Genomic DNA, 56,240 nt, shown 5'->3' on the forward strand with positions numbered 1-56,240 from the left:
ATAGCGGCGGAAAGGCATCCAAAACAACTGCAATGGATTGAATCCTTCGTCGTGGAAGTACCGTCCGAAATCGAACCCGCTGGAATCGACGCCGAACTCCGCGAAGAAGGTCTCCATGAACTCCACCGCATCGTCGCCCGTGATGCTGAGATCGTCCTCGATCCTGGTCACTGAATGCAGGTCGCGCCGCGGCAGAACCCCGGACGCTCTTCTGGCGAACGCTTCGATTTCTTCCAGTGCCTGACCCGCCATCAAGGAATCCTGCTGTCTCACGCACCCGGCCCCAGCCGCTCCACCAGCCCCGCACTGGCCTCGTTCAATCCCACCACCTCCACCACCGCCCCGTGGTGCCGCAGCCGCTGCACCACCTTCTCCAGCGCGGCCACGGCCGTCACGTCCCAGAAATGCGCGCGGGACACGTCGATGCGCACGGGGCGCCCTTCGGCCGCGAGGATGTCGAACGCCTCGATGAACGCATCGGCCGAGGCGAAGAACACCTGGCCCGACACGTGCCAGGTGCGCAGGCCGGTGGCGGCATCGTCCTCGGCCCGCACGCCGAGCAGGCGCGCGACCTTGAACGCGAAGAACACGCCGCTCAGCACTACCCCCACGCCCACCCCGGCCGCGAGGTTGTGCGTGGCGAGCGTCACGGCCACGGTGGCGAGCATCACGGCGCTGGACAGGCGCGGATGGCGCACCACCGCGCCCAGCGACTTCCAGTCGAACGTCGAGGCCGACACCATCACCATGATGGCCACCAGCGCGATCACCGGCACGCGTGACACCCAGTCCTTCAGCGCCACCATCAGGATGAGCAGGAACACGCCGGCGAAGAGCGTGGACAGGCGCCCGCGCCCGCCGTATTTCACGTTGCCCACGGCCTGGCCGATCATTCCGCAGCCGGCGATACCGCCGAAGCAGCTGGCCGCGATGTTGGCCAGGCCCAGGCCCGCGCACTCGCGGTTCTTGTCGCTGGGCGTGTCGGTCATTTCGTCCACCACGGCGGCGGTGAGCACCGATTCAAGCAGCCCCACCATGGCGATGGCCAGCGCCGGCAGCGCGATGGCGCGCAGCGTCTCCAGCGACACCGGCACCGCGGGCAGGCCGAACAGCGGCAGCGCATCGGGCAACCGGCCCAGGTCCGCCACGGTGGGCAGCTGCAGCCCCATGGCGGAGGCGATGAGCGTGAGCGCCACCACGCAGATCAGCGGCGACGGAATGGCGGTGAGCGCCCGCACCCGCAGCCGCTGGCCCAGCCACGGCAGGCCGTAGATAAGGGCCAGCCCCAGCGCCAGCATGCCCCAGGTGGCCGCGCCCGCGCCGCGCAGGTGCGGCAGCTGCGCCGAGAAGATCAGCACCGCCAGCGCATTGACGAAGCCCGTGCGCACCGAGCTGGAGACGAAGCGCACCAGCACGCCCATGCGCAGCAGCCCGAACGCCACCTGCACCATGCCCGCCAGCAGCCCCGCCGCCAGCAGATGGCCCAGCCCGTGCGACTGCACCAGCGGCGCCGCCACGAGCGCCACCGAACCGGCGGCTGCCGACACCATGGCCGGGCGCCCGCCCGCGAAGGCGATCACGATGCTGATGACGAACGAGGCGAACAGCCCCACGGAGGGATCGACGCCCGCCACGAACGAAAACGCGATCACCTCGGGAATCAGCGCAAACGTGGCGACGGCACCCGCGAGCAGTTCGCGCGGAATGCTGGGCGCCCATTCGGCGCGCAGGCGGGCCAGGAAAGCAGGGGTCATGGAACGGCAACGCGCGCCGGAGCGCGCGTAAAAGCAAAAGGAAAGGGGAAGAAGAAGCGCCCGGTCAGGCCGCGCCGGCGCCCGTCAGGCGCCGCAGCACTTCTTGTATTTCTTGCCGCTGCCGCAGCTGCACGGGTCGTTGCGGCCGGGGGTGTCGGCGCGGCGCACGGCCTCCACGCGCGGGCCGATGCTCTTCCAGAGCTGGCGCAGGTCGTACACGGCCCAGACGGCTTCGCTGAACGACTCCAGGCGGGCCTCGCTCACGCTGGCCGGGCCGTCCTCGGCATACAGGTTGTGCTCGGGCTTGCCGGTGTCGTCCTCGGTGAGCACCACGATGTTCTCCAGCGCGCCGTCCAGCCACTGCGCGGCGTCCTTGTCGCGCGGGGCGGCCCATTCCTCGGGCCAGTTCTCCACGGCGAACATGAAGCCGAGCGCCCACACCTGGCCGAACGAGGGAATGTCCTGGCCGGCCATCTCGGCGCGTTCTTCCTCGGGCAGGCAGGCGACGGCGCCGCGCATGTCCATCACCTCGGGCTGGAAGGCACGGTCGTCCTCCAGCGATTCCACCTCGGTGGCCAACTGGCGGCTGACCTCGTCGAACCGCAGCGTCCACAACTCCATGAACCGCGCCTGCTGGGCTTCGTCCTTGAAGGCCGGCAGCAGCGGCAGCGGGGCCCCCGCGCCCTCGGTCACATCGATGGGGCCGCCGTCGTCCAGCAGCATGGGCAGGTATTCGGCGGCGGGAATGGCGCGGCGCGTGCAGGCCAGCGCGGTCAGGAAGCCGTCGCAGAACTCCCACTGCGGGATCTCTTCGGCACGGCTGCGCAGGTCGTCCAGCAGCGTGTCCAGCTCGTCGAGCGCATCGTTGTCGAGGGCGGGTTCGGTGCCGGCGGCAGCAGCGGCGGCGGCGGTGTCGTGGGAGGATTCGGTCATGGGGCGGCTCCAGGGCGCGGCGGGGGGAGAAAAAGGCTTCGTTATGATGCCGCAGCCCGCGCAAAGCGGCGAACCGGGGCGGGCGCGGCATGGCGCCGGGGGCAGGTGCAGACAGCCCCGCCCAGGGCCACGGCCGGGCCGCAGGCGGCGATTTTATCCGCCCGGCCCCGGCCGGCCCTGCCGGCCTCGGTTCGCACCCCGTTCGCAACCCCGGGCCCGGCCCGTTCCCCCTCTTTCGCACCGACCCCATGCCGACCCACGCCGATCCTGCAGCGCCCGCCCCCGCCGACCCCGCGGCCTTCCTGCGCGAGCATGCGGCCACCCAGGCGCCCAACGTGCAGAGCTACCGCCTGCCCGGCGAGCAGTGGTGGCTCAAGCGCGCGGGCGCCAGCCACGGCGCCGGGCGCTACCGCGCCATGGCGGTGCTGGCGCGCCTGCTGGGCCTGGCGGTGCTGCGCCCGGTGCCGACACCGGGCGGGCCCGCGGCCATCGCCATCGAGGTGCGGCGCCTGCAGGACTTCGCCGCGCGCGGCCTGCGCGCGCCCGAGGTGCTGGCGGTGCAGCACGACGCTTTTTTGATGCGGCACTTGGGAGCCCCCGACGAGGAAACCCATTCCCTGGGCAACGAGATCGACCACGCCGTGGCCGAAGGCCCCGAGGCCGTGCTGGCCCTGTGGCGCCAGGGCCTGGACGCCATCGCCCGGGTGCACGCCAGCGGCACCTGCCTGAGCCAGGCGTTCGCCCGCAACCTCGTGCGCTGCCCCGACGGCGTGGTGGGCTATGTGGATTTCGAGGACGACCCCGCCACCGCGCTGCCGCTGGCCGTGTGCCACGCGCGCGATGCGCTGTGCTACGCCCAGTCCACCGCGCTCTACCTGCGCCAGGCGGGCGCACTGGACGCGGCCCGCGCGCTGTGGGCCACCTGGCTGGGCGCCCAGGGCCCGGACATGCGCGCGGTGCTGGCCACCACGGTGCGCCGCCTGCGCTGGCTGCGCCACCTGCCGCCCAGCCGGCGCCTGGGCCGCGACCTGCAGCGCGTGCGCGCCGCCTACGACCTGCTGGCGCCCTGACCGCCCCCACCCAGGCGCAGAGGGCGCCTGAGCGCGGTCACTCCTCGCTCGTCCACTCCACCTGCACGCCCAGGCTGCGCAGGTTCTCCACGAAGCGCGGGTGCGCGCGCCGGATGGGCGTGGCGTTGCGGATCTCCGAGCGCCCGTCGATGCTGGCGGCCACCATGAACAGCGCGATGGCCACGCGGATGATGTAGGGGCTCTCCACCACGGCGGGCGTGAGCGCGTTGCCGCCGAAGGTCACGATGCGGTGCGGGTCGGACGAGAACACATGCGCGCCGAACTTCGACAGCTCGCCCGTCCAGCCCAGCGCCCCGTCGTACACCTTGTTCCAGAACATCGCGTTGCCCTGCGCCCGCACGCCCAGCGCGATGAAGATGGGCAGCAGGTCCACGGGAAAGTAGGGCCAGGGCGCGGCCTCCACCTTGGTCAGCACGTTGCTGGTGAAGGGCGTCTGCACGGTGAGCGGCCCCTCGCGGTGCGCGCGCGACCAGCCGTCCGCATGCTCGATGCGCACGCCGAACTTGGCGAAGGTGCGGTCGATCAGGGGGAAGTTCTCCGGCGCGCTGTTGCGCACCACCACGTCGCCGCCGGTGATGGCCCCGAGGGCCAGGAAGGTGGTGATCTCGTGGAAGTCCTCGTCGAAGCGGAACTCGCCGCCCCCCAGCGCCGCGCCGCCGTGCACCGTGAGGCGCGACGTGCCGATGCCGTCGATGCGCACGCCCAGCATGGCCATGAAGCGGCAGAACTCCTGCACGTGCGGCTCCGACGCGGCGTTGTTGAGCGTGGACACGCCGCGGGCCGAGGCCGCGCACAGCACGAAGTTCTCGGTCGTGGTGACCGAGGCGTAGTCGAGCCAGTGGTGCGTGGCGTGCAGCGGCCCGTCGCAACGCACGAGCAGCGAGCCCTGCGCGCGCTCCACCGCGCCGCCGAAGCTGCGGAACACCTCCACGTGCGGATCGATCTCGCGCACGCCGAGCGTGCAGCCCTTCACGTTGTCTTCGAGACGCGCCACGCCGAAGCGCGCCAGCAGCGGCGGCACCAGCATGATGGACGAGCGCATCTCCTCGGGCAGGCGGTGGGCGGCGGCGTCGAACGCGGTGTCCTTGTGGTGCAGTTCCAGCGTGCCGCTGGCGTGGTCCATGCGCACGTCGCTGCCCAGGGTGCGGAAGATGTCCAGGATCTTGCGCACGTCGGTGATGTCGGGCACGCCGTGCAAGGTGAGCGGCGCCTGGGTCAGCAGCGTGGCGCACAGCACCGGCAGCACGGCGTTCTTGTTGGCGGAGGGCGTGATGCGGCCACGCAGCGGCGTGCCTCCGTGCACGATGAGATTGGACATGGGCGGGATGCGGGGGGAACCCGAAAAGAAAACAGCCGGCACTGTAACCCCCTCCCCCGTTTGGCGCCCGGCCGGCCGCGGCCCCCCGGGTCGCGTGCGATTCCGTAGCCGGCCGTGGGCCGCGTCCGACAGGGCCCGGCCTGCGCGCGGCCTATCTTCGCCGCAGCGCTCCCGCCGTTCCTTTCCTACCGCCTGCATGTCTTCCTCTGCTTCTGCCGCTGCGCACCCCGCGGCAGCCACCGCGGCACCCGCCCCTGCCGCCCCCCTCGCCGCTTCCCGGCGCGCCCCCACTTTTTCCGCCGCCGCCTGGCGCCAGTTCATGAGCGTGGCCAAGCCGTACTGGCTCGGCGACAAGAAGGTCGCGGCCTGGTCCCTGCTCGGCCTGCTGGTGCTGCTGATGCTGTGCGAGACGCAGCTGGCCGTGATGCTGATCGACCGCACCGGCGAGATGACCTCGGCCCTGGCCGCCAAGGACCGCGACCGCTTCTGGGACGCGGTGCGCACCTGCCTGCTGGTGCTGGGCTTCGCCGTGCCGGTGTACGCCTTCTACTACTACATGCGCGATGCGTTCTCCAACCACTGGCGGCGCTGGCTCACGCACCGCTTCCTGGACGGCTACCTGGGCGGCCGGCGCTACTACGAGCTGAACACGCAGGGCGGCATCGACAACCCCGACCAGCGCATCAGCGAGGACATCAACACCTTCACGGGCCGCTCCACGCACTTCCTGCTGATCTTCGTCGGCGCGGGCATGCAGCTGGTGGCCTTCAGCACCGTGCTGTGGTCGATCTCCAAGGTGCTCGTGGCCTTTCTGGCGGTGTATGCCCTGCTGGGCACGGTGGTGGCGCTGTACGTGTTCGGCGCGCCGCTCATCCGCCTGAACTTCTGGCAGCTGCGGCGCGAGGCGGATTTCCGCTTCGGGCTGATGCGGCTGCGCGAGAACGCCGAGTCGATCGCGTTCTACCGCGGCGAGTCGCAGGAGCGCGCGCAACTGGACCACAGCTTCCAGGCGGTGTTCACCAACTACGCGCGGCTCATCAAGCGCCAGCGCTCGCTCAACCTGTTCCAGCGCGCGTTCAGCCAGCTCACGGTGGTGATTCCCGCCATCATCCTGGCCGATGCGGTGCTCTCCGGCGACATGGAGGTGGGCCGCGCCATCCAGGCGGCCGGCGCGTTCGCGGCGGTGCTCGCCGCCGTCTCGCTGATCGTGGACAACTTCGAGAGCCTGAGCCGCTTCGTGGCCGGCATCGGCCGGCTGGACACGCTGGCCCAGGCCCTGCTCGGTGCACCGGCCCGGCGCGAGGAGCCGGCGGCGCCCGAGGCCGTGTCCGCTGCGCGCAAGCTGCGCCGCCAGCAAAAGCGCGATTCACGCCGCCAGCGCGGCACCCCGTCGGCCGCCCCGGCCTCGCAAGCAACGCCCCCCGCGCCCGCCACCAAAGCGGCAGCCCCGGACACCTCGCGCGAGATCCAGGCGCGGGAAGGCGAACGCCTGGCCATCGACGGGCTCACGCTCTACACCCCGAAATTCGGCCGCTTGCTGGTCAAGGACCTCACGCTGGAGCTGCAGCCGGGCGATGCGCTGCTCATCACCGGGGCCAGCGGCTGCGGCAAGAGCTCGCTGCTGCGCGCCATCGCCGGGCTGTGGCGCACGGGCGACGGCGTGGTGCAGCACCCGCCGCTGGACGAGGTGTTCTTCCTGCCCCAGCGCCCCTACATGCAGCCCGGCACGCTGCGCAGCCAGATGATCTACCCGGCGCGCACGACCGCGCTGGACGATGCGCAGTTGCTGCAGATCCTGCAAGACGTGCACCTGCCCGAGCTGGCCGACCGCGTGGGCGGGCTCGATGCCACGCGCGACTGGGAAAAGCAGCTGTCGGTCGGCGAACAGCAGCGCCTGGCCTTCGCCCGCGTGCTGGTGCGCCAGCCGCGCACCGTGATCCTGGACGAAGCCACCAGCGCGCTGGACGGCGCCAACGAAGCGGCGCTGTACGAGCGGCTGCGCGCCAGCGGCGCCTCCATCATCAGCATCGCCCACCGGCCGGCGGTGCTGGCGCACCACACGCACGTACTGCAGCTGCTGGGCGAAGGCCGCTGGGCCCTGCACCCGGCCGAGGGCTTTCAGTTCGAGGCGTGAGGGGGTGAGGCGCCGCTCGCGGCGGGTGGCGTGAGCAGGCTCAAGCGGCGCACGCCGCGGGTTCCAGCACCAGCACAGTCGCCACGTGCGCGTCCTGCGCCAGCAGGCGCTTGCGCATGCAGACCACGGCCTTGTCCTTGGACAGCAGGATGGCGCGGTGCGCCACGGCCAGGTCGATGAACTTCTGGTCGTCCGCATCCTTGCACACCGAGGGCACGCGCGCCGCCTCGGGCACCACACGCACCCGGGCGTCGAAGGCAGCCAGCACGGCCGCGGCATCCAGGCCGTAGAACGCCAGGCGCGGCACGATCTGCGGGTAGGCCAGCACGCGCTCCAGCTCGTCGCGCATGGCCTGCGTGGCCACCCACTGCAGCCGCCCCTGGGCGAGCAGCTCGCGCAGCGGCGCCACGGCGGGGTCGGCGAACACCAGCAGGTCCAGCACGATGTTGGTGTCCACCACCACGGCACGCGGTGCGTCTGCGCCCGCGGCCTGCGCCGGCAGGCGCAGCTCAACCCGCATCGGGCGGGCTTTCCACGGGCCGGGGGGGACGCTCGCGCGCCGAGCCGCGCACCATGTCGAAGCGGAACAGGCGGCACTCGATGGGGCCGTTCCACATGGGCACGCGGCGCGACTCCTTCAGGCGCATCTTGCCGGGCAGCTTGAGGTCAGGCGTGAGCATCCAGCCCTGCCAGCCGGAGAAGTTCTTCTTCCAGTGCGTGGCGAGCTGGCTGAAGAACTCGCCGCCGTCCTCGGTCTGCGCCGTCTCGCGGCCCGCGCGCTCCACGTGGCCGGCGCGCTCGGACGCGCTGCGCCCGGCCGTGCCCGCGGCGGCAATGCGCTCGCCATAGGGCGGGTTCAGCAGCATCACGCCGGGCTGGGCGGTGGGCGGCATGCGCTGCAGCGCGTCGCCGCCGCGCAGCTCGATGGCCTGGGCCACGCCCGCGCGCTCGGCGTTGCGCTGGGCGAAGTCCACCATGCGGTGCGACACGTCCGAGCCGAAGATGCCCACTGCCGGCGGTTTGATTGCCTGTTCTGCTTCATTTTTTATAGCAGACCAGACATGGGCCTGGAACGGCAGCAGCTTCTCGAAGGCGAACCGCCGCTGCATGCCGGCGGGGATGTGGCAGGCCATCTGCGCTGCCTCGATCAGCACGGTGCCGCTGCCGCAGCAGGGGTCGTACAGCGGCACTTCGCCCTGCGGGTCCCAGCCGGTGGCCGCGATCATGGCGGCGGCCAGGGTCTCCTTGAGCGGGGCGTCGCCCTTGTCCTCGCGCCAGCCGCGCTTGAACAGCGGCTCGCCCGAGGTGTCGATGTACACCGTGGCCTCGTCGGTGGTCAGGTGCAGGTGGATGCGCACGTCGGGCCACTGGGTGTCCACGTCCGGGCGCACGCCGGTCTTGGCGCGAAAGCGGTCGGCCACGGCGTCCTTCACACGCAATGCGGCGAAGTTCAGGCTGGTGAGCGGGCTGTGCTGGGCGGTGACGTCGATCTTGAAGCTCTGGCGCGGGGTGAACCAGATCTCCCAGGCGACCTCGCTCGCGGCGGCGTACAGGTCGTTCTCGGAGCGGTACGGCCGCTGGCCGAGCTGCACCAGCACGCGCTGCGCGAGCCGGCTGTGCAGGTTGAGCATCAGCGCGTCGCGCCAGGAGGCCCGCAGCAGCACGCCGCCCCGGCCGGTGAGCAGGTCCTGGCCGGTCAGGCCGGTGATGCCATGCACCTCGTCGGCCAGAAAGCCCTCGACGCCGGCGGCGCAGGGCAGGAAAAATTGCAGTTGGTTCATAGACGGCCCCGAGGATACGCGCTGGCAGCCCCGCTGCGGCGCCGAAGGCCCCCGCCGCCCGGCAAGGGCGCGGCAGGGCATGCGGGAAGCCCCGCGAATTCGGGCGAATCGGGGCATCAGGGTTTCCACCTAGCAGAACCGCCGGCTTGGCATTTGAGATGCGTCAACCGATGGTCAGAATGAACCCTTGTGTGTATCCAATTGCAAAGGTACCCCATGTTCAAAAGCCTGCGTGCGCGCCTCATCGGCATCTGCGTCGCCATCACCGTGCTCTCTCTGCTGGCCCTGGCGCTGGTGACCTTCTTCGTGGTGCGCAACGACACGCTGGCGCAGCTGGACGAGCACGTCGGCGGGCTCACCCGCCTGCATGCCGACGAAGTGGCCGAATGGGTGCGCGAAAAGCAGCGGATCACCTCGTCCCTCAAGGTCGCCACCGAGCAGCCGGACCCGCTGCCCATGCTGCGCGCCATCAAGCAGGCCGGCGCGTTCGACCTGGTGTACTTCACCTATGCGGACAAGCGCCACATGGCGCTCACCAAGGTGCCGGACGGGTACGACGGCACTTCGCGCCCCTGGTACAAGCAGGCGGCACAGGCGGGCGGCCCCGTCATCACCCCCGCCTACGTGGGCGCGAGCAGCGGCAAGCTGACCATCACCTTCGCCGAGCCCGCCGGCCCGGCCGGCCAGCCCACGGCCGTGGTGGCCACCGACATCTACCTGGATTCGGTGACCGCCAAGGTCAACGCCATCCACCCGATCGCCAAGAGCTTCGCCTTCCTGCTGGACGGCGACAGCAAGATCCTGGCGTATGCCAAGCCCGGCATGGCGCTCAAGCCCGTCTCCGAGATCTCGGGCAGCCTGGACGCCGCGCTCATCAAGCGCCTGGCCGAGCGCAACGAGCGCACCGACGTGCAGATCGACGGCGCCGAACAGATGCTCTACGCCGCCAAGGTGCAGGGCACGCCCTGGACGCTGGCCATCGCCATCGACCGCGCCGAGGCCACGCAATCGGTCAGCGCGCTGCTGAAAGTGGCCATCGTCATCACCCTGCTGAGCGTGGTGGCCGCCGTCGCACTGGTCACCGTGGCCGTGAGCCACCAGCTGCGCCGCCTGGGCGTGGTGCGCGATGCGCTGGAAGACATCGCCTCGGGCGACGGCGACCTGACGCGCCGCCTGTCCACCCACGGCAGCGACGAACTCACCCAGATCGCCAGCGCCTTCAACCACTTCGTGGACAAGATCGCGGCGGTGCTGGTGCAGATCCGCGCCTCGTCCGAATCCGTGCGCCTGGCCACCAGCGAGATCGCCAGCGGCAACCAGGACCTGTCCTCGCGCACCGAGCAGCAGGCCAGCTCGCTGGAAGAGACGGCGGCCGCCATGGAGCAGCTCACCGCCACCGTGCAGCAGAACGCCGAGAACGCGCGCCAGGCCAACACGCTGGCCACGGGCGCCTCGGAGATCGCTACGCATGGCGGCACCGTGGTGGGCCAGGTCGTGAAGACCATGGGCGGCATCGATGCCTCGGCCCGCAAGATCGTGGACATCATCGGCGTGATCGACGGCATCGCTTTCCAGACCAACATCCTGGCGCTGAACGCGGCGGTGGAAGCCGCCCGCGCCGGTGAGCAGGGCCGCGGCTTCGCCGTGGTGGCGAGCGAGGTGCGCACGCTGGCCCAACGCAGCGCGACCGCCGCCAAGGAGATCAAGGCGCTGATCGACGATTCGGTCAACCAGGTGGATGCCGGCAGCAAGCTGGTGCAGGACGCCGGGGCGACCATGGACAAGGTGGTGGACAGCGTGCGCCGCGTGACGGCCATCGTGGCCGAGATCAGCAACGCCAGCCAGGAGCAGAGCACCGGCATCGCCGAGATCGGCAGCGCCGTGAGCCAGATGGACCAATCCACCCAGCAGAACGCCGCGCTGGTGGAAGAGGCCACCGCCGCCGCGCAGTCGCTGCAGCAGCAGGCGGCGCAGCTGGCCGACGCGGTCGCCGGCTTCAAGCTCGACGCCCACGGGGCCGCAACGCCGTCGCGGGGCGGTCCGGCGGCCGGAACGAACCGCGCCCTGACCATGCGATAAAAAACGGCCTCCAGAACAATAAGCACTAGGGCATATTGCTATATATTTGATAGCAAATCACCCAACCGCATGGCGATCGGGCTCAGGCCTGGGGCGTGGCAGCCCCGATCAGCGATAAAGGACAGGGGCGCCGGGTGGCATTCAAGCCCGCGCGCGCCCTTCTTTCGGCCTTCGCTGACGGCGCCAAGGCCCCGCGGCGGCCATGATGGCCGCGATGACCCCCACCCTGCCCTCGCGCACCCCTTCGGCGCCAGCCCGCCCCGGCCGAGCCCCCCTCACGCCACGCACCTGGCTCGCCCTGGCCGGCTGGCTCGCGATCGCCTTCGTGGCCGCCGCGGTCGGCAGCATCGCTTCGGTCCAGGCGCCGCAGTTCTACGCCCAGCTCACCCAGCCGGCCTGGGCGCCGCCGGCCTGGCTGTTCGGGCCGGTGTGGAGCGCGCTGTACGCCATGATGGGCATCGCCGCCTGGCTGGCGTGGCGCGAGCCCGCAGGGGCCCTGCGCCGGCGCGCGCTGTGGCTGTTCGCCGTGCAGCTGGCACTCAATGCGCTGTGGAGCTGGCTGTTCTTCCAGTGGCACCAGGGCGCCTGGGCCCTGGCCGACATCGGCCTGCTGTGGTGCTGCGTGGCCGCCACCCTGGTGGCGTTCTGGCGGCTGAGGCCGCTGGCCGGGGCGCTGCTGGCGCCCTACCTGGCCTGGATCACCTTCGCCGCCGCGCTGAACTTCACGGTCTGGCGGCTGAATCCGCAGCTGCTGGGCTGAGGGGCCGGCGTCTTTCGCGGCGCGGGCGCTACAGCGCCTTGCGCAGGTTGGCCGGCGCGATCTTGAGCGCTTCGCGGTACTTGGCCACGGTGCGGCGCGCGCACTCGATGCCCTGCTCCTTCAGCATCTCGGCGATCTGGCTGTCCGACAGCGGCTTGGCCGGGCTCTCGGCCGAGACGAACTGCTTGATGAGCGCCCGCACCGCCGTGCTGGAGGCGTTGCCCCCGGTCTCGGTGCCCAGGCCCGAGCCGAAGAAATACTTGAGCTCGTACGTGCCCTGCGGCGTGGCCATGTACTTGGCCGTGGTCACGCGGCTGATGGTGGACTCGTGCAGGCCCAGCTCGTCGGCGATGTCGCGCAGCACCAGCGGCCGCATGGCCAGCTCGCCGTGGACGAAGAAGTTCTTCTGCCGGTCCACGATGGCGCGCGACACGCGCAGGATGGTGTCGAAGCGCTGCTGGATGTTCTTGATGAACCAGCGCGCCTCCTGCAGCCGCTGCTGCAGGCCCTGGTGGCCCTCGCCGCCGCGGTTGCCGCGCAGCGCGCCGGCGTAGATGTCGTGCACACGCAGGCGCGGCATCACGTCGGGATTGAGCTGCACGCTGAAGTTCTGCTGGGTGCCGCGCCCGGTCTTCTTCACGATGACGTCGGGGACGATGATGTTGCGCTCCACCTCGGCGAAGGCGCGGCCGGGCCGGGGCTCCAGGCGGGCGATCAGCGCCATGGCCGCGCGCGTGCGCTCCTCGCCGCCGCCGCAAGCCTGCGCCAGGCGGCGAACGTCGCGCCGCGCGAGCATCTCCAGCGGCTGCTGGCAGATGCGCAGCGCGGTCTGCACCACCTCCGGGTCGCCCTCGCCGTCCTCGCGCAGCGCCTTGAGCTGCAGGGTCAGGCACTCGGCCAGTCCGCGCGCGCCCACGCCCACCGGGTCCAGGCTCTGCAGCAGTCCCAGCGCCACGGTGAAGCGGTGCACCAGCTCCTCGACCTGCTCGGTGTCGTCCTCGCCCGCCAGGCTCACGGCGAGCGACGGCAGCGATTCGTCCAGGTAGCCATCGTCGTTGAGCGACTCGATGAGAAAGCGCAGCGCGGCGGTGTCGACCTCGGACAGGCGCAGGCCCAGCGCCTGCCGGTGCAGGTAGGCGGTGAGCGACTCGTGGCTGCGGGCCAGTTCGGTGGCGTCGGCTTCGTCGCCCTCGCCGGCCGTGCGCGTGCGGGCCGGAGCGTCGCCGCCCCATTCGCCGTCGTCCGGCGCCATCTCGACGGTGCCGTCGCCTTCCCAGTCGGGGGCGTCGGCGCTGCCAGGCGCCTCGGCGGCGCTCGCGGCATCGCCCTCCGAAGAGGACTCCACCGCCGCGCTGGACTCGGCGGGCGCGCCGGAATAGATGGCCTCTTCGGTGTGGCGGTCGTCCTCGCTCACGGGCGCATCGGCCTGCGGCAAACCGAATTCTTCGCGCGCGGCCTCTTCGGCGGTGCGTTCGAGGAAGGGGTTTTCGTCGAGCATCTGCTCGACCTCTTGCGACAGTTCCAGGGTGGACAACTGCAGCAGCCGGATGGACTGCTGCAACTGCGGCGTGAGTGCCAGATGCTGCGAGACGCGCAGCGACAGCCCCGGCTTCATCACACCGGTGCCGCCGGGCCGCCCCGAGGCGCGAGAGCCCCCGCGGGGAACAGCGCAGTCAACACGATGACCAGCGTGGACGCCATGCTCACATCCTGAAATGCTCGCCGAGGTACACGCGCCGCACCTCGGCGTTGTCCACGATCTCGGAGGGCGTGCCCCGCGCCAGCACGCGCCCATCGCTGATGATGAATGCGTGGTCGCAGATACCCAGGGTCTCGCGCACGTTGTGGTCGGTGATGAGCACGCCGATGCCCCGCGCCTTGAGGAACCCGATGATGCGCTGGATCTCGATCACGGCGATGGGGTCGATGCCCGCAAACGGCTCGTCGAGCAGGATGAAGCGCGGCTGCGTGGCCAGGGCCCGCGCGATCTCCACGCGGCGGCGCTCGCCGCCCGAGAGCGCCAGGGCCGGGGAGGCCCGCAGGTGCTCCACGCGCAGTTCCTGCAGCAGGGCGGTGAGGCGCGACTCGATCTCGTCGCGGCTCAGGGCCTTGTCGTTTTCGTCGCGCTGCAGCTCCAGCACGGCACGCACGTTCTCCTCGACCGTCAGCTTGCGGAAGATCGACGCTTCCTGCGGCAGGTAGGACAGGCCCAGCCGCGAGCGGCGGTGGATGGGCATGTCGGCCACCGAGTGGCCGTCGATGCGGATGTCGCCGCCGTCGCTGCGCACCAGCCCCACGATCATGTAGAACGAGGTGGTCTTGCCCGCGCCGTTGGGGCCGAGCAGGCCGACGACCTCGCCCTTTTGCACGACCATCGACACGTCCTTGACCACCTTGCGGCTGCCATAGGACTTCTCCAGGTGCTCGACCTCCAGCCGGCTCGTGTTGCCGGCCGCCGAGGCGTCGGAGGGGTGTGCCGCCGCCATCACTTCGCGCCGCCGCCCAGTTCGCCGCTGGGCCGCAGCGCGGGGGCCGGCGAGGTGGGGGCCGCAGCGGGCGCCCCGGCCTTGGCCGGAGTCTCCTTGGGCGAGAGCACCGCGCGCACGCGGCCTCCGGGCGTGGCCGCGGTGTTGCTGCCGGCGGGGGCGGCCTTCTGGCCATCGACGGTGAACACGTCGGTCAGGTTGTTGTAGACGATGAGGGCACCGGCCATCTCGTCGGTGAGGGTGGATTCGCGGTAGCGGCGCAGTTCCGAGCGGCGGATGAGCCGCACCAGATCGGCCCGGCCGTCGTACTCGATGACTTCGCCTTCGCCCTCGACGAACTCGTCGGGCATGCCGGGCGCCGTGTCGCGCTTTTGCCGGAAGAAGGCCCGCTTGCCGGCCTCGGCCGTCATGGTGCCGTACTGGAAGCCATCGGGGTCCTGCCGGACATCCAGCCGCGCGCCGCGCAGCAGGATGGTGCCCTTGGTGACCACCACGCGGCCGGTGAAGACGCTGGTTTGCTTGAGCTCATCGTGGCGCAGTGCATCGGCCTCGATGTTCATGGGCTTGTTGCGGTCGGCCTTTTCGGCGCGGGCGCCCCCCATGGCGAAAGCCAGGGCGGCAAGCAGGAGGATCGGTAGGAGGCGTTTTCTCATAGGGCACGAATCTTGCAAAGATTGTAGCCACCCCTTGGCGCGATCCGGGAGCAGCAAAGAAAAAGCCCGCAAACGCGGGCTTGCATCGCACGGAGCGGGGGACTCAACCGCCCTTGGCGGCGGTGGAAGCGAGGTATTCCACCACTTGCAGCACGCCCTGCATGTTGCCGGCCATGGTGCCATCGGTGTAGTAGCGGCCGGCCACGCCCATCGAGGGCACGCCTTCCACGCCGTAGGCTTCCTGCAGCTGGGCGGCCTTGCGCAGCTGGTTGGACACGGAGAAGGAGTTGTACGCCTCCTTGAACTTGGCCACGTCCACGCCCTGCTTGCCGATCCATTCGAAGATCAGGTCGTCCTTGTTGAGGGCCTGCTTTTCCACGTGCACGGCGCGAAACACCTTGGCGTGCAGGTCGCCGACCTTGCCCATGCTTTCCAGGGCGAAGTACAGCTTTTGCTGCGGTGTGAAGCTGGAGTTGAACGCCACGGGCATGCGGCGGATGACCAGGTCCTTGGGCGCCGCCTTGAGCCAGGCTTCCAGCGTGGGCTCGAAGGCGTTGCAGTGCGGGCAGCTGTACCAGAAGAACTCGATGACCTCGACCTTGCCGGCTGGCACGTCGCTGGCCACGGGCTTGGCGAGCTTGACGTAGTCCTTGCCTTCCTTGAATTGGCGGGCCTGGGCCATAGCGGGCGTCGCCAGGGGCAGCGTCAGGGCGGAAGCGGCCACGGCCGTGGCGGTGGACAGGGAAAACTCGCGGCGTTTCATGAAAAAGACACTCCTTGTTCGGTCAGAGGGTTGTGAGCGGCAGCCTGCGGGAAAAGTTCAGCGCTGCACGCGCACCAGCGCGGATTCGACGCCCGCGCCATCGAGCTTGTCCTTGAGCATTTCGGCATCGTCGCGCTTGGTGAAGGGGCCGACGCGCACGCGAAAGACGGTGCGGCCGCTCTGCTCGCGCTCGCTCACCCGGGCCTCCCAGCCCAGCATGGCCAGCTTGGCGCGCTGCGCATCCGCATCGCCCTGGGTGCGGAAGGCACCGGCCTGCACGAAGTAGTCGAACGGCTCGGCGCCGCCGGGCGCGCTGGCGGCACGGGCCTTGGCCAGGTCGCCCAGCGGATCGGACGAGGCGGCCGGCTTGCTGGCGGCACCCCGGGGCGCCGAAGCGGCGGCCACGGCGGCCGGCACCGAAGCGGTGCTCGCGGGGGCCGGTGCGACACCGGCCACTGCGGGCGTCGAACTGGCGGGCACGGGCGGGCGCGCCGGGTTCTTGCCGTACAGCGGCGAATTCGGGTCCCAGTTCTTGTTCTTCTGGGATTCGGCGGCGTCCTGGTCGGCATTGCGCGCACCGCCCTTGTTGAGGAACGGCACCGGCACCTTGGTCACATACACGGCCACGCCCAGCGCCGCCCCCAGGCCCACGACCACCCCGAGGATGAAGCCGATGGCGGTGCCCCCACGTTGCTGTTTTGTCATATCCGTAAACACTCACATTCTGGCTGGCGCCGATACGCCCAGCACGGCCAGGCCATTGTGCAATACCTGTGCGGTGGCGGCGACGAGCGCCAGGCGCGCGCGCTTGACGGCTTCGTCGTCCACCAGGATGCGCTCGGCGTCGTAGTAGCTGTGGTAGCTCGCGGCCAGGTCGCGCAGGTAGAAGGTGACGTCGTGCGGCGCCTCGCCTTCGGTCGCGGCGGTGAGCATTTCGGGGTATTTGGCCAATTGCAGCATCAGCGCCTGGGCTTGCGGGCCTTCGAGCGCGGACAGGTCCACGCCCTGGAGGGACGCCACATCGCCGCCGCCCTGCTCGGCCCAGCTGCGCAGCACCGAGCAGATGCGCGCATGCGCGTACTGCACGTAGTACACCGGGTTGTCGTTGTTCTGCGCCACGGCCAGATCGACGTCGAAGGTGTATTCGGTGTCGGGCTTGCGGCTCAAGAGAAAAAAGCGCACGGCATCCTTGCTGGTCCACTCGATCAGGTCGCGCAGCGTCACGTAGCTGCCGGCGCGCTTGCTGATCTTGACCTCTTCGCCGCCCTTGACCACGCGCACCATGGTGTGCAGCACGTAGTCGGGGTAGCCCTGCGGAATGCCCACGTCGGCGGCCTGCAGGCCGGCGCGCACGCGGGCGATGGTGCCGTGGTGGTCTGTGCCCTGGATGTTGACGACCTTGGTGTAGCCGCGCTCCCATTTGGAGATGTGGTAGGCCACGTCGGGCACGAAGTACGTGTACGAGCCGTCCTGCTTGCGCATGACGCGGTCCTTGTCGTCGCCGTAGTCGGTGGATTGGAGCCACAGCGCGCCGTCCTGCTCGTAGGTCTTGCCGTTGGCGACCAGCCGGTTCACCGTGGCCTCGACGCGGCCGCTGGTGTACAGGCTCGACTCCAGGTAGTACTCGTCGAACTTCAGGTTGAAGGCCTGCAGGTCCTTGTCCTGCTCGTGGCGCAGGTAGGCCACCGCGAAGTTGCGGATGGACTCCACATCCTCCACGTCGCCGCTGGCCGTGAAGGCGCGGTCGGTGGCCTGCACGGTTTTCTTGGCGAGGAAGTCGTTGGCGATGTCCTGGATGTAGTCGCCGTTGTAGAAACCCTTGCTGGCGGGATTCTCGGGATCGGTGGGCCAGCAGTCGTCGCCGGGCTTGAAGCCCTTGGCGCGCAGCTGCGTGCTGTGCGTGAGCGTGTGGATCTGCACGCCCGCATCGTTGTAGTAGTACTCGCGGTGCACCTTCCAGCCCTGCGTGGCGAAGAGGTTGCAGATCGCATCGCCCAGGGCCGCCTGGCGGCCGTGGCCCACGTGCAGCGGGCCCGTGGGGTTGGCCGAGACGAACTCGACCAGCACCTTCCGGCCGTTGTCCGGCTGCTGCCCGAAGCGCTCGCCGGCGGCCAGCACCTCGCGCACCACTTCCTGCTTGGCGGCGGGCTTCAGGCGGATGTTGATGAAGCCGGGGCCGGCGATCTCCAGCGCCTCGACCCAGCGGCCGAAGGCCGACGTGGCCAGCAGGGCCTCGCGCAGCGTTTCGGCCAGTTGGCGGGGGTTCTGCCTGGCGGCCTTGGCCAGCTGCATGGCGGCGGTGCAGGCGAAATCGCCGTGCGCGGCCACCTTGGGGGATTCAAAAGCAGCACGCCCGGCAGCGCCGGGCGACAATTTTTCCAGCTCGCCGGCGAGCGCCGCGAGCAATTCCTGTTTGACGGAGAGCATGCGGCGATTCTACGGGCCGCCCGTCATCCAAACTTTCGGCCATGACGTTATGCTGAACAGCCTCGCGGGGTGAGCGTCGACGGGGGGCTTCCTATCCACTTTTTGCAGGAACACGACATGAAGAATCTGCTCTCCGTGGTGGCCGCCGCCGGCCTCGCCCTCTCCTTCGCCACGGCGCATGCCGCCGATGCCCCCGCAGCCGCCGCCTCCGCGCCGGCCAAGGCCCCCACTGCTCAACAGAGCAAGATGACCACCTGCAACGCCGATGCCAAGACCAAGGCGCTCAAGGGCGACGAACGCAAGGCCTTCATGAAGGACTGCCTCAGCGCCGACAAGCAGGCCGCCCAGCAGGGCAAGATGACCACCTGCAACGCCGACGCCAAGACCAAGGCGCTCAAGGGCGACGAGCGCAAGGCCTTCATGAAGCAGTGCCTGAGCAACAAGCCCGCCGCCTGATCCGGCCGCCGGCCCGCTCTCTCGTCCAAAAGCCCCGCAATGCGGGGCTTTTTTGCTGGGCGCGGGGCATTCAGCGGGTGCCGACGCCCCGCGCGAGGAACGTGGCCGCCAGCGGGATCAGCACCAGCAGGTGCGCCTCGATCATGACCAGGCGCCGGGTGCTGCGGATCGCCGCCTCGTCCGGCAGCGCCCCCGTGGCACGCAGGGCCTTGCGCCAGCGCAGGAACCGCAGGGTGGGCGCGATGGAGATCAGCCCGACCACCACGAAGAGCCCCACCTTCACATGCAGCAGCGGCTGCATTCCATACCACTGCGCGCCCTTGATGCCCCAGCCGACACGGGCCAGCCCCGTGGCCAGCACGGCCAGGGCCGCGATGCCATAGAACCGGTCCAGCTGCGCCAGCCGCTCCACCGCGGCCGCGTTCAGCCAGGCCGGGCGGCACAGCGCGGCTTCGCTGGCCAGGAAGGTGACCATGGTGAGAATGGCCAGGAAATGGGCATAGGCCAGCAGGGCTTCGGTGGTCATGTGGCGTTCCTTGGAGTAGGGGCGGCGCGATGGTAGCGCGCCCACGGGCAACGCCTGCGCCGCGTTTCGCTCGCCGGTGCAGCGCTTCGGATGCACGCGCGGGATCGCCGCGGAAGGCGCAACAGTGAAGGCTTCACCATTCTTGCGAGGCATGTCCATGCCGATCCCATCGATTTCCCACACTCAGCTCAGCACCCTGTTCAAGGACGGCCAGGGCAAGTCCGACACACAGGACCTGGTCAAGAAGGTCCTGGAAATGCTGCTCGTCAGCCTGCTGGAAAAGCTCAGCAAGAAAGACGATGCGCCGTCCAGCCCATCCAGCGGCGCGCCGGCTGCCAGCCCCGCCAGCGCACCCGCTGCGAGCCCGTCCTCCGGCACATCACCCAGCCCGGCCCCCAGCCCGTCGGCCGGCCCGGCCAGCACCCCATCGGCCCCTCCGGCGCCTACGCCCACGCAAAACAGCACCGCCGGCACGGCCCCCGCACCGGCACCCGCGGCCAGCCCTGCCGCCCCCGGCAGCGGCACGGCAGGCAACGACTTCGGCACGCAGAGCGTGGCGGAAGGTGCGGGCAAGGTCCACCCGAAATTCGAGCCGGTGCTGCGCGGCGACGAGTCGCAAAAGGACGCGCAGATCCAGACCCAGGCGGACTTCGGCAAGGCGGCCGATGCCACGGCCAAGGAATACGGCCTCGACCCCAACCTGTTCCGCGCGCAGCTGGAGGTGGAATCCAACGCCTTCTCCAAGGGCTTCCAGGGCGCCATGAAGCTGGAAGGCGACCTGGGCCGCGCCGGCGAGAACAACACCTCCATCGGCCTGGGGCAGATTTCCCGCAAGTTCCTGGACGGCCGCGAATGGGCGGATGGCGGCCCCGGCAACGAACGGGTCGGCGGCCAGAAGGTGTCCACCGAGCAATACCAGGGCAGCGTGACGACGCAGTTGCGCATGGCCGCGTCCAACCTGGCCCAGCGCGTGGCCGACCATGGCGGCCTGCAGCAGGGGCTGGCGTACTACGTGTCGGGCAACCCCGACCCGGGCAATGCCAACGCCAGCGCCTACATCGACCGGATCAACACGGCGCTGAAGGACCCGGCGGTCGTCGGGCCCGGCCGCTGACCCGCGCAGGCCGCGAAGGCCGCGCAACGGGGCGCCGCCCGCGCCGCATCACTGCGGCGCCGGCGCCCCGATGTCCTGGCGCACCCAGCCGTCGAGCAGCGCCTTTTCATACCGCAGCGGATCGCTGCCGCCCCGCCCCGCGCGGGACAGGAACGACGGATCGCGCAGTTCGCGGCGACCGGACTGCAGCACGCGGCCATCGGCCGCCGTTCGCTGGAACTCCAGGTCGATGCGCGGCGGATACACGTCGCGCACGATGCGCACCTGCGCCAGCTGCGCGCCGCGCCCGGGCTCGAACCCGCCCGCGCGCTGCACGTCGGTGATGCGCACCGCCAGCCGCTCGCCATCGGGCAGCGCGGCGGCCGCGCGTTCGGACAGGTGCTGGCACAGGGCATCGACCCACGCCCGGCGCGCGCGGTCGGACTCGTGCGGGCCCATTCGGGCATCGCTGAAGCGGGAGGGATCGTCGTACTCCACGCTGACGATGCCCGGAGGAATCGCCTGTGCGCCGCGTGCCGCGGCAGGCCCGGGGCCGGGAGCGGCCGGCCGTGCGGACTCCGGAGCCGGGCTTCGGCCCGCCACGGGCGCCTGGGGCGCAGCTGGGGCCGATGGCGGCCCGCCCGCGCAGCCGGCCAGCACGGCCGCGGCGGCCAGCAGGGCCAGCGACGCGCGCGCCCGGCCGCGACCCGGCCAGGCCATGCCCGCGGCGCGCGCCGTCGCGCCGCGCCGCCTCGGTGGGAAATGGTGGGTCATGGCAAGGCTCCTTCTTGGGTGGATGGGGCGGCGGCAGGGCCCGCCGTGCGACGCCAGAACTCGGGCTGGCCGTAATGGTGCTTGAGGTAGTCGATCCACAGCCGCACGCGCAGCGGCATGTGCTTGCGCTGGGGAAAGACCACGTAGATGCCGTTGGGCGGCGCGGCGAAGTCTTCCAGCACGGCGGCCAGGCGGCCCGCGGCGATCTCGGCCTCGACCTCCCAGGTGCTGCGCCAGGCGATGCCCCAGCCGCCCAGGCACCAGTCGTGCAGCACCTGCCCGTCCGAGCAGTCCAGCGGACCGCCGGGCTTGAAGTGCACGACCTCGGTGCCGCCGCCCTCGGCCGCTGGCATGCGAAAGGCCCAGCCGCGCGTTTGCGAGGCGTCGCTGGAGAGCGTGAGGCAGGCGTGCTGCGCCAGATCGCCCGGGTGGCGCGGCGTGCCGTGGCGCGCCAGGTACGCCGGCGTGGCCACGCACAGGCGCCGGTTGTCGGCGATGCGCACGCTCACCAGGGAAGAGTCGGGCAGGTCGCCCACGCGCACCGCGCAGTCGAACCCCTCGCCCGCCAGATCGACCACGCGGTCGCTCAGGTTGAGCGAGATGGTCACCTCGGCATGCAGGTCGCGAAAGCGTGGCACCAGCGGCGCCACGTGGCGCCGCCCGAAACCCGCCGGCGCGGTGATGCGCAGGTGCCCGGTGGCCTTGACGCCGCCCGCGGACACGCTGGCCTCGGCATTCGCCACGTCGGACAGCAGGCGTTGGCAATCTTCGAGGAAGGCGCTGCCCTCGTGCGTGAGGTGGATGCGCCGCGTGGTGCGCACCATGAGCTTGACCCCCAGGTGCTCTTCCAGCGCATCGAGCCGGCGCCCCATGATGGCCGGGGCCACGCCTTCGGCCTTGGCGGCCGCGGTGAGGCTGCCGCGCGTTGCCACCGACACGAATGACTCGAAGGCCTTGAGCTTGTCCATGGGCGCCGATTATGCGGATGGATGTCACGGATGCATGCGGGTTCCGCGCTGATTGCTGACGTAGGACTTCAAGCGAAATCGGGCACCAGTGCAATCAATTCTAGGGCATTTAGCTATCAAAACAATAGCAAACCATGCCTCATGAATCGCACGGGGCCGCGCCCCCCCGCGCCGATCGCTCCCGCAGCCGCGCCTAGACGGCCGCGCGGGTGAGCTGCATCGACAGCGTGTAGCGGCTGGCCGGGTGCAGCGTCACGCTCACGTCCATCAGCTCGCCGCCGGTGTCCACGTAGCGGCGAACGATCTTCAGCGCCGCGGAACCGGCGGGCACCTGCAGCTCCTCGGCCAGCGACTCCGGCACCAGTGCCCCCACGATGTCCTGCCGCACCTTGGCGATGCGCAGGCCGTACTGCGCCTCCAGCAGACTGCTGACCAGCACGTCGGGCGCGACGCGCACGTGTTCGGCCAGTTCCCGCGCGTCGAAGCGGGCCGCATCCACATAGACCACCGTCCAGGCGATGGGCAGGTGCGGCGCGGCACCGTCCCGGCGCAGGCTGGCGATGGCAAGGCAGCGGCTGCCGGCGGCGCAGCCCAGCTCGGCGGCCAGTTCGCGGTCGAGCACCACCTCTTCGATGCGGCGCACCTCGCGCACGTGGGTGGCGCCGAACTGCACCAAGTCGTCCAGCGAGGCCAGCGTCTGCTGGTAATGCGCATTGGGCGTGGCCGCCTCCACGCGCGTGCCCACCTTCTTGCGGCGCGACACCAGGCCGGACTGCTGCAGCTCCGAGATCGCGGCGCGCACCGTGTGGCGGCTCACGCCGTAGCGGTCGCACAGCTCCAGCTCGGTCGGCAGCAGTGCGCCCACCACGTATTCGCCCGCGGCGATGCGTTCCGACAGATGGCGCGCCACCAGCGCGTAGCGGGGCTCAGCCATGGGCGCAGCCTTCCATCCGGGGTAAACCCGGATTTTCTTTATGTACGTACATAAACACAATAATTCATATGTCCGAACTTAATCACCTGCGGACGCCGACGCAACCCACCGACACCATGACCACCCCTGCCTTCGCCTCCAGCACCGCCATCGACTCGCTGCTCTTTCGCGACGCGTTCGGAACGCCCGCCATGCGCGCGATCTTCGCCGACCGCACGCTCGTCGCCCGCTACATCGAAGTGGAGGTGGCGCTGGCCGCCGCGCAAGGCCGCTGCGGCGTGATTCCGGCCGAAGCGGCCCGCGAGATCGCCGCGCGCTGCGACCTGAACGCGCTCGACTTCGAGCTGCTGCGCCAGGAGACCGACATTGTCGGCTACCCCATCCTGCCGCTGGTGCACCAGCTGGTGAAGCAGTGCGGCGACGCCGGCCGCTACGTGCACTGGGGCGCCACCACCCAGGACATCATGGACACGGCCACGGTGCTGCAGGTGCGCGACGCGCTGGCGCTGGTGGAAGCCGACATCGCGGCCCTGCGCGGAATCCTGGCCGGCCTGGCCGAGCGCTACCGCGACACGCCCATGGCCGGGCGCACCCATCTGCAGCACGCGCTGCCCATCACCTTCGGCTACAAGGCCGCCATCTGGCTGGCGATGTTCGACCGCCATGCCGAGCGGCTGCAGGAATTGAAAAAGCGCGTGCTCGTCGGCCAGTTCGCGGGCGCCGCGGGCACGCTGGCCTCGCTGGGCGAGCGCGGGCTGGAGGTGCAGGGCCTGCTGATGGAGGAGCTGCAGCTGGGCGTGCCCGCCACCACCTGGCACGTGGCACGCGACGGCCTGGCCGAGGCGGTGAACTTCCTGGCCCTGGTGACCGGCTCGCTGGGCAAGATCGCCTACGACGTGATGCTGCTGTCGGCCACCGAGTTCGGCGAGGTGTTCGAGCCTTTCGTGCCCGGCCGCGGCGCCAGCAGCACCATGCCGCAAAAGCGCAATGCGATCTCCAGCGAACTGATGCTGGCGGCCTCCAAGTCCGTGCGCCAGCATGCCGGCCTGATGCTGGACGCCATGGTGCAGGACCTGGAGCGCGCCACCGGCCCGTGGCACGCCGAATGGATCGCCATTCCCGAGAGCTTCGTGCTCACCGCCGGGGCCCTGAACCAGGCGCGCTTCATGCTCGGCGGCCTGATCGTCAACGAAGACCGCATGGCGAAGAACCTGGACATGACGGACGGCCTGATCGTGGCCGAGGCCGTGATGATGGGCCTGGCCCCGTTCACCGGCCGCCAGCAGGCGCACGACATCGTCTACGGCGCCTGCCGCACCGTGAACACGCAGGGCGGCACGCTGGCCGAAGCGCTGGCGCGGCTGCCCGAGGTGTCGGCGCACTTCGACCGCGCGGCGATCGACCGCCTCACCGATCCCCGCAACTACCTGGGCGCCGCGCCCGGGATGGTGGACCGAGCCCTGGCCCTGTCGCGCGCGCAGACAAGCTGATTCCCAAGAACGTCAACCGGAGACAAGCATGCAACCTTCGACCTTCCGCCGCGCCGCCGTGGCGCTGGCCGCCGCCACCCTCGCCTTCGCCGCCCAGGCGCAGGGCTACCCCGCCAAGCCGCTCACCTGGATCGTGCCCTTCGCCGCTGGCGGCCCCACCGATGCCATGGCGCGCGACATCGCGCAGCGCACCAGCACGCAGCTGGGCCAGCAGATCATCATCGAGAACACGCCGGGCGCCGGCGGCACCATCGGCAGCGCCAAGGCGGCGCGCGCGCCAGCGGACGGCTACACCTTCCTGGTCGGCCACATGGGGTACATGGGCGCCGCGCCCTCGCTGTACAAGAAGCTGGCCTACGACCCGGTGAAGGACTTCGACGCCGTCTTCCGCTTCCCCGACACGCCCCTGGTGCTGCTGGTGGGCAAGAACTCGCCGTACAAGACGGCCGAGGACCTGATCGCCTACGGCAAGCAGAACCCGGGCAAGCTCAACTTCGGCAATGCCGGCGTGGGCTCCACCTCGCACCTGGTGGCGGCGCTGTTCGCTAGCCGCGCGAAGGTCGAGATCACCTCCGTGTCGTACAAGGGCGCGGCCCCGGCCATGACCGATCTGGTGGCCGGCCAGGTCGATGCCATGTTCGACCAGACCAACACCGCCCTGCCCCAACTGGCCGGGGAGCGCGTGCGCGCCGTGGCGCTTACCTCCGACAAGGCCATGCCGCAGTTCCCGGGCGTGCCCACGCTGGGCCAGAAGGTGATTCCCGGCTTCGAGACCGCCACCTGGTACGGCATCTACGCCCCCAAGGGCACGCCGCGCGAGGCCATCCAGAAGGTCTACCAGGCCTACACCAAGGCCCTGGCCGACAAGGCCTGGACCGACAAGATGGCCGCGCAGGGCATCCGCATGCTGCCGGACGACCAGTACACGCCGGACGCGTTGGCCAAACACACCGCCACCGAGGTGGAGCGCTGGCGCAAGGTGGCGGCCGATGCCAGGATCTCGCTGGACTGACCGCATGGGCGCCGCCACCCGCACCGAGCACGACGCCTTCGGGCCGGTCGAGATTCCCGCCGACCGCCTGTGGGGCGCGCAGACCCAGCGCGCGCTGGCGGTCTTCGACATCGGCGAGGAGCGCTTCCCGGCCTGCCTGCTGCACACCTTCGGCCTGCAAAAGCAGGCGGCGGCCCGCGCCAACCGCCGCCTGGGCGCGCTGGACGCCCTGCGCGCCGATGCCATCGAGGCCGCCGCCGAGGAGTTGCGCACCGGCCTGCTGGACGCGCACTTTCCGCTCACCATCTGGCAGACGGGCTCGGGCACGCAGACCAACATGAACGCCAACGAGGTGCTGGCCAACCGCGCCAACCAGCGCCTGGGCCAGCCGCCGGGCACGCGCAGCCCGGTCCACCCGAACGACCACGTGAACGCCTCGCAGTCGTCCAACGACAGCTTTCCGACCGTGATGCACCTGGCGACGGCGCTGGAACTGCGCGACCGACTGGTGCCCGCGCTCGCGCTGCTGCAGTCGCGCCTGCAGGAGCGGGCCACCGCCTTCGCCGGCGTGCTGAAGATCGCGCGCACCCACCTGATGGACGCCGTGCCCATGACGCTGGGCCAGGGCTTCGACGCCTTCGCCCGCCAGGTGGGCCATGGCATCGACCGGCTGCACGCCACCCTGCCCCGCCTGTGCCTGCTGGCGCAGGGCGGCACCGCGGCCGGCACGGGGCTGAATGCGCCGCCCGGCTTCGACGTGGCGTTCTGCGAGGAGGCCAGCGCGCTCGCCGGCCTGGCGTTCACGCCCAACCCGAGCAAATTCGAGGGCATGGGCGCGCACGATGCGCTGGTGGAGGTGTCCGGCGCGCTGAACGTGGTCGCCGCGTCGCTGGCCAAGATCGCCAACGACCTGCGGCTCCTGGGCTCGGGCCCGCGCTGCGGCCTGGGCGAGCTGCGCATCCCGGACGACGGGCTCACCTCGTCGATCATGCCGGGCAAGCGCAACCCGACCATCGCCGAAGTGGTGGCGCAGGCCGCCTGGCAGGTGATGGGCAACCACACCACCATCACGCTGGCCGGCGCATCGGGCCACTTCGAGCTGAACGTGGCCAAGCCGGTGCTCATTTACAACCTGCTGCAGTCCATCCGCGTGCTGGCCGACAGCGCCCGCGTGTTCTCCGAGCGGCTGGTGCAGGGCATCGAGGCCGACACCGACCGCCTGGCCGCCAACGTGGACAACGCCCTGCTGCTGGCCACCGCCCTGAACCCGGTGCTGGGCTACGACCGCGTGGCCCGCATCACGCGCGAGGCCATGGAACGCGGCATCACGCCGAAGGCCGCTGCCGTGGCGCTGGGGGTTCTCACGGGCGACGAATACGACCGAAGGGTGAACGCGCGGGCCATGGCCGGGCGCGGCTGACGGCTACCCCAGGCGCTCCGGGCGGCGGCGCACCCCGCCCGGACCCCGCCGCCGCTTTCTTCATTTGTGCGTAAAAGTCACTGGTTCTGAGATTTTCAGGCGGTTTATGTCTGGAAAGATTTGCAATACAGTGGGTCGACATCGTGGTGACGGTCCCTGGCGGCCGTTGCCGGTTCGCATCCATCCTTTCCCAGACCCAAGAGACCTCCATGACCGACCGCACCACCGTTCACGGCCTGCAAGTGGCCACCTCCCTGCACCGCTTCGTCGAAGACCGGGTGCTGCCCGGCACGGGCGTGGACAGCGACGCGTTCTGGAAGGGCTTCAGCACGCTGGTGTCCGATCTGGCACCGCGCAACATCGCCCTGCTGGCCGAGCGCGACCGCCTGCAGTCCGAACTCGACACCTGGCACCGCGCCAACCCGGGCCCGGTGCAGAACATGGCGGCATACCGAGCCTTCCTCGAACAGATCGGCTACCTGGTGCCGCAGCCGGCCGACGTGCAGGCCACCACCGCCAACGTGGACGACGAACTCGCCACGCAGGCCGGCCCGCAGCTGGTGGTGCCGATCCTGAACGCACGCTATGCGCTCAACGCGGCCAACGCACGCTGGGGCTCGCTGTACGACGCGCTCTACGGCACCGATGCCATCCCCGAGACCGACGGCGCCGAAAAGGGCCAGGGCTACAACCCCGTGCGGGGCGCCCGCGTGATCGCGTTCGCCCGCGAGGTGCTCGACCAGGCCGCGCCGCTGGCCCAGGGCACGCACAAGAACGCCGCCGGCTACCGCGTGGAAGGCGGCCAGCTGGTCGTCGCGCTGGAGGGCGGCGGCACCACCGGCCTGCAGGAACCGGCCCAGTTCGTGGGCTACCAGGGCGAGGCGTCGGCGCCTTCGTCCGTGCTGCTGCGCCACCACGGCCTGCACCTGGACCTGCAGATCGATCGCAGCACGCCCATCGGCAAGACCGATCCCGCCGGCGTGAGCGACCTGGTGGTGGAAGCCGCGCTCTCGACCATCCTGGACCTGGAAGACTCCGTGGCCGCCGTCGATGCCGAGGACAAGGTCAACGGCTACGCCAACTGGCTGGGCATCCTGAAGGCCGACCTCACCGAGCAGGTGAGCAAGGGCGGCAAGACCTTCACGCGCGGCCTGAACCCCGACCGCCTGTACACCGGCCCGGACGGCAGCGGCGAGGTGCGCCTGCACGGCCGCTCGCTCATGTTCCTGCGCAACGTGGGCCACCTCATGACCAACCCGGCCGTGCTGTGGACCGATGCGCAGGGCACGCAGCGCGAGATTCCCGAAGGCATCCTGGACGCCGTGGTCACTACCACCATCGCGCTGCACGACCTGCAGGGCAAGGGGCAGGGCGGCATCCGCAACTCGCGCAAGGGCAGCGTCTACATCGTCAAGCCCAAGATGCACGGCCCGGCCGAGGTGGCCTTCGCCAGCGACCTGTTCGGCCGCGTGGAGCAACTGCTGGGCCTGGCCGAAAACACCGTCAAGCTGGGCATCATGGACGAGGAGCGCCGCACCAGCGTCAACCTCAAGGCCTGCATCTCCGCGGCCTCGGCGCGCGTGGCGTTCATCAACACCGGCTTCCTGGACCGCACGGGCGACGAAATGCACACCGCCATGCAGGCCGGCCCCATGGTGCGCAAGGGCGACATGAAGGCCAGCGCCTGGATCCAGTCGTACGAGAAGAACAACGTGCTTGTGGGCCTGTCGTGCGGCCTGCGGGGCAAGGCGCAGATCGGCAAGGGCATGTGGGCCATGCCCGACCTGATGGCCGAGATGCTCAAACAGAAGATCGCCCACCCCAAGGCCGGCGCCAACACCGCCTGGGTTCCGAGCCCCACGGGCGCCACGCTGCACGCGCTGCACTACCACCAGGTGAACGTGGCCGAGGTGCAGAAGGCATTGGAAAAGACCGACGCCAACGCCGAGCGCGACAACCTGCTGACCGGCCTGCTCACGGTGCCGGTCACCGCCACGCCGCAGTGGAGCGATGCCGAAAAGCAACAGGAGCTGGACAACAACGCCCAGGGCATCCTGGGCTACGTGGTGCGCTGGATCGACCAGGGCGTGGGCTGCTCCAAGGTGCCCGACATCCACAACGTGGGCCTGATGGAGGACCGCGCCACGCTGCGCATCAGCAGCCAGCACATGGCCAACTGGCTGCTGCACGGCGTGGTGACCGAAGCGCAGGTGCGCGAAACCTTCGAGCGCATGGCCGCCGTGGTGGACCAGCAGAACGCCGGCGATCCGCTGTACCAGAAGATGGCCGGGCGCTTCGCCGAATCGGCCGCCTACCAGGCCGCGTGCGACCTCGTCTTCAAGGGCGTGGAGCAGCCCAGCGGCTACACCGAACCCCTGCTGCACGCCTGGCGGCTGAAGGTGAAGGCCGGCGCCGCCGTGCGCTGAACCAGCTCGGCACCTTCCGCCCGGCCGGCGCCCGGAGTGCCGGCCAGCCCCCCTTTGACGGGGCACCCATCCGGGTGCCCCGTTTTCGTTGGGCGCCCGAAAAACACGGCTTAACAGGGGTATCCGGGTAAATCCATATGTTCCGGCAAGGCGTAAGGGTTTGTAGTTGCGCTAGAGCAATGCGGAGAGAATCGCCCACCAACCAAGGGTTTTCCCTAGCCTCACCATGAATCTCCAAAACATCTCCATCGGAAAACGCCTGGGCCTGGCCTTCGGCGTGCTCATCCTCTTCATCGTCACCATGCTGGGCGTGGGCACCTGGAAATTGCAGTCGGTGGCGCAGGAGACGGCTTCGATGATGGCCCTGCCCCTGACCAAGGAGCGGCTCATCTCCGACTGGTACCGCACCATCTTCAGCAACGTGCGCCGCCACAGCGTGGTGGCCCGCAGCACCGACTCCACCCTGGCGCAGCAGTTCGCGGCGGACAACGCGGCGGCCTCCAAGATGTCGTCCGAGCAGCAGAGCCAGCTGTCCAAGCTCATCAGCAGCCCGCAGGAGCAGGCCCTGTTCGACAAGGCCGGCGAAGAGCGCAAGCGCTTCGTCGTCGCCCGCGACGCCATCTACAAGGCCAAGGCCGAAGGCCGTTCGGAAGACGCCGAGCGCATCCTGAACACCGACTTCACTCCCGCGGGCGAGCAGTACCTGCAGGCGCTGCAGGCCCTGCTGGACTTCCAGCGTGCCGAGATCAACGCATCCTCCCAGGACGTGCAGGCCAACTACCAGAGCGGACGTCTGCAGCTCATCATCCTGGGCGCGCTGGCCACCCTGATCGCCCTGGCCCTGGCCGTGGGAATCACCCGCAGCATCACCCACCCGCTGCACGATGCCGTGTCCATGGCCAAGACCGTGGCCACGGGCGACCTCACCGTGTCGTCCGACAGCACCGCGCAGGACGAGACCGGCCAGCTGCTGCGCACGCTGAACGCCATGGGCGAGCAGCTGCGCACCGCCGTGGGCCAGGTGCGCCACGGGGCCGAGGGCATCGCCGTGGCCTCCAGCGAGATCGCGCGCGGCAACCTGGACCTGTCCAGCCGCACCGAAGAGCAGGCCAGCGCGCTGCAGCAGACGGCCGCGTCCATGGAGCAGATGACCGCCACCGTGCGCCAGAACGCCGACAACGCGCGCACCGCCAACCAGCTCGCGCAGGCCACCTCGGACAAGGCCGTGCGCGGCGGCGAGGTGGTGGGCAACGTGGTCTCCACGATGGGCGAGATCCACGCGGCCTCGCGCAAGATCGTGGACATCATCGGCGTGATCGACGGCATCGCCTTCCAGACCAACATCCTGGCGCTGAACGCCGCGGTCGAGGCCGCCCGGGCCGGCGAGCAGGGCCGCGGCTTCGCCGTGGTGGCGGGCGAGGTGCGCACGCTGGCGCAGCGCAGCGCGGCGGCGGCCAAGGAGATCAAGGGCCTGATCGACGACTCGGTGCAGCGCGTGGACTCGGGCAACCGGCTGGTGGAACAGGCCGGCGAAGCCATGCGCGAGGTGGTGGACGGCGTGCGCCGCGTGACCGACCTCGTGGGCGAGATCAGCGTGGCCAGCCAGGAGCAGACCACCGGGCTGGAGCAGGTCAACCAGGCCATCTCGCAGATGGACACCGTGACGCAGCAGAACGCGGCGCTGGTCGAAGAGGCGGCTGCGGCCACCGGCTCGCTGGAATCGCAGACGGCGCAACTGGTGCGTGCGGTGGCGGTCTTCCGCGTCGGCAAAGCCGACGGCCCGGCGCTCGCGGCAGCGCGCCACGCGCCGGCCCTCGCGGGCTGACGCGAACGGGCGGTGGCCCGTGCCCGACGCGGGGACCGGCGGGCAATCGATTGCTATTTAATTGATAGCAATATGCCTTAGAAGAATATGTGCTGGAAGGCATTTTTACCCATTCCCCTGTGCGGCACCCCGCCGCGCTGGCGCGGTCTACACTGGCGCCTTTCCCCGACGCCATGACCGCCGCACCGCCCTCCCCTGCCCCGCTGGACCCCGCCCGCTGCCCCCTGTGCGGCGGGCGCAACCAGTGCGCCATCGAGGCCGGCGCCCCCGCCGCGGATTGCTGGTGCATGGTGGCCGCCGTGTCCGCGCAGGCCCTGGCGCAGCTGGCCCCCGGCCAGCGCGGCACCGCGTGCCTGTGCCCCCGGTGCGCGGCCGGAACGGGCTCCGCGCCACAGGGCGCAGCGGCCGGCGCGCCGATATGATGGCCGCTCCCTTTTTTGAACTCCCCTGAAGGACCGACATGCCGACGTACCACATCGAAATGATGGAAGGCCGCACCATCGAACAGAAGAAGAAGCTGGTGGAAGAGATCACCCGCGTGTCGGTGGAAATCCTCGGCGGCTCGCCGGACTCGGTGGACATCCTCATCACCGACGTCAAGCGCGAGAACTGGGCCACCGGCGGAAAGCTCTGGTCCGAGCGAACCTGATCCCGCCGGTCCCTTCTTGATCCCTGCCCGATGACCGGTCCCGGCTCCACCGCCCTGCTGCGCGAACGGTACGGCGAGCGCTACCGCTGGCTGCTCCTGCTGTCCGTGATGGTCGGCACGATGGCCTCCATCATGTCGTCGACCATCGTGAACGTGGCCATTCCCGACATGAGCCACTACTTCACGCTCGGCCAGGAACGCGCGCAGTGGGTGTCGTCGGGTTTCATGGTGGCCACCACGGTCGCCATGCTCACGACGCCGTGGCTGCTGGCCCGCTTCGGCTACCGCGCGACCTACGTGGGCGCCATGGTGCTGCTGCTGGTGGGCGGCATCGGCGGCGGCGTGGCCAGCCACTACGGGCTGGTGCTGGCCGCCCGGGTGCTGGAAGGGCTGGCCGCGGGCGTGGTGCAGCCGATTCCGGCAGTCATCATCCTCTACGCCTTCCAGCCGCACGAGCAGGGCCGCGCGAGCGGCATCTTCGGCATGGGTGTGGTCCTGGCCCCGGCCATCGGGCCGAGCATCGGCGGGCTGCTGGTGGACTGGTTCGGCTGGCGCTCGATCTTCTTCATGGTGGTGCCGTTCTGCATCGCCTCCATCGCGCTGGCCTACCGGTTCGTGCCGGTCAGCAGCCCCGGCGGCGCCGTGGCCGGCCAGTCCGGCAACACGCTGGACTGGCGCGGTCTGGTACTGGGCGCGGTCGGCACGCTGTGCCTGCTCAACGGCCTGGTGGCGCTGCACGGCGGGCCGGGCCTGCAGGCCGGCGCGCTGCTGTTGGCGGCCTTCGCGGCTCTGGCCGTCTTCATCGCGTGGCAGCGCCGGCAACTGGCGCGCGGCGCCACGCCGCTCATGGACCTGCGCCTGTTCGAATACCGGCAGTTCGCCATGGGCAGCATCGTGGCCTTCATCTACGGCACGGCGCTCTTCGGCTCCACCTACCTGCTGCCGGTGTTCATGCAACTGGGCCTGCAGCTGTCGGCCTCGCACGTGGGCACCATCATGCTGCCGGCGGGCATCGTGCTGGCCATCACCATTCCCATCGTGGGCCGGCTGGCCGACCGCCACCCCACGCACTGGCTGGTGGGCACGGGCCTGGCGCTGCTGGCGATCTCGTTCGCGCTCATGGTGCTGGTCGATCTGACCAGCGGGCTGTGGATGCTGGTGGTGTTCGCGGTGCTGGGGCGCATCGGGCTCGGGTTCATCCTGCCCTCGCTCAACCTGGGGGCCATGCGGCCGCTGGCCAAGCCGCTCATCGCGCAGGGCTCCAGCGCCATCAGCTTCGTGCGCATGCTGGGCGGCGCGGCCGGCGTGAGCCTGTGCGGGATCGTGCTCGAATGGCGCATCGCCGCGCATGGCGACTCGCTGCAGAACGCGGTCAGCAGCCCGGCGCGCATCACCGCCTTCGGCGAAACCTTCCTGCTGCTCACCGGCCTGTGCCTGCTGGCCCTGGTGGCCGCTTGGCAGTTGCGCGCGCCCAAAGCCGCGGCGCCGGGGCGCTGACCCCGATCCCGTCCCTGGCCTTCCGCCCTTCGTCCTTTTCCTTTCTTTTCTCCCAAAGCCCGCCATGTGCCAGTTGCTCGGAATGAATGCCAACACGCCGACCGACGTGACGTTCAGCTTCACGGGGTTCGCGCAGCGTGCCGGCAACACGGCGGACCATTCCGACGGCTGGGGCATCGCGTTCTTCGAAGACAAGGGCCTGCGCCATTTCGTGGACCACCAGCGTGCGGTGGACTCGCCCGTGGCCGAGCTGATCCGCCGCTACCCCATCCAGAGCCGCAATGTCATCGCCCACATCCGCAAGGCCACGCAGGGCAGCGTCTCGCTGCAGAACTGCCACCCGTTCGTGCGCGAGCTGTGGGGCCGGTACTGGGTGTTCGCGCACAACGGCGACCTCAAGGACTTCCGCCCGCGGCTGCATTCGCACTTCCACCCCGTGGGCACGACGGACAGCGAGCACGCCTTCTGCTGGATCATGCAGGAGCTGGCCAAGTCCCACGCGGGCGTGCCCAGCATTGCGGAGCTGACCATCACCCTGCGCGAACTGGCCGCGCGCATCGCCCCGCACGGCACGTTCAACTTCCTGCTGTCGAACGGCCAGGCGCTGTGGGCGCATGCCTCCACGCAGCTTTACTACATCGAGCGGCGCCACCCTTTCTCGCAGGCACGCCTGTGCGACGAAGACCTGCGCATCGATTTTTCCGCCCACACCACGCCGCAGGATCGCGTGGCCGTCGTCGTGACCGCGCCGCTCACCAGCGACGAGCAGTGGACCGCGTTCCAGAGCGGCGAGTTGCGGGTGTTCGTGGACGGGGCCTGCGCCACGCCGTAGCGCGCCGGCACAGCGGCCGCGGCATCAGCCCAGCGGTTTCCACACGGGCGGTTCGGGGTCAGGATAGAACGGCACGCCGCCCCGCCCGGCCGGCTTGAACATCGCCTCCCGCTGGCGCTGGCGCTTGATCTCCCGGGGCTTGGCTTTATCGGAACACTGGCGGTGCGAACGGGACATGCACGGACCTCGCAAAGGTTCTGGGAATGACCGGATTACCGCACCGCCCGCGGCCGCCCCCGTGTGGGACGGCGCCCTCGCGCTGCATCGGACGGGCTCCCCGTGGAGAGTGAACGGGGCCGGCGAAGGGCGCTTCCGGCCCCCTCCTACAGCCTGCGGCAATGCGATTGGTTACACCAGAGGCCTGATCCCGGAACCGCAATGAACGCCTCGACCCTTTTTCGACTCGCCAAAAAATCCTGCCAAGCCTGGCTCGACGACTACGCCCCCAGCATGGGGGCCGCCATCTCTTACTACACCGCGTTTTCCATTGCGCCGCTGCTCGTCATCGTGATCTCCATCGCCGGTGCCGTGTTCGGACAGGACGCGGTGCGCGGCACCATCGAAGGACAGATCTCCGGCCTGGTGGGGCGCGACGGCGCGCTCGCCATCCAGAGCCTCATCAAGAGCGCCCGCGAGCCCACAGAAGGCATCATCGCCAGCACCATCAGCCTGGTGCTGCTGGGCATCGGCGCGACCACGGTGTTCGGCGAGATCCAGAGCGCGCTCGACCGCATCTGGCACGTGCCGGAGCCCGCCAAGCCGAGCGGCATCTGGGGCCTGCTGCGCGCGCGCTTCCTGTCGTTCGGGCTGATCCTCGGCCTGGCCTTCCTGCTCATGGCCTCGCTCACCGTCAGCGCCGCGGTGGCGGCGGCGGGCACGTGGCTCGGCGCCCTGATGCCGGGCTGGGAGCTGATGCTGATGGGCATCAACACCTTGCTGTCGATGAGCATCAGCTGCGTGCTGTTCGCGATGATCTTCAAGTTCATGCCCTCGGTGCCGATCGCCTGGCGCGACGTGTGGGTGGGCGCCGCGGTGACCGCCGTGCTGTTCGAGGTGGGCAAGGTGCTGATCGGCCTGTATGTGGGCAAGGCGGGCCTGAGCTCGACCTATGCCGCCGCCGGCGCCATCGCGGTCGTGCTGATCTGGGTGTATTACGCCGCGCAGATCTTCCTGCTGGGCGCGGAATTCACCAAGGTGTACGCGGCCGAGCACGGCTCGCATGCCGCAGCCCCCGAGGCCTTGCTCGACCCGGTCGAGCCCCGCAAGGGCGGGGCCGACGCCAACTCGGCGCTCACGCCCGTCACGCCTTTGCCCGTTCCCGCCCGGCAAGCGGCTCCGGCAGCGCCCTTGTCCACCGGCGCCCTGGCCACCACCGTGGCCCTGCTGGCCGCCCGCGTGGCGCTGTCGTTGTGGCTGGAGCGGCGTGAAAAGCGCGATGCGTTGCGCAGGCGCCGCTGATGCGGCGATAACGCCGGACGCGAATCGGAAGGAATGGAAAAAGAGGGAGAACCCAGTGCGTTGTCCGGCACTGCGGCGATCATCGATGGTGCGGCTGGCGGGGATCGAACCCACGACCCTTGGCTTCGGAGGCCAATACTCTATCCACTGAGCTACAGCCGCACAGCGGGCCATTGCGGCCCGATCAGTCGGCGATTATGGCACGGCCCTCGCGGCGTGCGGGCACACGTCCCGCAAAGAGCAATCCTGCAGCCAGTCCGGCAGCGGGGGCAACTCCAGCCCCAGCCCGCGCAGGTAGGCATCCACCGAGGCACGCCCGGTCGCCGGGAGGTCGAAATTGGCGCGATTGAGGATCCAGCCCTGCAGCAACCCTTCGAAGATCGCCTGCAGGGCGATGGCCGCGATCTGCGGGGGCATGGGCAGCTGCACCTTCTGGCTTTCGGCGGCCAGGCGCAGGTCGTTGGCGAGCTGCTCGCGGAAGGCGCCGCAGGCGGCGATGTGCCGGTCGCGCACGCCCGCCAGTTCCTCGACGTATTCCACCCGGAAGAAAGCGATCTCGAAGACACGCTGCATGCGCTGGTCCTGCGCCAGGTTGCGCAGCACCAGGTCGATCACGCCGCGCATGCGCTGCAGCGGCGCCATGTCTTCGTTGCTCTCGCATTCGCCGTTGGCGCGCTCCAGCGGCAGGGTGACGCGCTCCATCATCGCGTTGAACAGATCGACCTTGTCCTTGAAATGCCAGTAGATGGCGCCCCGCGTGGCGCCGGCGGCCTGCGCGATCTCGTTGAGCGACGCGTGCGACACACCCTTCTGGTAAAAGACCTGCTCGGCCGCATCCAGCAAACTATTGCGTGTCGCAACGGCGTCTTCTTTGGTGCGTCGGGCCATGGGGCATGTCTCCTTTTGTGTTCGATGTCCGCGTTTTTCTGGCATTGCCCACCCCGTGGGAAGGGCGGCGCCAGCGCTCCGCAGCAATTATACATTCATGTTTGTATGTATAATCGCGCACCGAATTCAAGGGCCATCTGCGTGGTTGATGCCGATCAAAGACATCTCCGTGCCTGCATGGCCTTTTCAATCAGCGCATTTCCGGAAGGACTTTCATGCTTCGCCTCAGTGACGATCTTGGCGTTTCCGCTGCCGCCCTCCACCCCGCACGCCGGGTCGTGGCCCTTTGCCTCAGCCTGGTCGCCGCCACCGTCCTGGTGGCCTGCGGCAAGAGCGAAGCCCCGGCCCAGGCCGGTGGCGGTGCACCTCCCCCGCCCCAGGTGGGCGTGGTCACCGTGGCGCCCGGCGACGTGGGCCTCGTGACCGAGCTGCCCGGCCGGCTGGAAGCCTCCCGCGTCGCCGAAGTGCGTGCACGGGCCGCGGGCATCCTGCAAAAACGCCTGTTCACCGAAGGCAGCGACGTGAAGGCCGGGCAGAAGCTCTTCGCCATTGACGACGCGCCCTACCGGGCTTCGCTGGAAAGCGCCCGGGCGAGCGTGGCGCAAGCCGATGCCAACGTGGCCCAGACCCGCGCGTTGGCCGAGCGCTACAAGCCGCTCGTGGCCGTCAACGCGATCAGCAAGCAGGAATACGACAACGCCGTCGCCTCGCAAAAGACTGCCGAGGCCAACCTCGCCGCCGCCCGCGCCTCCGTGACCACGGCGCAGATCAACGTGGGCTACGCGGCCGTGACCGCCCCCATTTCCGGCCGCATCGGCCGTGCGCTGGTGACCGAAGGCGCGCTGGTGGGCCAGGGCTCGGCCACCGAGCTGGCAGTCATCCAGCAGATCGACCCGCTGTACGTGAACTTCACGCAGTCCGCCTCCGAAGCGCTCAAGCTCAAGGCGGGCCTGGCCAGCGGCAAGTACAAGCAGGCCGGCAAGGGCTCGGCCAGCGTGAGCGTCGTGCTGGAAGACGGCAGCCTCTATCCCCAGACCGGCAAGCTGCTCTTCACCGACCTGACGGTGGACCCGACCAGCGGCCAGGTCACGTTGCGCGCCGAGATCCCCAACACCGATCGCCAGCTGCTCCCCGGGCTCTACGTGCGCGTGCGCCTGGAGCAGGCCCAGGTGGCCGGCGGCGTGCTGCTGCCGCAGCAGGCCGTGACCCGCTCGGCCAAGGGCGACACCGTGATGGTGGTGGGCGCGGACAACCACCTCACGCCACGCCCCATCAAGCTCGGGCCGGCCCAGGGCACGAACTGGGTGGTGCTCGAAGGCCTGCAGACGGGCGAGAAGGTCATGGTGGACGGTTTCCAGAAGCTGCCGCGCGGCAAGCCCGGCGATCCGATCGTGGTGCAGCCCGTGGCTTGGCAGGCCGGCGGCGCTGGCGCTGCGGCGCCCGGCGCGCCCGCCTCTGCGGCGGCTCCCGCTGCGTCCGCCGCTTCCGCTCCGGCCAAGCCATAAGAAGGAGCGCGGCACATGGCCAAGTTCTTCATCGAGCGCCCCATCTTCGCGTGGGTGATCACCATTTTCATCATCGTGATGGGGGCCATCTCCATCACGCGGCTGCCGATCGCGCAGTACCCCGCCGTCGCGCCGCCGACCATCCAGGTGTCGGTGGCCTACCCTGGCGCCAACGCCCAGACGCTGGAGGACAGCGTGCTGGCCGTCATCGAGCGCGAGATGAACGGTGCGAGCGGCCTGGCCTACGTCGAGACGACCAGCCAGGCCAACGGCACCGGCAGCATCGTGCTGAGCTTCGAGCCCGGCACCAATGCCGACCTCGCGCAGGTGGACGTGCAGAACCGGCTCTCTCGCGCCACGCCGCGGCTGCCGAGCGCCGTGACCCAGCAGGGCGTGCGCGTGGAGCAGTCGCGCTCCAACTTCCTGATGTTCGCCATGCTCACGACGGAAAGCCCCGACGTGAGCATCGAGGCGCTGAACGACTACGCGGCGCGCAACGTGGTTCCCGAACTGCAGCGCGTGGCCGGCGTGGGCACGCTCACGCAGTTCGGCTCCGAACGCGCCATGCGGATCTGGGTGGACCCGGCCAAGCTCAAGGGATTCAACCTGTCGCTCGACCAGGTCAACGCCGCCATCCGCGCGCAGAACGCGCAGGTGTCCGCTGGTAACCTGGGCGATCTGCCGGCCGAGACGGGCCAGCCCGTGGCGGCCACCATCGTGGTGCAGGGCCAGTTGTCGTCGGCCGAAGAGTTCGGCCGCATCGTGCTGCGCGCCAACACCGACGGCTCGGCCGTCCGCCTCAGGGACGTGGCCCGCATCGAGCTGGGCTCGCAGAGCTACAACACCAGCGCGCGCCTGAACGGCAAGGACGCCGTGGGCCTGGGCGTGCAGGCCACGCCGTCTGCGAATGCCCTGGCCACGGCCAAGGCGGTGAAGGCCAAGCTGGAAGAGCTCAAGAAGTTCTTCCCGCAGGGCGTGAACTACGTGGTGCCGTACGACACCTCCAAGTTCGTGTCCGTCTCGATCGAGAAGGTGGTGCACACGCTGATCGAAGCCGTGGTGCTGGTGTTCATCGTGATGTTCCTGTTCCTGCAGAACTTCCGCTACACCATCATCCCGACCATCGTGGTGCCGGTGGCGCTGCTGGGCACCTTCGGCGTGCTGATGGCCATGGGCTTTTCGATCAACGTGCTGACCATGTTCGGCATGGTGCTGGTGATCGGGATCGTGGTGGACGATGCCATCGTGGTGGTGGAGAACGTCGAACGGATCATGGCCGAGGAAGGCCTGCCGCCGCTGCAGGCCACCCGCAAGGCCATGGGTCAGATCTCGGGCGCCGTGATCGGCGTGACCGTGGTGCTGATCTCGGTGTTCGTGCCGCTGGCGTTCTTCGCCGGCTCCACCGGCAACATCTACCGCCAGTTCGCGGCCACGATGGCCACGTCGATCGCCTTCTCGGCGTTCCTCGCGCTGTCGCTCACGCCGGCCCTGTGCGCCACGCTGCTCAAGCCGATCGATCCCGAGCACCATGCCGAGAAGAAAGGCTTCTTCGGCTGGTTCAACCGTTCGTTCAAGAACGCCACGCACGGCTATGAGAGCGGCCTGAGCAAGATGCTGCGCCGCGGCGGCCGCATGATGATCGTGTACCTCGCGCTGATCGGCGCGGTGGCGGTGGTGTTCATGCGCCTGCCGACCTCGTTCCTGCCCAACGAAGACCAAGGCTACATCATCACCAACGTGCAGTTGCCGCCCGGCGCCGCGCAGTCGCGGACAAGCGAGGTGCTCAAGCAGGTCGAGGGCTACATGCTCAAGCAGCCCGAGGTCGAGAACATCGTGACCGTGGCGGGCTTCTCGTTCTCCGGCCAGGGCCAGAACGCGGGCCTGGCCTTCGTGATCCTGAAGGACTGGAGTGAGCGCTCCGGCGCCGAGCATGCGGCCTCGGCCGTGGCCGGCCGCGCCTTCGGTGCCCTCTCGGGCATCCGCGATGCCTTCATCTTCGCGCTGAGCCCGCCGCCCATTCCCGAACTGGGCACGGGCACCGGCTTCAACTTCCGGCTGCAGGATCGCGCGGGCCAGGGGCACGAAGCGCTGCTGGGTGCACGCAACCAGCTGCTGGGCATGGCCGGGCAGAGCAAGGTCCTCGCGGGCGTTCGCCCCGACGGCATGGAAGATGCGCCGCAGATGCAGATCGACATCGACCGCGACAAGGCCAACGCCCTGGGCATCGGCTTCGACAGCATCAGCTCGGCGCTCTCGACCGCGCTGGGTTCGAGCTACATCAACGACTTCCCGAACAAGGGCCGCCTGCAGCGCGTCGTGGTGCAAGCCGACGCGGCGGCGCGGATGCGCCCGGAATCGGTGCTGGACCTGCCGGTCGTGAACAGCCAGGGCCAGACGGTGCCGCTGTCGACCTTCGCGACCACACGCTGGATCACGGGCGCCATGCAGACGGTGCGTTACAACGGCTACCCGTCCATCAAGATCGCCGGCGATGCCGGTCCCGGCTTCACCACCGGCGATGCGATGAACGAGATGGAGCGCCTGGCCGGCCAATTGCCGCCCGGCTTCGGCTTCGAGTGGACGGGCCAGTCCCGCGAGGAAAAGCTCGCCGGCTCCCAGGCCATGATCCTCTACGCCTTCTCGCTGCTGGCGGTGTTCCTGTGCCTGGCCGCGCTGTATGAAAGCTGGACGATTCCCGTGTCGGTGCTGCTGGTGGTGCCGCTGGGCGTGCTCGGCGTGCTGCTGGCCACGCTGATGCGCGGGCTGTCGAACGACGTGTACTTCCAGATCGGCCTGGTGACCATCATCGGCCTGTCGGCGAAGAACGCGATCCTGATCGTGGAGTTCGCCAAGGACCTGCAGGCCGAGGGCAAGAGCGCACTGGAGGCCGCCCTCGAAGCCGCCCACCTGCGTTTCCGGCCGATCATCATGACCTCGCTGGCGTTCACGCTGGGCGTGGTGCCGCTGTTCATCGCCTCGGGCGCCAGCTCGGCCAGCCAGCGTGCCATCGGTACCGGCGTGATCGGCGGGATGATCACCGGCACCGTGCTGGCCGTGGTCTTCGTGCCCGTGTTCTTCGTGCTGGTGCGCACCTTCTTCAAGGGCAGCAAGCGCCAGCAGGAGCACGACGCCAAGCAGGTCCAGCACCGCCATGCCACGGAAAACCTTGAATGACGACCGATCCGCTGGAGACCCCCATGCCCCATCCCTCGTCCCTGCGCGCTAGTGCGCGCATCGCACGCCCCCTGCTGAGCGTGGTGGCTGCCGCTGCCGTGCTGGCGGGCTGCAGCTTCATCCCGACCTACGAGCGGCCCGCCGCTCCGGTGCCGCAGGCGTTCCCCAACGCCGCAGCCGCAGGCGGCGCCGAAACGGCCAAGGCCGCCGCGGACATCGACTGGAAGGAATACTTCGCCGATGCACGCCTGCAGACGCTGATCGCCATCGCGCTGGAAAACAACCGCGACCTGCGCGTGGCCGCGCTCAACATCGAGCAGGCCCGCGCGCAGTTCCAGATCCAGCGCGCCGGCCAGTTCCCCACGGTGAACGCCGCCGTCAACGCGACGCGCCAGCCCGACACGACCACGCGTTCGTATGCCAACAGCTACCAGGTCGGCCTGGCGGTTTCGGCCTGGGAAATCGACTTCTTCGGGCGCATCGCCGCCTTGAAGGAGCAGGCCCTGGCGCAGTATTTCGCCACCGAGGAGGCCCGCCGGTCCACCCAGCTGAGCCTGGTGTCGTCCGTCGCCACCGCCTGGTTCAACCTGCTGGCCGACGAGGAGCTGCTCGACATTTCCCGCCGCACGCTGGGCACGCGCGAAGAGTCGGTCAAGCTGACGCGCCTGCGCCTGGAAAACGGCGTGAGTTCCGAGCTGGACAACAGCCAGGCGGAAGGCCTGGCGCAGGCCGCCCGCGCCACCTATGCGCAGCAGCGGCGCCAGCGCATGCAGGACGAGAACGCCCTGGCCCTGCTGCTGGGCCAGCCCCTGCCGCAGGACATCCGCGACAGCCTGGGCACCACGGTGTCGCGCCTGGCCGATGCGCCCGCCATGCCGGCGCTTCCCGCGGGCCTGCCGTCCGACCTGCTCACGCGGCGCCCCGACATCCGCCAGGCCGAGCAGCAGCTCATCGCCGCCAACGCGAACATCGGCGCGGCGCGCGCGGCGTTCTTCCCGCGCATCTCGCTGACCGCGAGCGTGGGCACGGCGAGCAACGAGCTGTCGGGCCTGTTCAAGAGCGGCTCCTGGGCCTTCTCGCTGGCACCGCAGTTAGCGCTGCCGATTTTCGATGCCGGGCGCAACCAGGCCACGCTCGAATCGGCGCGGGCCGCTCGCTCCATTTCGGTGGCGCAGTACGAGAAGTCGATCCAGACCGCCTTCCGCGAAGTGTCCGACGCCCTCGCGGGCCAGGCCACCCTCGGAGAGCAGTTGGCGGCGCAGCGCGCCCAGGCGGATGCGGACGCCAAGCGCCTGCAGCTGTCGGACCTGCGCTACCGCAACGGCGTGTCCAGCTACCTTGATCTGCTGGATGCGCAGCGCTCGCTGTTCACATCCGAGCAACTCGTGGTGCAGACGCGGCTCATCCAGCTGCAAAACCAGATCACCCTGTACAAGGTGCTGGGCGGCGGCTGGACGCCGCAGGACGAGCGCGCCTCGGGCTCCTGATCCCCGCGCCCCCGCAAAACGGCTTCGGGCACGCACTGGGGTGCGGCTTTATCCGCCAGACCGGGCCCCGCGCCCTGCAAGGAAAACCGTCCTTGCAGGGCGTTTTTGTTTTCAGGGCCGCTGCGATGCGCCGGCGTGGTGCCTCCCGCCCGCAAGGGCGATCCGCACAGCCGCCACCCCAGTGCCGACCGCCGGTTCTTGATGCAGCGCAAACGCCAGGAAAAGCCGGCCGTTTTCCCTAACGGCCGGCCCCGGGGAGCCTTCCTATAATCAGCGGCTGGTTTCATCAAGCCCCCGATACATAGAGGACGTCATGAGCGACACCCCCCACGAAGAAGCGCACACCGGCCCCATCAAGAATCCCAAGCAACTGCTGTTGACGGTCTTCTTTTCGTTTGTGGTCCCGATCTTCGCCATCATCGGGCTCGTGATGTACGTGACCTCGGGCACCAAGCCGGCCGATGGCGCCGCGAACCCCGAACGGGCGCTGGCGGAACGCATCCAGAAGGTGGGCATGGTGGAAGTGCGCGATGCCAACCGCCCCCTGCGCCCCGGCGAGGAAGTCTTCAAGGGCCAGTGCGCCGCCTGCCATGCCACGGGCGCAGCAGGCGCCCCCAAGCTGGGTGACGCCGCGGCCTGGGGCCCGCGCATCAAGACCGGGTTCGAGGCGCTGGTGCATTCCGCCCTCGCCGGCAAGGGCGCGATGGCCCCGCAAGGCGGCGGCGACTTCAATGACACCGAGATCGCGCGCGGCGTGGCCTACATGGCCAACGCGGCCGGCGCCAAGTTCGAAGAGCCTGCCGCCCCCGCAGCCGCAGGGGCCTCCGGTGCCGCCGCCGGGGCGTCCGACGCCGCTGCGGCCCCAACGGTGGCTGCAGCGCCCGCTTCCGCTGCACAGGCCACCGCGGCAGCGGCACCTGCTACGGCCGCAGCGCCTGCCGCCGCCCCCACCGCAACGGCCGCTGCCGGCGCTGGCGAAGCCCTGTACAAGCAGGCGTGCCAGGTCTGCCATGCCGCCGGCATCGCCGGTGCGCCCAAGTTCGGCGACAAGGCCGCCTGGGCCGAACGCCTGAAGGACGGCATCGACGGCATGACCCGCATCGCCATCGCCGGCAAGGGTGCCATGCCGCCCCGCGGCGGCACGCAGGCGTCGGACGCGGACATCCACGCGGCGGTCGAGTTCATGGCCAACGCGGCCAAGTAAGACGAGACACCCGCCCCCAGCAAAAAGCCGGTCATCGACCGGCTTTTTTTCGTTTTGGACAGGTGACAAGGCCCTCGCCGCCGGGATACCGCCCCGGGCCGGGGCCCGGCAACGGCTCAGACCCGGAACACCGAGGGCTGCAGCACGTAGCCATAGCGCACCGGCAGATCGGCCGCCTGCACTGGCTGCGGGTCCCACTGCCCGGCCTCGACCGCCTGCGAGGCGGTTTCCATGTCCAGCGTGTGCGCCAGCCCCAGCACGGTGCCGTCGAACAGGTACAGGCGACCGGCCTCGTCCAGCAGGCATTCGCGGGCGGTGGAGGCGCGGCCGGTGTGGGCGACCAGGGTGAAATCCGACTCGATGCGCCAGACCACCGGGGTGATCTCCAGCTCCACGTACACGCGCTGCGGGCCATTCTGGAAGAACCAGCGCCCCTGGGCGTCGGCCTCGTAGTTGCGCTGGATGAAGTCGATGAGCTTGCCGTGCGCCAGCAGCGAGCCTTTGGCCTGCGGGAACGGCCCCTGGGCCTGGGTGGCGTCGTCGCGCATGTACCAGCGGCCCCGCGCGTCGAGCCCCAGCCAGCCGTAGCAGTCGGGAACGTTGGGCCACTTGGCGATGGCCTGTTTGACGATGTCATCCATGGCGCGATGGTATCGAGGGGGTTTCGCCGGCCGCGTAGTCCGGTGCCCCGTGGGCCGCCAGCCAGCCGGCCACCTCGGCCGGCATGGCGCGCACGTGGCCCGGCAGGCGCCCCTGGGCGAAGCCGACGTGCCCGCCGTGCGCGGGCTGCCACAGCGTGACGTGGGGCCCGGCCTGCCCCGCGCGCGGCAGGCTGGACGCCGGCACGAAAGGATCGTTGCGCGCATTGACGGCCAGCGCCGGGATGCGGATGCGCCCCAGCAGCGGCTGGGCCGAGGCGCGGCGCCAGTAGTCGTCGGTGTCGCGAAAGCCGTGCAGCGGCGCGGTGAACACGTTGTCGAAGTCGTACAGGTCGCGCGCGGCCAGCAGGGCCTGCCGGTCGAACAGGCCCGGGTGCTGGCGCAGCTTGGCCAGCGCCTTGGGCACCATGGTGCGCAGGAACATGCGCGTGTACACCTGCCGGTTGAAGCCCCGGCCGATGGCCGCCCCGCCCGCGGCCAGGTCGAGCGGCGAGCACACGGCCGCCACCGCATCGGCGCTGCGCGAGGCGCTGGCGCCGGCCTCGGCAGCCCAGCGCAGCAGCGCATTGCCGCCCAGCGACACGCCAACCGCCAGCAGCGGCGCGCGCGGGCCGGGCGTGCCATCGGCCCCGAGGGCGCCGTCGGCCTGCCGCTGCGCCAGCCGTGCCAGGATCCAGGCGATCTCCTCGTGGTCGCCCGAGTGGTAGGCGCGCGGGGCCAGGTTGAGCTCGCCGCTGCAGCCCCGGAAATGCGGCACGGCGTAGGCCCAGCCGCGCTCGCGCGCCACATCGGCGAAGGCCTCGGCATAGTGGCTGCGCGACGAGCCCTCCAACCCGTGGAACAGCACCAGCAGCGGCTGGCCGGGATCGGCCTGCGTCCCGGCCCCTGCGGCCGGCTCCAGGAAGTCCACGTCCACGAAATCGCCGTCCGGCGCCGTCCAGCGCTCGCGCCGATAGGCCGGTGGCGCGGCCAGCACCCGGCGCGAGGCCAGCGCCGGCCAGATGGTCTGCAGGTGGCCGCCGGGCAGCCAGCGAGGCGCTACATATTTCATAGCAAAATGCCCTAGTACTTGTTGTGCTGGAGGGCTAAAAGGCTTGAAGCCCGTGGGCCGACAACATGGCGGACAGCGCCTCAATGCAGCACCGGCGGCGGGTGGCCCGGCGCCTGGGCTTCGTGCACGGTGCCCGGGCTGGCGTGGTGGGCCACCAGGCGCCAGCCCTGCGGGGTCTTGTGGTAGACGTTGGTGGACTGCACGATGGCCTCGCGCACCCCGCCGTCCAGCACCACCTCGACGTGCTCGACCACGCTGTGCACCGCGCTGGCCATGGCCTGCACCCGGTGCACCTGGGCCGGCCGGGCGCGCAGGGTGCCGTGCTCGAACATGGCGCTGAAGGCGGCGCGGATGGCCGCAGCGCCCAGCAGGCGCGGGCCGCCGGGGTTGACGCAGACGATGTCGTCCTCCTCGGCCCAGCACGCCATCAGGCGTTCCAGGTTGCCCGTCTGCAGGGCTTCGTAGAAGGCGGCTTCGGTCTCGTCGGCGGAGCCGCCCAGGGTGGCGGCACGGTAGGGGGATCGGGTCATGGCGCTTCGGTGGGCTGTCATGCGGTGGCGCTATTGTCGGGGCTGGCGGTCGGCCCGGCGGACTACGCGGTGCCCGATCGGGCTGGGGCAGAATGCGCGGGCGCTGCCAGCCTTTCGGCACTGTCGCCTGCACCCGGCCCAGCGCACGTGCCATGAAACGTCTTCTTGCCACCCTGGCCGCCGTCCTGGCCCTTTCGGGCTGCGGCTACAACGACTTCCAGCGCCTGGACGAGCAGTCCAAGGCCGCCTGGAGCGAGGTGCTCAACCAGTACCAGCGCCGCGCCGACCTGGTGCCCAACATCGTCGCCACCGTCAAGGGCGAGGCCGCCTTCGAGCAGGACACGCTGACCAAGGTGGTCGAGGCCCGCGCCAAGGCCACGTCCATCCAGGTGACGCCCGAGACGCTGAACAACCCCGAGGCGTTCAACAAATTCCAGGCCGCGCAGGGCGAGCTGTCCGGCGCCCTCTCGCGCCTGATGGTGGTGGCCGAGCGATACCCGCAGCTGCAGGCCAACCAGGCGTTCCGCGACCTGCGCGTGACGCTGGAGGGCACCGAAAACCGCATCACCGTGGCGCGCAACCGCTACATCCAGACGGTGCAGGAATACAACGTGCTCGCGCGCAGCTTCCCCACCAACGTCACGGCCAAGGTGTTCAGCTACGACCCGAAGCCCAGCTTCACCGTGCAGAACGAGGCGCAGATCTCCACCCCGCCGGCGGTGGACTTCTCCAAGCCGGCGTCCAAGCCCTGACACCACCACCGGAGTGCCCGACATGGCCCTGGCGCACGTCCGCCTCGCGCTGACAGCTCTCTTTTTGATGGCCATCGGCTGTTTCGGCACGCCAGCGCAGGCGCAGCGCGCCGTGCCGGCACTGAGCGCGCGCGTGATCGACCAGACCGGCACGCTCAGCGCGGCCGACCGGCAGGCGCTGGACACGCGCCTGGCCGCCATCGAAAAATCCCACGGCTCGCAGGTCGTGGTGCTGATGGTGCCCACCACCGCGCCCGAGGAACTGGCCGCGTTCGCCAACCGGGTCGGCAACGCCTGGAAGGTCGGCCGCAAGGACGTGGGCGACGGCGTGCTGGTGCTGGTGGCCAAGGACGACCGCAAGATGCGCATCGAGGTGGCCAAGGCGCTGGAAGGGGCCATCCCCGACATCGCCGCCGCGCGCATCATCGACGGCGCCATGAAGCCGCGCTTTCGCGAGGGTGACTACGCAGGCGGCCTGTCCGCCGCGGTGAACCAGATCGGCGCGCGCATCGCCGGCGAATCGCTGCCCCTGCCCAGTGACACCAGCGAACGCGCGGCCCGGTCCGCGCCGGGCGTGGACTGGACCGACCTCGCCATCTTCCTGTTCTTCGGCGTGATGGTGGGCGGCCCGGTAGCGCGCGGCATTTTCGGCAACCGCCTGGGCGGGCTGCTGCTGGGCGGCGGCGTGGGCGGGCTGGCGTTTCTGTTCACCACCAGCGTGCTGCTGGCCGGCGGCGCCGGGCTGATCGCGCTGCTCTACACCTGGCTTTTCAGCGGCACCGGCCTGTCCCTGGGCGGGCGGCGCGGCGGCGGCTTCGGGCCGGCCGGGGGCGGTGGGATCGGCACGTCCACCGGAGGTTTCGGCGGCTGGAGCGGTGGCAGTGGCGGCGGCAGCAGCAGCGATGGCGGTGGCTTCAGTTCGGGCGGCGGCGGCGATTTTGGCGGCGGCGGCGCCTCGGGAGACTGGTGACCATGGCAAAGACTTCGCTGGCCCACGCGGCCCCCCCTTCGGCCCTGTCGCGCATCGCGCGGCTCGTGCGGCTCGTGCGGCACCGGTGGGTGGAAGGCCGCCTGCACCAGGCCCTGCCGCCCGACGTGCTGGAGCGCATCACGCGCCGCGTGGCCGCCAGCGAGCGCCGCCACACCGGGCAGATCCGCATCTGCGCCGAAGGCGGCCTGCCCACCAGCTACCTATGGCGCGGCGCCAGCGCCCGCGAGCGGGCCGTCACGCTGTTCGGCAAGCTGCGCGTGTGGGACACCGAGCACAACAACGGCGTGCTCATCTACCTGCTGGTGGCCGAGCAGGCCATCGAGATCGTGGCCGACCGGGGCCTGGCCCGCGCCGTGCCGCCCGAGACCTGGCGCACCCTGGTCGCTCACATGGGCGAGGCCTTTCGCGCCGAGCGTTACGAGGACGGTTTGACGCAGGCGCTGGCGGAGGTGTCCGCCCTGCTGGCCGAGCACTTCCCCACAGGAATGGGCGAAGAGGGGGCGGTGGCGAGCGGGCGCAACGAACTGCCCGATGCGCCGGTGCTGGCGGGCGATGCGCTGCTGAAAGAATAGCCCCGGCCCTTGGCGCGCAAGCGTGCCCTGCGAGGCTTGGCTCAAGGCTTCGCAAAACCGGGCATCCCTGCGCGCGGAACATGGAACGTTTTCGCTGACGCACAGACGATCGCCGGTACCGCCAGCGCATGAGCGCGGCAGGAAAGGCGCCCCAAATGGACCCCCTTCGGCCTCCGAGCCGCACCCGACTGCGCGAGCACCGCCCAGAGATGGCCAGCCACATCGGTACGCCTCGGCGGAGCCAAGCTTCGTCAAAGCCGCAATTGCCTGCTTCCGGGCTGGCGGCACCGGACATTCATGGCGCGCTTTACCGTCTGCCGTTCGGCCTCGGGCACCGGTCCATCGTCTGCCCGCTCAACCCGCAGCGCGGCAGCCACCCATTCACAGCCCCCAACTGGAAAATCACCCATGTCAGGCATTGAACGCATTGGTACCGTGAGGCCGCGTGAGCAAAGTGTTGGGTCACCGTCCGTCGCAGACCGCCAGGTCCGCGCACGCAGAACCAGTCCAGCGCACCCTGCCGGCCCTTTGGCTGCGCGCAATCCATTGTCGGGAAACGCCGCCGAAGCCGCTGCCTACCTTCGAGCGCCGCGTGCCCACTTGCCTCTGCCAGACCTGAACACCGCACTGCCCCAACCGCCGAACCTGCCGGATCTGAACGCCGCACTGCCCCAACCGCCGAACCTGCCGGATCTGAACGCCGCGCTGCCCCAACCGCCGGACCTGCCGGACCTGAACGCCGCGCTGCCCCAACCGCCGGACCTGCCGGACCTGAACGCCGCACTGCCCGCATCGTCAGAGGAGTACGCTGCACAGCCTCATCCACTCGATTTGAACAACACGCCACCGCCATCACCAGACGCGTGGTCAGAGACCTCGGACTCGGAAGAAGAAAGCTGGCAAAGCGAGAACGAAGCGGCGCCGGACCCGCTCACGCTTCCGTTTGCGAACCATGCCGCATTGGGGGTTCACGGAACGCCCCATTCGTCCCAGGTCTTTGCGTTGCTGGACCAGTTGAATGCCCAGCCGGAGTTGGCGCCCCAGGTGCTGCGCGTATCAGCCGACCTGCTCGTGGAACTCGGCGCCCTGCCGGAACTGCGCGACGGGTTGGAAGCGCGGGCCCGGGACAGCACCTTGCACCCCGTCACGACCGAGGCCATCCGGCAGTTGATGGGCATCCTGATGGACTTTGAAAACGAAGATGTCGAGTCGGAGGACGAAGGGGAGGAGAACGAGCAAGACGAACTCGCCCGGGACCTGAAGCGCCAAACGAGGCCTCTCGGCTGGGAAGCCGCCCAATGGCTGGGCCCGGACCATCCCGAAGCCGCTGCATTGAGCGCTTTCGATGACGAGCCACAGGCGCCCGCTTTTGCCCGCCTGCTCGCCCGACTGCGCGATGCCGGCCGCGAGGGCCCGGAGGGCGGCTCCTCGACGGTAGCAGCGCAACGGGGCGAGCAGGTCGCGGCCGTCATCCATGCGATAGCAGGCGATCCCGATCTGCGCGCGCAGGTCTATCTGATAGCGCAAACGGCTTTGGGCAGTTGCCAGGACAACGTGCTCGAAGGTTTTTCCAAAGCGCTGTTGGCGGTGCGCAACCACCAGATGGTGGCGGACATCCGCAGCGGCCGGGTGGACGCCACGCAGTTCCAGCGCTGGGCAAGGCAGCAGTTCCGGTTGGCTTTGCTGGAAAGCGAGGTCACCCGGTTCATTCATCAGGAACTGCAGCGCCCGGACCTTGGCCCCTGGCCCAAGCGACAACTCACGCGGGAGCCGCTGGAAACGCTGATGCACGCCAAGCAGGCGCTGCGGGACCGACTGGATCTGCCGGAGGGCACCGTCACCGGCGTACAGGCCTTGCAATTGAGCGTGCTTCGCCAAAACAACGTGGCCGATCTGGCCCGCGCCGTGGAGCAACAGGCGAGCGATCCTACCGCTTATGGCGAATTTCGCTTTAACCACCCGACATGGCGTGAAGGAATGAAAGCGCTGCACCCGCGCGAATTCGGCCAGCTCACCACGGCACGCGACGACGATCCGTTCTTCGATGAAGACCTGCCGCAGGGCCTGGAAGCGGAGGTCGAGTACGCCATCCGCAGCCGGGCGGTCGAGGCGAAATGGCTGCACGAGGAAAATCTGCTGCTGAGGCATTTGGGGGAAATCGGGGCGCCTGACCCGTCCATGAAACCCGAACCGGACATGGCGTAAGCCGCATTGGGCCGGTGTTGCGCCGGCTTCGCAAAACGATGCACCCGTGCGCACGGGGCAGGACGCCACCGCGTTCCCGCACGAACATCGCCGGTACCGCCCCGCTCGAATGCGGCGGGAAAGGCGACCATGGACCCCCTACGACATTCCGGCCGCATCCGGCCACGAGAACACAGCCCCGAGGCCAGCGGCGCAGCGCCCACCCGGCCCGTTCGCGCCCGAACGACCGGTCCAGCCGCAGATGCAGCCCTGCCCCTGTCGCCACGCCGCACTTCTGCCAGCGCGCCCACGGCAGGACCCTCCTTGCCGCCACGCTCGGCCATGCCGCTGCGCCCGCCGCTGCCCGCCACCGCCGTGGCCAGCCCGCGCGGGGAGGTGCCGTCAGCCCCTGGATCGCCACAGTCCGATGATGGCGCGCTGGACCTCGAAACGCCCGAGCACTTGCAGCACGCTTTGGGGGAACTGGGCATCCATGGCCCGCTGGCCTCTTCGCAGCTCTTCGATCTGGTGGCGCTGGCCGTGCAGCGCCCTGATCTGGAAAACCATATCCAGCAAATGGCGGCGGCCCTTTCGACACGCCAGGGCGTTCGGGCCGAAATCAAAACGGGGCTGGAAGCGTTATGGCAACAGCACCGCCACAGCCACCCCGCCGCGGCGCGCGTGATCGAACTCGTCATGAACCCGGTGGGCACGTTCGTGACCACCGCCCCCTCACTGGAAGAGGGCGATGACGCATCGGACCTCGAAGTCGACCTCGATGCCTACCTCGAGACCCAGCGCGACGAAGAACTCGACGAGGGCGATGTCGAAGGCGACCTCGAACGCCTGAAAGCGCCACTGGGTCACCAGATCCGGACATGGATGGGCAGCGGCATGGCGCAGGCCGCCACCGCGGACCCCCATGCCTTCGACGACGAGCCCCAGGCACCTGCCTTCGCCCGGGTGCTGGAGCGCCTGCACGACGAGGCTTACCCGGGTTTTTCGCCTGCGGCACAACAGCAACTGGCCAGCCAGGTGCGCACGACCATCCTGGCGATCGCGCGCGATCCCGATCTGCGCAGCGAGGTGTACCTGATCTCGCAGACCGCCCTCGGCGATTGCAGGGACAACCTGCTCGATGGCTTTTCCAAGGTGATGCTGGCCGTGCGCAACCGGCAGATGGTGCTGGCCGTGCGAGCGGGCAAGATCAACGAAGCGCAGTTGAACGGCCTGATGGGCCAGCAGTTCCGGCTGTCGCTGCTGGAGACCGCCACGAACCGGTTGATACACCAGATGAAGCAGCGCACCGATTTACCGCCATGGAAAGCGAAATGGCTGCAGGCGGATCCGCTGGAAACCCTGGCGCACGCCAAGGCGGCGCTGAAAAGGCCCCTTCAACTGCCGCAGGATACGGCGCAGGACCTCACCAACCTCGACTTCAGCGCGCTGGACCCGAAAGACATCGCAGCCCTGCATTCCGAGGTTTTGGCGCAGGCGGCTGACCCGCAGGCCTACCCAGCGTTTCTGATGCACCACGAGACTTGGCGTGTGGGCATACAGGAGCTGCACCAGGCGACGTTCCAGCCGTTGGAGGACGCCCGGGACAACCATCCGTTCCTTCAATTGCCCTGGCCGGACGATCATGAAAGCCCCGCCGCTTTCGAATACTCGCGACAGGCCCGTGAGATCTACAGCGAGTGGGAGGCCTCGGTGAATACGCACCTTCAGGCCTTGGCGGCTCAGGCGGGCGGAGCGATGCCGCCGAACCATCCGAGACCGCCCGAGGCCGGGCCGTCGCGCAGAACCGGCCCCGGATAACCGCCAGGACTTTCACCCACGGGCCAGGTCACTCCGGCGTGGCCCCCATGCCCGGCACCGCCCACACCCGCCCGCCGCCGGCGGCAAAAAAGCGGCGCTCCGGGCCGGAGGTCATCGTCTGGCCGCCGGTGAACTCGCCGAACGCCGGCAGCACGGTGAGTTGCGGCTCCACCGCGAAGCACGGCAGGCGCAGGGCGTCGCGCCCCCGCCCCCGCAGCACCACGGCGGGATGGACGTGGCCGGCGAGCACGTGCAGCGTGCCGTGCGCCTGCGGGTAGTGGCAACACGCGAACGGCCCGATCGGCCAGGGCTCGTCCACGATGGCGAACCCCAGGCCGGCCGGCGGATCGCCGGCGTGGCTGTCATGGTTGCCGCGCACCAGCACCACCTGCAGCGCCGCATGCGCGACGCGCCATGCCGACAGGGCGGCCAGCACGGCCGGCGATTGCGCTTCGGCCGCATGCAGGAAGTCGCCCAGCACCACCAGCCGCTGCGCGCCTTGCCGGGCGATCGGGGCCGACAGCCGATCGAGGTTGTCGCGCGTGGTACCCGAGGGCACGGGCAGCCCGCGCGCGCGGAAGGTGTCGGACTTGCCCAGGTGCACGTCGGCCACGAACAGCGTGCGGCCGGCCGGCCACCATAGGGAGCGGTCGGGCAGCAGGTGGACTTCGGTGCCGGCCAGGTGGCAGATGGCGGCGCCCTCGGCCGCGGGGTGGGTGTCCGTTGCGCTCATGCCTTGATGGTTCTTCACAGCCGGGGCAAGGGCCGCGAGGGCTTGCGCTCGCGGCGCCGCTTCGCGCCGCCGCCCGGTGCGGATTCGTCGGAGGCGGTCAGCGAGAAGTCGAGCGTGCGGCGCACCTCGGCCGCCGCGGACTGCAGGGGGTCGTGCGGCGCCACCGGGGCCTCGTCGACGGCCGGCGGTTCGCTGGCCGCGGCCTTGGGGCGCCTCCGCGCGCGCAGCGGCGGGTCGGGCGGCACCACGTCCTGCATGCGGGGCGCGGCCTCGGCCGCCGGGCCGCGGTCGTCGGCGGCACTGTCCAGTTGCGCGAGCATGCGCGCGATGCGGTCGGCCAGATGCTCGTTGGTGAGCTTTTCGCGAAAGCGCTCCACCATGAGGGGAAAGGCAAACGGGCTCGGCCGCAGCAGCGCCCGCACCACCCGCTGCTGACCCTGCATGCGGCGCAACGCGGCCAGTAGCTGGGCCACGTCCAGCTCCTGGCTCAGCACCTCTTCGTCGGCCTGGCGCAGCAGCATGTTGGTGGTGTCGTATTTGCGAAAGACCTCGAAGACCAGTTGCGACGACGCCTGCAGCTGGCGGGCGCTGCGGCGCTCGCCGGGGTGGCTTTGGAAGATCAGCCCCGACACGCGCGCGATCTCGCGAAAGCGCCGCCGCGCCATCTCGGTGGCGTTCAGGCTGGCCAGCACTTCGTGCAGCAGGGCCTGGCGCTCGGGGTCGCCATGCGGCGCCTCGGGCAGGGGGTGGCCCGCGGCATCGTCGGCCTCGGCCCGGGTGGCATTGGCTGTGTTGCGGATGGCCAGGGCTTCGCTGGCGGGCACGTGCAGGTCGGAAGCGACCGCGCCGGGGGCCGGGTCCGTCGTGGGCGCGGCGAGGGCACCGGGCGCGGGGCGGGCCTGCGTGCTGAGCAGCTCGGGCAGCAGGGCCGCCCAGTCGCGCTCGGTGGCGCTGAGCAGCTCCAGGCCGTAGTCGTTGACCGCGATCGAGAAGGTGCCCGCCTCGCCCTGCGCCGCGCGCCAGGCGAACAGGCTGGCCAGGCCGGTGTGTGCATGCCGCCCGGCGAAAGGGTAGAGAAACAGGTGCCAGCCTTCGCGCGTGCGCAGGGTTTCGGCCAGCAGCGTGCCGGGCGTGGGCAGGGCCGACCAGCGCTGCTGCACCTCCAGCAGCGGGCGCACGCTTTTCAGTTCGGGCGAGCGGTAGTCGCCGTCCGCCGCCAGCGCGAGCTGGCGCACCACGAAGTCGGCCAGCACGGTGGACAGCGGCATGCGCGATCCCGCCCAGCGCGGCACGGTGGGCCGACCGCGCGCGGCGCGGCGCACGTAGGCGGTCATGTCCTCGATGCGGACCATCTCCAGCACCTGGCCCGCGAACACGAAGCAGTCGCCGGCCGACAGGCGCGACAGAAAGCTCTCTTCCATGGTGCCCAGGCGCGCGCCGTGCAGCACCTGCACCACCATGCTGGCATCGCTCACGATGGTGCCGATGTTGGCGCGGTGGCGCCGCGCCAGGCGCGCATCGGGCATGCGCCACACGCCGTCCTCGTCAGGCACCACGCGCTGGTAGTCCGGGTACACGGCCAGCGACGGCCCGCCCCGGTGCACGAAGTCCAGGCACCAATGCCACACGGCGCGCGGCAGGTCGGCATAGGCGGCCGTGCGGCGCACCTCGGCATAGAGCGCCTCGGGCTCGAAGCCGCCGCCCAGGGCGACGGTGACCAGGTGCTGCACCAGCACGTCCACGGGGCGGCGCGGGCTGGCGCGCATCTCCACTTGGCCCGCCTGCACCGCGGCGCGGGCGGCGGCGGCCTCGACCAGCTCCAGGCTGTGGGTGGGCACGAGCGTGATGCGCGACGGCCGCCCGGGCGCGTGGCCCGATCGCCCCGCGCGCTGCAGCAGCCGCGCGATGCCCTTGGCCGAGCCGATCTGCAGCACGCGCTCCACGGGCAAAAAGTCCACGCCCAGGTCCAGGCTGGAGGTGCACACCACCGCCCGCAGCCGCCCGGCCTTGAGCCCGGCCTCGACCCATTCGCGCACGCCGCGGTCCAGCGAGCCGTGGTGGATGGCCAGCTCGCCCGCCCAGTCGGGCCGTGCATCGAGAATGGCCTTGTACCAGACCTCGGCCTGCGAGCGCACGTTGACGAAGACCAGCGTGGTGCGCGTGCCGGCCAGCTCGCGCACCACGGCGGGCAGCATCGACAGGCCCAGGTGGCCGGCCCAGGAAAAGCGCTCGGGGTGGTCGGGCAGCAGCGTGTCCACCACCAGGCGCTTGTCCACCCGCCCCTGCACCAGCACGCCCTCTGTGGAGCCGCCGCCCTGCCGACCGGGCGGCTGGCCCAGCAGCGTGTGCATGGCTTCCTCCAGGTTGCCGAGCGTGGCCGACATGCCCCACACGCGCAGCGCCGGGTTCCAGCCCTGCAGCCGGGCGATGGCCAGCTGCACCTGCACCCCGCGCTTATTGCCCAGCAGCTCGTGCCATTCGTCGGCCACCACCAGTTGCACGGACGACAGCACCTCGCGCGCATCGCCCCGCGCCAGCAGCAGCGACAGGCTCTCGGGCGTGGTCACCAGCACCGTGGGCAGGCGCCGCGACTGCGCGCTGCGCTCGCCGCTGGCGGTATCGCCCGTGCGCGCGCCGGCCGTCCAGCGCGCCACGCCGCCATGCACCGGCGCCAGCGCATCGAGCGGCGCCTGCAGCGCCTTGAGCGTGTCGGCCGCCAGCGCCCGCATGGGCGTGAGCCACAGGACGGTGAGCGGCGCGGCGGTGCTCTGGCGTCCCCGCGAAGGGATTGCTACTTTTGTTATAGCGCCATGCCCTAGTACTCTTTGTGCCGGGGCCCGATTCGACTCAGATCCTTCCGGATCACCGACCAGCGCCTGAAGGGCCCCCAGCCACACCGCATAGGTCTTGCCCGCCCCGGTCGTCGCGTGCAGCAGCCCCGAGCGGCCCTCCGCCATGGCCTTCCACACCTGCTTCTGGAACGGGAACGGCTTCCAGTCCCGCTGCGCGAACCAGTCGGCCACCGCGCGCTGGACCGTGGACCGGGTCACTGCCAGCCCCCCTGCCGTGGCGACCGGCTCCGCAACGACGTTCGCGCCTCGCCGGCCCGTACCCAGCGGCGTGACAAAGGAAGCGCCATGGCTTGCGCCCCCCGCTCCGCTTGCGCTGCGCTGC

48 protein-coding genes and 1 tRNA gene (1 of these 49 cut by a window edge) are annotated in these 56,240 nt (G+C 70.0%); 25 read left to right on the forward strand and 24 right to left on the reverse strand.

Annotated features, from left to right (window positions below):
- The 3 genes from AVAK2825_RS03290 to AVAK2825_RS03300 form a co-directional block, all read right to left on the reverse strand.
- Positions 1–252, reverse strand: partial view of a DUF1493 family protein gene (locus AVAK2825_RS03290; protein WP_284394353.1) — the 5' portion only. The gene continues 117 nt to the left of window position 1, outside the view; 252 of the gene's 369 nt are visible here — the first part of the coding sequence; it begins with the start codon at positions 250–252; its stop codon lies off the left edge, out of view.
- A 17-nt stretch (positions 253–269) separates the two neighbouring features.
- Entirely contained in the window at positions 270–1,754 is a 1,485-nt protein-coding gene (locus tag AVAK2825_RS03295) for a SulP family inorganic anion transporter (RefSeq protein ID WP_284394355.1), read from the reverse strand.
- A gap of 84 nt (positions 1,755–1,838) precedes the next feature.
- The gene (locus AVAK2825_RS03300; RefSeq protein ID WP_284394357.1) at positions 1,839–2,687 is read right to left on the reverse strand and encodes a UPF0149 family protein; all 849 of its coding nucleotides are present in this window, start codon (positions 2,685–2,687) and stop codon (positions 1,839–1,841) included.
- 248 nt (positions 2,688–2,935) lie between these two features.
- On the opposite strand from AVAK2825_RS03300, the gene AVAK2825_RS03305 reads away from it, so the two are divergent.
- A complete protein-coding gene (locus AVAK2825_RS03305) occupies positions 2,936–3,757 on the forward strand; it encodes a BUD32 family EKC/KEOPS complex subunit (protein ID WP_284394359.1) in 822 nt (273 codons plus the stop codon).
- A gap of 37 nt (positions 3,758–3,794) precedes the next feature.
- Here the strand turns inward: AVAK2825_RS03305 and AVAK2825_RS03310 are convergent, their stop codons facing one another.
- Complete coding sequence (locus AVAK2825_RS03310) at positions 3,795–5,096, reverse strand: UDP-N-acetylglucosamine 1-carboxyvinyltransferase (RefSeq protein WP_284394361.1); 1,302 nt, start codon at positions 5,094–5,096, stop codon at positions 3,795–3,797.
- Between the two features lie 196 nt (positions 5,097–5,292).
- Between AVAK2825_RS03310 and AVAK2825_RS03315 the strand changes: the two genes are divergently transcribed.
- Positions 5,293–7,230: an ABC transporter ATP-binding protein/permease gene (locus AVAK2825_RS03315; protein WP_284394363.1), complete on the forward strand. Its 1,938-nt coding sequence runs from the start codon at positions 5,293–5,295 to the stop codon at positions 7,228–7,230.
- Positions 7,231–7,270: 40 nt separating this feature from the next.
- Here AVAK2825_RS03315 and AVAK2825_RS03320 read toward each other — a convergent pair whose 3' ends face one another.
- Together AVAK2825_RS03320 and AVAK2825_RS03325 are read right to left on the reverse strand one after the other, a co-directional pair.
- On the reverse strand, positions 7,271–7,750 hold the full coding sequence (locus AVAK2825_RS03320) for a putative toxin-antitoxin system toxin component, PIN family (protein WP_272565711.1): 480 nt from the start codon (positions 7,748–7,750) through the stop codon (positions 7,271–7,273).
- Positions 7,740–9,011 (reverse strand): THUMP domain-containing class I SAM-dependent RNA methyltransferase, encoded by a 1,272-nt coding sequence (locus AVAK2825_RS03325; RefSeq protein ID WP_284394366.1) that lies wholly within the window; start codon positions 9,009–9,011, stop codon positions 7,740–7,742. The genes AVAK2825_RS03320 and AVAK2825_RS03325 overlap by 11 nt, the downstream gene beginning before the upstream one ends.
- A gap of 216 nt (positions 9,012–9,227) precedes the next feature.
- Between AVAK2825_RS03325 and AVAK2825_RS03330 the strand changes: the two genes are divergently transcribed.
- The gene (locus AVAK2825_RS03330; protein ID WP_284394368.1) at positions 9,228–11,090 is read left to right on the forward strand and encodes a methyl-accepting chemotaxis protein; all 1,863 of its coding nucleotides are present in this window, start codon (positions 9,228–9,230) and stop codon (positions 11,088–11,090) included.
- 214 nt (positions 11,091–11,304) lie between these two features.
- Positions 11,305–11,850, forward strand: coding sequence for a TspO/MBR family protein (locus tag AVAK2825_RS03335; RefSeq protein ID WP_284394369.1), 546 nt, complete (start codon positions 11,305–11,307; stop codon positions 11,848–11,850).
- Between the two features lie 28 nt (positions 11,851–11,878).
- On the opposite strand, the gene AVAK2825_RS03340 is transcribed toward AVAK2825_RS03335, so the two are convergent.
- From AVAK2825_RS03340 to argS, 6 genes are all read right to left on the reverse strand, one after another.
- Entirely contained in the window at positions 11,879–13,465 is a 1,587-nt protein-coding gene (locus AVAK2825_RS03340; RefSeq protein WP_284394370.1) for an RNA polymerase factor sigma-54, read from the reverse strand.
- A gap of 88 nt (positions 13,466–13,553) precedes the next feature.
- Positions 13,554–14,336 (reverse strand): LPS export ABC transporter ATP-binding protein, encoded by a 783-nt coding sequence (gene lptB, locus AVAK2825_RS03345; RefSeq protein WP_284394373.1) that lies wholly within the window; start codon positions 14,334–14,336, stop codon positions 13,554–13,556.
- A complete protein-coding gene (gene lptA / locus AVAK2825_RS03350; protein WP_272565719.1) occupies positions 14,336–14,989 on the reverse strand; it encodes a lipopolysaccharide transport periplasmic protein LptA in 654 nt (217 codons plus the stop codon). Before lptA ends, lptB begins: the two co-directional genes overlap by 1 nt.
- A gap of 103 nt (positions 14,990–15,092) precedes the next feature.
- Positions 15,093–15,752: a thiol:disulfide interchange protein DsbA/DsbL gene (locus tag AVAK2825_RS03355; protein WP_284394376.1), complete on the reverse strand. Its 660-nt coding sequence runs from the start codon at positions 15,750–15,752 to the stop codon at positions 15,093–15,095.
- 57 nt (positions 15,753–15,809) lie between these two features.
- Positions 15,810–16,457: an SPOR domain-containing protein gene (locus AVAK2825_RS03360; RefSeq protein WP_284394378.1), complete on the reverse strand. Its 648-nt coding sequence runs from the start codon at positions 16,455–16,457 to the stop codon at positions 15,810–15,812.
- Positions 16,458–16,469: 12 nt separating this feature from the next.
- A complete protein-coding gene (gene argS / locus AVAK2825_RS03365) occupies positions 16,470–18,179 on the reverse strand; it encodes an arginine--tRNA ligase (RefSeq protein WP_284394380.1) in 1,710 nt (569 codons plus the stop codon).
- Between the two features lie 117 nt (positions 18,180–18,296).
- On the opposite strand from argS, the gene AVAK2825_RS03370 reads away from it, so the two are divergent.
- On the forward strand, positions 18,297–18,635 hold the full coding sequence (locus AVAK2825_RS03370) for a PsiF family protein (protein WP_272565724.1): 339 nt from the start codon (positions 18,297–18,299) through the stop codon (positions 18,633–18,635).
- Between the two features lie 70 nt (positions 18,636–18,705).
- Here AVAK2825_RS03370 and AVAK2825_RS03375 read toward each other — a convergent pair whose 3' ends face one another.
- On the reverse strand, positions 18,706–19,161 hold the full coding sequence (locus AVAK2825_RS03375; protein ID WP_284394754.1) for a DUF2214 family protein: 456 nt from the start codon (positions 19,159–19,161) through the stop codon (positions 18,706–18,708).
- A 151-nt stretch (positions 19,162–19,312) separates the two neighbouring features.
- Here AVAK2825_RS03375 and AVAK2825_RS03380 point away from each other — a divergent pair, with 151 nt between their 5' ends.
- Complete coding sequence (locus AVAK2825_RS03380; RefSeq protein WP_284394384.1) at positions 19,313–20,275, forward strand: FmdB family transcriptional regulator; 963 nt, start codon at positions 19,313–19,315, stop codon at positions 20,273–20,275.
- 48 nt (positions 20,276–20,323) lie between these two features.
- Here AVAK2825_RS03380 and AVAK2825_RS03385 read toward each other — a convergent pair whose 3' ends face one another.
- The 3 genes from AVAK2825_RS03385 to AVAK2825_RS03395 all read right to left on the reverse strand — a co-directional run bounded on the left by AVAK2825_RS03385 (position 20,324) and on the right by AVAK2825_RS03395 (position 22,930).
- Positions 20,324–21,028, reverse strand: coding sequence for a DUF3016 domain-containing protein (locus AVAK2825_RS03385; RefSeq protein ID WP_284394388.1), 705 nt, complete (start codon positions 21,026–21,028; stop codon positions 20,324–20,326).
- Complete coding sequence (locus AVAK2825_RS03390; protein ID WP_284394392.1) at positions 21,025–21,996, reverse strand: LysR family transcriptional regulator; 972 nt, start codon at positions 21,994–21,996, stop codon at positions 21,025–21,027. Before AVAK2825_RS03390 ends, AVAK2825_RS03385 begins: the two co-directional genes overlap by 4 nt.
- A 193-nt stretch (positions 21,997–22,189) precedes the next feature.
- Positions 22,190–22,930, reverse strand: coding sequence for a GntR family transcriptional regulator (locus AVAK2825_RS03395; protein ID WP_284394394.1), 741 nt, complete (start codon positions 22,928–22,930; stop codon positions 22,190–22,192).
- A 116-nt stretch (positions 22,931–23,046) separates the two neighbouring features.
- Between AVAK2825_RS03395 and AVAK2825_RS03400 the strand changes: the two genes are divergently transcribed.
- From AVAK2825_RS03400 to AVAK2825_RS03440, 9 genes are all read left to right on the forward strand, one after another.
- Positions 23,047–24,420, forward strand: coding sequence for a class-II fumarase/aspartase family protein (locus AVAK2825_RS03400; protein ID WP_284394396.1), 1,374 nt, complete (start codon positions 23,047–23,049; stop codon positions 24,418–24,420).
- A gap of 28 nt (positions 24,421–24,448) precedes the next feature.
- Positions 24,449–25,432 (forward strand): tripartite tricarboxylate transporter substrate-binding protein, encoded by a 984-nt coding sequence (locus tag AVAK2825_RS03405; protein WP_284394403.1) that lies wholly within the window; start codon positions 24,449–24,451, stop codon positions 25,430–25,432.
- Between the two features lie 4 nt (positions 25,433–25,436).
- A complete protein-coding gene (locus AVAK2825_RS03410) occupies positions 25,437–26,831 on the forward strand; it encodes a class II fumarate hydratase (RefSeq protein WP_284394407.1) in 1,395 nt (464 codons plus the stop codon).
- A gap of 209 nt (positions 26,832–27,040) precedes the next feature.
- Positions 27,041–29,257: a malate synthase G gene (locus AVAK2825_RS03415; protein ID WP_284394410.1), complete on the forward strand. Its 2,217-nt coding sequence runs from the start codon at positions 27,041–27,043 to the stop codon at positions 29,255–29,257.
- A 226-nt stretch (positions 29,258–29,483) separates the two neighbouring features.
- Complete coding sequence (locus AVAK2825_RS03420; RefSeq protein WP_284394413.1) at positions 29,484–31,082, forward strand: methyl-accepting chemotaxis protein; 1,599 nt, start codon at positions 29,484–29,486, stop codon at positions 31,080–31,082.
- A gap of 173 nt (positions 31,083–31,255) precedes the next feature.
- Entirely contained in the window at positions 31,256–31,504 is a 249-nt protein-coding gene (locus AVAK2825_RS03425) for a cysteine-rich CWC family protein (RefSeq protein ID WP_284394417.1), read from the forward strand.
- A 38-nt stretch (positions 31,505–31,542) separates the two neighbouring features.
- Positions 31,543–31,731, forward strand: a complete 189-nt coding sequence (locus AVAK2825_RS03430) for a 4-oxalocrotonate tautomerase (RefSeq protein WP_272549570.1) — start codon at positions 31,543–31,545, stop codon at positions 31,729–31,731.
- Between the two features lie 30 nt (positions 31,732–31,761).
- Complete coding sequence (locus AVAK2825_RS03435; RefSeq protein ID WP_284394420.1) at positions 31,762–33,228, forward strand: DHA2 family efflux MFS transporter permease subunit; 1,467 nt, start codon at positions 31,762–31,764, stop codon at positions 33,226–33,228.
- A gap of 64 nt (positions 33,229–33,292) precedes the next feature.
- Positions 33,293–34,060: a class II glutamine amidotransferase gene (locus tag AVAK2825_RS03440; protein WP_284394422.1), complete on the forward strand. Its 768-nt coding sequence runs from the start codon at positions 33,293–33,295 to the stop codon at positions 34,058–34,060.
- A gap of 24 nt (positions 34,061–34,084) precedes the next feature.
- Here AVAK2825_RS03440 and AVAK2825_RS03445 read toward each other — a convergent pair whose 3' ends face one another.
- On the reverse strand, positions 34,085–34,237 hold the full coding sequence (locus AVAK2825_RS03445; RefSeq protein WP_272565744.1) for a hypothetical protein: 153 nt from the start codon (positions 34,235–34,237) through the stop codon (positions 34,085–34,087).
- Positions 34,238–34,438: 201 nt separating this feature from the next.
- Between AVAK2825_RS03445 and AVAK2825_RS03450 the strand changes: the two genes are divergently transcribed.
- Complete coding sequence (locus AVAK2825_RS03450; protein WP_284394425.1) at positions 34,439–35,518, forward strand: YihY/virulence factor BrkB family protein; 1,080 nt, start codon at positions 34,439–34,441, stop codon at positions 35,516–35,518.
- An 86-nt stretch (positions 35,519–35,604) separates the two neighbouring features.
- Here the strand turns inward: AVAK2825_RS03450 and AVAK2825_RS03455 are convergent.
- Together AVAK2825_RS03455 and AVAK2825_RS03460 are read right to left on the reverse strand one after the other, a co-directional pair.
- Positions 35,605–35,680 (reverse strand) — tRNA-Arg (locus AVAK2825_RS03455).
- Positions 35,681–35,713: 33 nt separating this feature from the next.
- Positions 35,714–36,406, reverse strand: coding sequence for a TetR family transcriptional regulator (locus tag AVAK2825_RS03460; protein WP_284394426.1), 693 nt, complete (start codon positions 36,404–36,406; stop codon positions 35,714–35,716).
- A gap of 215 nt (positions 36,407–36,621) precedes the next feature.
- Here AVAK2825_RS03460 and AVAK2825_RS03465 point away from each other — a divergent pair, with 215 nt between their 5' ends.
- The 4 genes from AVAK2825_RS03465 to AVAK2825_RS03480 all read left to right on the forward strand — a co-directional run bounded on the left by AVAK2825_RS03465 (position 36,622) and on the right by AVAK2825_RS03480 (position 43,776).
- The gene (locus tag AVAK2825_RS03465) at positions 36,622–37,911 is read left to right on the forward strand and encodes an efflux RND transporter periplasmic adaptor subunit (RefSeq protein ID WP_284394428.1); all 1,290 of its coding nucleotides are present in this window, start codon (positions 36,622–36,624) and stop codon (positions 37,909–37,911) included.
- Between the two features lie 15 nt (positions 37,912–37,926).
- Complete coding sequence (locus AVAK2825_RS03470; protein ID WP_284394430.1) at positions 37,927–41,085, forward strand: efflux RND transporter permease subunit; 3,159 nt, start codon at positions 37,927–37,929, stop codon at positions 41,083–41,085.
- Positions 41,086–41,108: 23 nt separating this feature from the next.
- A complete protein-coding gene (locus AVAK2825_RS03475) occupies positions 41,109–42,572 on the forward strand; it encodes an efflux transporter outer membrane subunit (protein WP_284394755.1) in 1,464 nt (487 codons plus the stop codon).
- 313 nt (positions 42,573–42,885) lie between these two features.
- On the forward strand, positions 42,886–43,776 hold the full coding sequence (locus AVAK2825_RS03480) for a c-type cytochrome (protein WP_284394433.1): 891 nt from the start codon (positions 42,886–42,888) through the stop codon (positions 43,774–43,776).
- 116 nt (positions 43,777–43,892) lie between these two features.
- Here the strand turns inward: AVAK2825_RS03480 and AVAK2825_RS03485 are convergent, their stop codons facing one another.
- From AVAK2825_RS03485 to AVAK2825_RS03495, 3 genes are all read right to left on the reverse strand, one after another.
- The gene (locus tag AVAK2825_RS03485) at positions 43,893–44,417 is read right to left on the reverse strand and encodes a DUF2946 family protein (protein ID WP_284394435.1); all 525 of its coding nucleotides are present in this window, start codon (positions 44,415–44,417) and stop codon (positions 43,893–43,895) included.
- Positions 44,410–45,486, reverse strand: a complete 1,077-nt coding sequence (locus tag AVAK2825_RS03490; RefSeq protein WP_284394437.1) for a YheT family hydrolase — start codon at positions 45,484–45,486, stop codon at positions 44,410–44,412. The genes AVAK2825_RS03485 and AVAK2825_RS03490 overlap by 8 nt, the downstream gene beginning before the upstream one ends.
- Before the next feature lie 80 nt (positions 45,487–45,566).
- Complete coding sequence (locus tag AVAK2825_RS03495) at positions 45,567–46,016, reverse strand: YybH family protein (RefSeq protein WP_272565757.1); 450 nt, start codon at positions 46,014–46,016, stop codon at positions 45,567–45,569.
- 152 nt (positions 46,017–46,168) lie between these two features.
- On the opposite strand from AVAK2825_RS03495, the gene AVAK2825_RS03500 reads away from it, so the two are divergent.
- From AVAK2825_RS03500 to AVAK2825_RS03520, 5 genes are all read left to right on the forward strand, one after another.
- Positions 46,169–46,768: a LemA family protein gene (locus tag AVAK2825_RS03500; RefSeq protein ID WP_272565758.1), complete on the forward strand. Its 600-nt coding sequence runs from the start codon at positions 46,169–46,171 to the stop codon at positions 46,766–46,768.
- 22 nt (positions 46,769–46,790) lie between these two features.
- Entirely contained in the window at positions 46,791–47,738 is a 948-nt protein-coding gene (locus tag AVAK2825_RS03505; RefSeq protein ID WP_284394441.1) for a TPM domain-containing protein, read from the forward strand.
- 2 nt (positions 47,739–47,740) lie between these two features.
- Positions 47,741–48,331 (forward strand): TPM domain-containing protein, encoded by a 591-nt coding sequence (locus tag AVAK2825_RS03510; protein ID WP_284394445.1) that lies wholly within the window; start codon positions 47,741–47,743, stop codon positions 48,329–48,331.
- 600 nt (positions 48,332–48,931) lie between these two features.
- The gene (locus AVAK2825_RS03515) at positions 48,932–50,536 is read left to right on the forward strand and encodes an NEL-type E3 ubiquitin ligase domain-containing protein (RefSeq protein ID WP_284394446.1); all 1,605 of its coding nucleotides are present in this window, start codon (positions 48,932–48,934) and stop codon (positions 50,534–50,536) included.
- Positions 50,537–50,857: 321 nt separating this feature from the next.
- The gene (locus AVAK2825_RS03520) at positions 50,858–52,333 is read left to right on the forward strand and encodes an NEL-type E3 ubiquitin ligase domain-containing protein (RefSeq protein ID WP_284394448.1); all 1,476 of its coding nucleotides are present in this window, start codon (positions 50,858–50,860) and stop codon (positions 52,331–52,333) included.
- Positions 52,334–52,361: 28 nt separating this feature from the next.
- On the opposite strand, the gene pdeM is transcribed toward AVAK2825_RS03520, so the two are convergent.
- Together pdeM and AVAK2825_RS03530 are read right to left on the reverse strand one after the other, a co-directional pair.
- Complete coding sequence (gene pdeM / locus AVAK2825_RS03525; RefSeq protein WP_284394450.1) at positions 52,362–53,066, reverse strand: ligase-associated DNA damage response endonuclease PdeM; 705 nt, start codon at positions 53,064–53,066, stop codon at positions 52,362–52,364.
- 14 nt (positions 53,067–53,080) lie between these two features.
- Positions 53,081–56,116 carry a ligase-associated DNA damage response DEXH box helicase gene (locus AVAK2825_RS03530; protein ID WP_284394451.1) on the reverse strand — a complete coding sequence of 1,012 codons (3,036 nt, stop codon included), beginning with the start codon at positions 56,114–56,116 and terminating at the stop codon, positions 53,081–53,083.
- Between the last annotated feature and the right edge of the window lie 124 nt (positions 56,117–56,240).

The organism is Acidovorax sp. SUPP2825, assembly GCF_030158995.1.
In the GTDB taxonomy this organism is placed as follows: domain Bacteria; phylum Pseudomonadota; class Gammaproteobacteria; order Burkholderiales; family Burkholderiaceae_C; genus Paracidovorax.

Bases quoted from the DNA above. Each gene is read 5' to 3' on its own strand.
- AVAK2825_RS03485 (WP_284394435.1), bottom strand. From the start codon at position 44,417: ATGGATGACATCGTCAAACAGGCCATCGCCAAGTGGCCCAACGTTCCC.
- AVAK2825_RS03440 (WP_284394422.1), top strand. From the start codon at position 33,293: ATGTGCCAGTTGCTCGGAATGAATGCCAACACGCCGACCGACGTGACG.
- AVAK2825_RS03495 (WP_272565757.1), bottom strand. From the start codon at position 46,016: ATGACCCGATCCCCCTACCGTGCCGCCACCCTGGGCGGCTCCGCCGAC.
- AVAK2825_RS03320 (WP_272565711.1), bottom strand. From the start codon at position 7,750: ATGCGGGTTGAGCTGCGCCTGCCGGCGCAGGCCGCGGGCGCAGACGCA.
- AVAK2825_RS03305 (WP_284394359.1), top strand. From the start codon at position 2,936: ATGCCGACCCACGCCGATCCTGCAGCGCCCGCCCCCGCCGACCCCGCG.
- AVAK2825_RS03370 (WP_272565724.1), top strand. From the start codon at position 18,297: ATGAAGAATCTGCTCTCCGTGGTGGCCGCCGCCGGCCTCGCCCTCTCC.
- lptB (WP_284394373.1), bottom strand. From the start codon at position 14,336: ATGGCGGCGGCACACCCCTCCGACGCCTCGGCGGCCGGCAACACGAGC.
- AVAK2825_RS03415 (WP_284394410.1), top strand. From the start codon at position 27,041: ATGACCGACCGCACCACCGTTCACGGCCTGCAAGTGGCCACCTCCCTG.
- AVAK2825_RS03430 (WP_272549570.1), top strand. From the start codon at position 31,543: ATGCCGACGTACCACATCGAAATGATGGAAGGCCGCACCATCGAACAG.
- AVAK2825_RS03300 (WP_284394357.1), bottom strand. From the start codon at position 2,687: ATGACCGAATCCTCCCACGACACCGCCGCCGCCGCTGCTGCCGCCGGC.
- AVAK2825_RS03315 (WP_284394363.1), top strand. From the start codon at position 5,293: ATGTCTTCCTCTGCTTCTGCCGCTGCGCACCCCGCGGCAGCCACCGCG.
- AVAK2825_RS03410 (WP_284394407.1), top strand. From the start codon at position 25,437: ATGGGCGCCGCCACCCGCACCGAGCACGACGCCTTCGGGCCGGTCGAG.
- AVAK2825_RS03465 (WP_284394428.1), top strand. From the start codon at position 36,622: ATGCTTCGCCTCAGTGACGATCTTGGCGTTTCCGCTGCCGCCCTCCAC.
- AVAK2825_RS03310 (WP_284394361.1), bottom strand. From the start codon at position 5,096: ATGTCCAATCTCATCGTGCACGGAGGCACGCCGCTGCGTGGCCGCATC.
- AVAK2825_RS03390 (WP_284394392.1), bottom strand. From the start codon at position 21,996: ATGGACAAGCTCAAGGCCTTCGAGTCATTCGTGTCGGTGGCAACGCGC.
- AVAK2825_RS03510 (WP_284394445.1), top strand. From the start codon at position 47,741: ATGGCAAAGACTTCGCTGGCCCACGCGGCCCCCCCTTCGGCCCTGTCG.
- AVAK2825_RS03360 (WP_284394378.1), bottom strand. From the start codon at position 16,457: ATGACAAAACAGCAACGTGGGGGCACCGCCATCGGCTTCATCCTCGGG.
- AVAK2825_RS03460 (WP_284394426.1), bottom strand. From the start codon at position 36,406: ATGGCCCGACGCACCAAAGAAGACGCCGTTGCGACACGCAATAGTTTG.
- AVAK2825_RS03520 (WP_284394448.1), top strand. From the start codon at position 50,858: ATGCCGCTGCGCCCGCCGCTGCCCGCCACCGCCGTGGCCAGCCCGCGC.
- AVAK2825_RS03480 (WP_284394433.1), top strand. From the start codon at position 42,886: ATGAGCGACACCCCCCACGAAGAAGCGCACACCGGCCCCATCAAGAAT.
- AVAK2825_RS03445 (WP_272565744.1), bottom strand. From the start codon at position 34,237: ATGTCCCGTTCGCACCGCCAGTGTTCCGATAAAGCCAAGCCCCGGGAG.
- AVAK2825_RS03505 (WP_284394441.1), top strand. From the start codon at position 46,791: ATGGCCCTGGCGCACGTCCGCCTCGCGCTGACAGCTCTCTTTTTGATG.
- AVAK2825_RS03490 (WP_284394437.1), bottom strand. From the start codon at position 45,486: ATGAAATATGTAGCGCCTCGCTGGCTGCCCGGCGGCCACCTGCAGACC.
- lptA (WP_272565719.1), bottom strand. From the start codon at position 14,989: ATGAGAAAACGCCTCCTACCGATCCTCCTGCTTGCCGCCCTGGCTTTC.
- pdeM (WP_284394450.1), bottom strand. From the start codon at position 53,066: ATGAGCGCAACGGACACCCACCCCGCGGCCGAGGGCGCCGCCATCTGC.
- AVAK2825_RS03435 (WP_284394420.1), top strand. From the start codon at position 31,762: ATGACCGGTCCCGGCTCCACCGCCCTGCTGCGCGAACGGTACGGCGAG.
- AVAK2825_RS03330 (WP_284394368.1), top strand. From the start codon at position 9,228: ATGTTCAAAAGCCTGCGTGCGCGCCTCATCGGCATCTGCGTCGCCATC.
- AVAK2825_RS03405 (WP_284394403.1), top strand. From the start codon at position 24,449: ATGCAACCTTCGACCTTCCGCCGCGCCGCCGTGGCGCTGGCCGCCGCC.
- AVAK2825_RS03395 (WP_284394394.1), bottom strand. From the start codon at position 22,930: ATGGCTGAGCCCCGCTACGCGCTGGTGGCGCGCCATCTGTCGGAACGC.
- AVAK2825_RS03470 (WP_284394430.1), top strand. From the start codon at position 37,927: ATGGCCAAGTTCTTCATCGAGCGCCCCATCTTCGCGTGGGTGATCACC.
- AVAK2825_RS03385 (WP_284394388.1), bottom strand. From the start codon at position 21,028: ATGACCCACCATTTCCCACCGAGGCGGCGCGGCGCGACGGCGCGCGCC.
- AVAK2825_RS03380 (WP_284394384.1), top strand. From the start codon at position 19,313: ATGTCCATGCCGATCCCATCGATTTCCCACACTCAGCTCAGCACCCTG.
- AVAK2825_RS03325 (WP_284394366.1), bottom strand. From the start codon at position 9,011: ATGAACCAACTGCAATTTTTCCTGCCCTGCGCCGCCGGCGTCGAGGGC.
- argS (WP_284394380.1), bottom strand. From the start codon at position 18,179: ATGCTCTCCGTCAAACAGGAATTGCTCGCGGCGCTCGCCGGCGAGCTG.
- AVAK2825_RS03375 (WP_284394754.1), bottom strand. From the start codon at position 19,161: ATGACCACCGAAGCCCTGCTGGCCTATGCCCATTTCCTGGCCATTCTC.
- AVAK2825_RS03475 (WP_284394755.1), top strand. From the start codon at position 41,109: ATGCCCCATCCCTCGTCCCTGCGCGCTAGTGCGCGCATCGCACGCCCC.
- AVAK2825_RS03340 (WP_284394370.1), bottom strand. From the start codon at position 13,465: ATGAAGCCGGGGCTGTCGCTGCGCGTCTCGCAGCATCTGGCACTCACG.
- AVAK2825_RS03425 (WP_284394417.1), top strand. From the start codon at position 31,256: ATGACCGCCGCACCGCCCTCCCCTGCCCCGCTGGACCCCGCCCGCTGC.
- AVAK2825_RS03355 (WP_284394376.1), bottom strand. From the start codon at position 15,752: ATGAAACGCCGCGAGTTTTCCCTGTCCACCGCCACGGCCGTGGCCGCT.
- AVAK2825_RS03335 (WP_284394369.1), top strand. From the start codon at position 11,305: ATGACCCCCACCCTGCCCTCGCGCACCCCTTCGGCGCCAGCCCGCCCC.
- AVAK2825_RS03500 (WP_272565758.1), top strand. From the start codon at position 46,169: ATGAAACGTCTTCTTGCCACCCTGGCCGCCGTCCTGGCCCTTTCGGGC.
- AVAK2825_RS03450 (WP_284394425.1), top strand. From the start codon at position 34,439: ATGAACGCCTCGACCCTTTTTCGACTCGCCAAAAAATCCTGCCAAGCC.
- AVAK2825_RS03295 (WP_284394355.1), bottom strand. From the start codon at position 1,754: ATGACCCCTGCTTTCCTGGCCCGCCTGCGCGCCGAATGGGCGCCCAGC.
- AVAK2825_RS03400 (WP_284394396.1), top strand. From the start codon at position 23,047: ATGACCACCCCTGCCTTCGCCTCCAGCACCGCCATCGACTCGCTGCTC.
- AVAK2825_RS03420 (WP_284394413.1), top strand. From the start codon at position 29,484: ATGAATCTCCAAAACATCTCCATCGGAAAACGCCTGGGCCTGGCCTTC.